The sequence below is a fragment of the Acinetobacter sp. CIP 102637 genome (assembly GCF_000368425.1).
GTDB classification, from domain to species: Bacteria; Pseudomonadota; Gammaproteobacteria; order Pseudomonadales; family Moraxellaceae; genus Acinetobacter; species Acinetobacter parvus.
In genome coordinates this window covers 621,948-677,916 of sequence record NZ_KB849435.1, presented here as the reverse complement: position 1 = coordinate 677,916, position 55,969 = coordinate 621,948, and the positions used below count along the sequence as shown (strand labels likewise).

General features: G+C 39.9%; 62 protein-coding genes, 1 other RNA gene and 9 pseudogenes (2 of these 72 only partly in view). 48 read left to right on the top strand and 24 right to left on the bottom strand.

What is annotated here, in order from left to right:
* The 5 genes from F967_RS06265 to F967_RS06245 all read left to right on the top strand — a co-directional run.
* Positions 1-289, top strand: the 3' end of a protein-coding gene (locus F967_RS06265; protein ID WP_004798891.1) for a Maf family protein. It extends 305 nt beyond the left edge of the window; only the last 289 of its 594 coding nucleotides appear in the window; its start codon lies off the left edge, out of view; the stop codon is at positions 287-289.
* Between the two features lie 232 nt (positions 290-521).
* On the top strand, positions 522-1,316 hold the full coding sequence (locus tag F967_RS06260; RefSeq protein WP_004798888.1) for a PP2C family protein-serine/threonine phosphatase: 795 nt from the start codon (positions 522-524) through the stop codon (positions 1,314-1,316).
* Complete coding sequence (locus tag F967_RS06255) at positions 1,306-1,527, top strand: DNA translocase FtsK (RefSeq protein WP_004798885.1); 222 nt, start codon at positions 1,306-1,308, stop codon at positions 1,525-1,527. Before F967_RS06260 ends, F967_RS06255 begins: the two co-directional genes overlap by 11 nt.
* Entirely contained in the window at positions 1,511-1,924 is a 414-nt protein-coding gene (locus F967_RS06250; protein WP_004759927.1) for a formyl transferase, read from the top strand. Before F967_RS06255 ends, F967_RS06250 begins: the two co-directional genes overlap by 17 nt.
* Before the next feature lie 17 nt (positions 1,925-1,941).
* Positions 1,942-3,168 carry a PDDEXK-like family protein gene (locus tag F967_RS06245; RefSeq protein WP_004798883.1) on the top strand — a complete coding sequence of 409 codons (1,227 nt, stop codon included), beginning with the start codon at positions 1,942-1,944 and terminating at the stop codon, positions 3,166-3,168.
* Positions 3,169-3,211: 43 nt separating this feature from the next.
* On the opposite strand, the gene F967_RS06240 is transcribed toward F967_RS06245, so the two are convergent.
* From F967_RS06240 to F967_RS06230, 3 genes are all read right to left on the bottom strand, one after another.
* On the bottom strand, positions 3,212-4,465 hold the full coding sequence (locus tag F967_RS06240; protein ID WP_004798881.1) for a serine hydrolase domain-containing protein: 1,254 nt from the start codon (positions 4,463-4,465) through the stop codon (positions 3,212-3,214).
* Positions 4,466-4,547: 82 nt separating this feature from the next.
* Positions 4,548-5,402, bottom strand: coding sequence for a MaoC family dehydratase (locus tag F967_RS06235; protein ID WP_004798880.1), 855 nt, complete (start codon positions 5,400-5,402; stop codon positions 4,548-4,550).
* Positions 5,403-5,468: 66 nt separating this feature from the next.
* On the bottom strand, positions 5,469-6,860 hold the full coding sequence (locus tag F967_RS06230) for a 3-oxoacyl-ACP reductase (protein ID WP_004680907.1): 1,392 nt from the start codon (positions 6,858-6,860) through the stop codon (positions 5,469-5,471).
* A gap of 224 nt (positions 6,861-7,084) precedes the next feature.
* On the opposite strand from F967_RS06230, the gene F967_RS06225 reads away from it, so the two are divergent.
* The 7 genes and pseudogenes from F967_RS06225 to F967_RS13670 all read left to right on the top strand — a co-directional run.
* Entirely contained in the window at positions 7,085-8,611 is a 1,527-nt protein-coding gene (locus tag F967_RS06225) for an acetyl-CoA C-acetyltransferase (RefSeq protein ID WP_004680908.1), read from the top strand.
* A gap of 122 nt (positions 8,612-8,733) precedes the next feature.
* Positions 8,734-8,973: pseudogene (locus F967_RS06220) on the top strand (IS4 family transposase); the annotation flags it as partial.
* Between the two features lies 1 nt (position 8,974).
* Positions 8,975-9,276, top strand: a pseudogene (locus F967_RS14150) (IS30 family transposase); the annotation flags it as partial.
* Between the two features lie 100 nt (positions 9,277-9,376).
* Complete coding sequence (gene ruvC, locus F967_RS06210) at positions 9,377-9,922, top strand: crossover junction endodeoxyribonuclease RuvC (protein ID WP_004677756.1); 546 nt, start codon at positions 9,377-9,379, stop codon at positions 9,920-9,922.
* A 183-nt stretch (positions 9,923-10,105) separates the two neighbouring features.
* Positions 10,106-10,562, top strand: a pseudogene (locus F967_RS13680) (helix-turn-helix domain-containing protein).
* Positions 10,552-10,962: pseudogene (locus F967_RS13675) on the top strand (transposase); the annotation flags it as partial. The pseudogenes F967_RS13680 and F967_RS13675, both read left to right, overlap by 11 nt.
* A pseudogene (locus F967_RS13670) lies at positions 10,961-11,853 on the top strand (IS4 family transposase); the annotation flags it as partial. The pseudogenes F967_RS13675 and F967_RS13670, both read left to right, overlap by 2 nt.
* Before the next feature lie 137 nt (positions 11,854-11,990).
* Here F967_RS13670 and F967_RS06195 read toward each other — a convergent pair.
* Positions 11,991-12,116: pseudogene (locus F967_RS06195) on the bottom strand (transposase); the annotation flags it as partial.
* Between the two features lie 35 nt (positions 12,117-12,151).
* Positions 12,152-12,277, bottom strand: a pseudogene (locus F967_RS06190) (transposase); the annotation flags it as partial.
* A gap of 93 nt (positions 12,278-12,370) precedes the next feature.
* On the opposite strand from F967_RS06190, the gene F967_RS06185 reads away from it, so the two are divergent.
* Positions 12,371-12,958, top strand: coding sequence for a hypothetical protein (locus tag F967_RS06185; protein WP_004759915.1), 588 nt, complete (start codon positions 12,371-12,373; stop codon positions 12,956-12,958).
* Positions 12,959-13,029: 71 nt separating this feature from the next.
* On the opposite strand, the gene ftsY is transcribed toward F967_RS06185, so the two are convergent.
* From ftsY to F967_RS06170, 3 genes are all read right to left on the bottom strand, one after another.
* A complete protein-coding gene (gene ftsY, locus F967_RS06180) occupies positions 13,030-14,151 on the bottom strand; it encodes a signal recognition particle-docking protein FtsY (protein ID WP_004680916.1) in 1,122 nt (373 codons plus the stop codon).
* 119 nt (positions 14,152-14,270) lie between these two features.
* Positions 14,271-14,600, bottom strand: a complete 330-nt coding sequence (locus F967_RS06175; RefSeq protein WP_004798872.1) for a hypothetical protein — start codon at positions 14,598-14,600, stop codon at positions 14,271-14,273.
* A gap of 107 nt (positions 14,601-14,707) precedes the next feature.
* A complete protein-coding gene (locus F967_RS06170; protein WP_004758213.1) occupies positions 14,708-15,070 on the bottom strand; it encodes a hypothetical protein in 363 nt (120 codons plus the stop codon).
* Between the two features lie 227 nt (positions 15,071-15,297).
* Here F967_RS06170 and F967_RS06165 point away from each other — a divergent pair, with 227 nt between their 5' ends.
* From F967_RS06165 to F967_RS06155, 3 genes are all read left to right on the top strand, one after another.
* Positions 15,298-15,531, top strand: coding sequence for an SEL1-like repeat protein (locus F967_RS06165; protein WP_004677767.1), 234 nt, complete (start codon positions 15,298-15,300; stop codon positions 15,529-15,531).
* A 298-nt stretch (positions 15,532-15,829) separates the two neighbouring features.
* Positions 15,830-16,207 carry a DUF2750 domain-containing protein gene (locus F967_RS06160; RefSeq protein WP_004677770.1) on the top strand — a complete coding sequence of 126 codons (378 nt, stop codon included), beginning with the start codon at positions 15,830-15,832 and terminating at the stop codon, positions 16,205-16,207.
* 137 nt (positions 16,208-16,344) lie between these two features.
* Positions 16,345-16,776, top strand: coding sequence for a CBS domain-containing protein (locus tag F967_RS06155; protein ID WP_004758215.1), 432 nt, complete (start codon positions 16,345-16,347; stop codon positions 16,774-16,776).
* A 63-nt stretch (positions 16,777-16,839) separates the two neighbouring features.
* On the opposite strand, the gene F967_RS06150 is transcribed toward F967_RS06155, so the two are convergent.
* Entirely contained in the window at positions 16,840-18,054 is a 1,215-nt protein-coding gene (locus F967_RS06150; protein ID WP_004798870.1) for an aspartate aminotransferase family protein, read from the bottom strand.
* Between the two features lie 163 nt (positions 18,055-18,217).
* Here F967_RS06150 and grxD point away from each other — a divergent pair, with 163 nt between their 5' ends.
* The gene (gene grxD / locus F967_RS06145; RefSeq protein ID WP_004639270.1) at positions 18,218-18,559 is read left to right on the top strand and encodes a Grx4 family monothiol glutaredoxin; all 342 of its coding nucleotides are present in this window, start codon (positions 18,218-18,220) and stop codon (positions 18,557-18,559) included.
* Between the two features lie 52 nt (positions 18,560-18,611).
* Here grxD and F967_RS06140 read toward each other — a convergent pair whose 3' ends face one another.
* Entirely contained in the window at positions 18,612-18,935 is a 324-nt protein-coding gene (locus F967_RS06140; RefSeq protein ID WP_004798867.1) for a hypothetical protein, read from the bottom strand.
* A gap of 79 nt (positions 18,936-19,014) precedes the next feature.
* On the opposite strand from F967_RS06140, the gene F967_RS06135 reads away from it, so the two are divergent.
* The gene (locus F967_RS06135) at positions 19,015-19,440 is read left to right on the top strand and encodes an HD domain-containing protein (RefSeq protein WP_004798865.1); all 426 of its coding nucleotides are present in this window, start codon (positions 19,015-19,017) and stop codon (positions 19,438-19,440) included.
* A 55-nt stretch (positions 19,441-19,495) separates the two neighbouring features.
* Positions 19,496-20,419 (top strand): LysR family transcriptional regulator, encoded by a 924-nt coding sequence (locus F967_RS06130; protein WP_004798864.1) that lies wholly within the window; start codon positions 19,496-19,498, stop codon positions 20,417-20,419.
* A gap of 19 nt (positions 20,420-20,438) precedes the next feature.
* Here F967_RS06130 and map read toward each other — a convergent pair whose 3' ends face one another.
* The gene (map, locus tag F967_RS06125; protein ID WP_004798862.1) at positions 20,439-21,236 is read right to left on the bottom strand and encodes a type I methionyl aminopeptidase; all 798 of its coding nucleotides are present in this window, start codon (positions 21,234-21,236) and stop codon (positions 20,439-20,441) included.
* A gap of 352 nt (positions 21,237-21,588) precedes the next feature.
* Between map and brnQ the strand changes: the two genes are divergently transcribed.
* Together brnQ and F967_RS06115 are read left to right on the top strand one after the other, a co-directional pair.
* Positions 21,589-22,890 carry a branched-chain amino acid transport system II carrier protein gene (brnQ, locus tag F967_RS06120; RefSeq protein ID WP_004798860.1) on the top strand — a complete coding sequence of 434 codons (1,302 nt, stop codon included), beginning with the start codon at positions 21,589-21,591 and terminating at the stop codon, positions 22,888-22,890.
* A 383-nt stretch (positions 22,891-23,273) separates the two neighbouring features.
* Entirely contained in the window at positions 23,274-23,534 is a 261-nt protein-coding gene (locus F967_RS06115) for a hypothetical protein (RefSeq protein WP_004680924.1), read from the top strand.
* A 16-nt stretch (positions 23,535-23,550) separates the two neighbouring features.
* Here the strand turns inward: F967_RS06115 and F967_RS06110 are convergent, their stop codons facing one another.
* Positions 23,551-24,006 (bottom strand): hypothetical protein, encoded by a 456-nt coding sequence (locus tag F967_RS06110; protein WP_004798857.1) that lies wholly within the window; start codon positions 24,004-24,006, stop codon positions 23,551-23,553.
* Between the two features lie 134 nt (positions 24,007-24,140).
* Between F967_RS06110 and F967_RS06105 the strand changes: the two genes are divergently transcribed.
* The 7 genes from F967_RS06105 to F967_RS06075 all read left to right on the top strand — a co-directional run bounded on the left by F967_RS06105 (position 24,141) and on the right by F967_RS06075 (position 31,416).
* On the top strand, positions 24,141-25,004 hold the full coding sequence (locus tag F967_RS06105) for an alpha/beta hydrolase family protein (protein ID WP_004798855.1): 864 nt from the start codon (positions 24,141-24,143) through the stop codon (positions 25,002-25,004).
* A 285-nt stretch (positions 25,005-25,289) separates the two neighbouring features.
* Positions 25,290-25,601, top strand: coding sequence for an ArsR/SmtB family transcription factor (locus F967_RS06100; protein WP_004680927.1), 312 nt, complete (start codon positions 25,290-25,292; stop codon positions 25,599-25,601).
* Between the two features lie 111 nt (positions 25,602-25,712).
* Positions 25,713-27,389 (top strand): SulP family inorganic anion transporter, encoded by a 1,677-nt coding sequence (locus tag F967_RS06095; RefSeq protein ID WP_004798854.1) that lies wholly within the window; start codon positions 25,713-25,715, stop codon positions 27,387-27,389.
* Between the two features lie 197 nt (positions 27,390-27,586).
* Positions 27,587-28,780 (top strand): serine/threonine transporter SstT, encoded by a 1,194-nt coding sequence (gene sstT, locus F967_RS06090; protein ID WP_004798852.1) that lies wholly within the window; start codon positions 27,587-27,589, stop codon positions 28,778-28,780.
* A gap of 21 nt (positions 28,781-28,801) precedes the next feature.
* Positions 28,802-29,482, top strand: coding sequence for a YoaK family protein (locus F967_RS06085; protein WP_004680936.1), 681 nt, complete (start codon positions 28,802-28,804; stop codon positions 29,480-29,482).
* 3 nt (positions 29,483-29,485) lie between these two features.
* Entirely contained in the window at positions 29,486-30,025 is a 540-nt protein-coding gene (locus tag F967_RS06080) for a DUF2058 domain-containing protein (RefSeq protein ID WP_004680937.1), read from the top strand.
* Between the two features lie 116 nt (positions 30,026-30,141).
* A complete protein-coding gene (locus tag F967_RS06075) occupies positions 30,142-31,416 on the top strand; it encodes a mechanosensitive ion channel family protein (RefSeq protein ID WP_004680938.1) in 1,275 nt (424 codons plus the stop codon).
* Between the two features lie 139 nt (positions 31,417-31,555).
* Here the strand turns inward: F967_RS06075 and F967_RS06070 are convergent, their stop codons facing one another.
* Entirely contained in the window at positions 31,556-31,750 is a 195-nt protein-coding gene (locus tag F967_RS06070; RefSeq protein WP_004680939.1) for a hypothetical protein, read from the bottom strand.
* 338 nt (positions 31,751-32,088) lie between these two features.
* On the opposite strand from F967_RS06070, the gene F967_RS06065 reads away from it, so the two are divergent.
* The 7 genes and pseudogenes from F967_RS06065 (at position 32,089) to F967_RS06035 (ending at position 38,350) form a co-directional block, all read left to right on the top strand.
* Positions 32,089-33,936: an ABC transporter ATP-binding protein gene (locus F967_RS06065; protein WP_004798849.1), complete on the top strand. Its 1,848-nt coding sequence runs from the start codon at positions 32,089-32,091 to the stop codon at positions 33,934-33,936.
* Positions 33,936-34,376, top strand: a complete 441-nt coding sequence (locus tag F967_RS06060; RefSeq protein WP_004680941.1) for a MaoC family dehydratase — start codon at positions 33,936-33,938, stop codon at positions 34,374-34,376. The genes F967_RS06065 and F967_RS06060 overlap by 1 nt, the downstream gene beginning before the upstream one ends.
* A 129-nt stretch (positions 34,377-34,505) precedes the next feature.
* Positions 34,506-35,531 carry an AraC family transcriptional regulator gene (locus F967_RS06055; protein WP_004680942.1) on the top strand — a complete coding sequence of 342 codons (1,026 nt, stop codon included), beginning with the start codon at positions 34,506-34,508 and terminating at the stop codon, positions 35,529-35,531.
* Positions 35,532-35,627: 96 nt separating this feature from the next.
* The gene (gene gcvH / locus F967_RS06050; protein WP_004680943.1) at positions 35,628-36,002 is read left to right on the top strand and encodes a glycine cleavage system protein GcvH; all 375 of its coding nucleotides are present in this window, start codon (positions 35,628-35,630) and stop codon (positions 36,000-36,002) included.
* A 51-nt stretch (positions 36,003-36,053) separates the two neighbouring features.
* Positions 36,054-36,654, top strand: a pseudogene (locus F967_RS06045) (zinc-binding dehydrogenase); the annotation flags it as partial.
* Between the two features lie 133 nt (positions 36,655-36,787).
* The gene (gene trmA, locus F967_RS06040) at positions 36,788-37,873 is read left to right on the top strand and encodes a tRNA (uridine(54)-C5)-methyltransferase TrmA (RefSeq protein WP_004680945.1); all 1,086 of its coding nucleotides are present in this window, start codon (positions 36,788-36,790) and stop codon (positions 37,871-37,873) included.
* Positions 37,874-38,122: 249 nt separating this feature from the next.
* Positions 38,123-38,350, top strand: coding sequence for a hypothetical protein (locus F967_RS06035; protein WP_004680946.1), 228 nt, complete (start codon positions 38,123-38,125; stop codon positions 38,348-38,350).
* A 32-nt stretch (positions 38,351-38,382) separates the two neighbouring features.
* Here F967_RS06035 and F967_RS06030 read toward each other — a convergent pair whose 3' ends face one another.
* From F967_RS06030 to F967_RS06010, 5 genes and pseudogenes are all read right to left on the bottom strand, one after another.
* Positions 38,383-39,117 (bottom strand): phosphodiester glycosidase family protein, encoded by a 735-nt coding sequence (locus tag F967_RS06030; protein WP_004680947.1) that lies wholly within the window; start codon positions 39,115-39,117, stop codon positions 38,383-38,385.
* Between the two features lie 103 nt (positions 39,118-39,220).
* Positions 39,221-39,436 (bottom strand): annotated as a pseudogene (locus F967_RS06025) (IS701 family transposase); the annotation flags it as partial.
* Positions 39,437-39,543: 107 nt separating this feature from the next.
* Positions 39,544-40,332 (bottom strand): glutathione S-transferase N-terminal domain-containing protein, encoded by a 789-nt coding sequence (locus F967_RS06020; protein ID WP_004680948.1) that lies wholly within the window; start codon positions 40,330-40,332, stop codon positions 39,544-39,546.
* A 12-nt stretch (positions 40,333-40,344) separates the two neighbouring features.
* A complete protein-coding gene (gene rraA / locus F967_RS06015; RefSeq protein WP_004680949.1) occupies positions 40,345-40,857 on the bottom strand; it encodes a ribonuclease E activity regulator RraA in 513 nt (170 codons plus the stop codon).
* Between the two features lie 12 nt (positions 40,858-40,869).
* Positions 40,870-41,535 (bottom strand): NAD(P)H-binding protein, encoded by a 666-nt coding sequence (locus tag F967_RS06010; protein ID WP_004680950.1) that lies wholly within the window; start codon positions 41,533-41,535, stop codon positions 40,870-40,872.
* A 211-nt stretch (positions 41,536-41,746) separates the two neighbouring features.
* Between F967_RS06010 and rpsT the strand changes: the two genes are divergently transcribed.
* Positions 41,747-42,013, top strand: a complete 267-nt coding sequence (gene rpsT, locus F967_RS06005) for a 30S ribosomal protein S20 (protein ID WP_004677838.1) — start codon at positions 41,747-41,749, stop codon at positions 42,011-42,013.
* Positions 42,014-42,131: 118 nt separating this feature from the next.
* On the opposite strand, the gene F967_RS06000 is transcribed toward rpsT, so the two are convergent.
* On the bottom strand, positions 42,132-42,863 hold the full coding sequence (locus F967_RS06000) for a histidine phosphatase family protein (protein WP_004680951.1): 732 nt from the start codon (positions 42,861-42,863) through the stop codon (positions 42,132-42,134).
* A 55-nt stretch (positions 42,864-42,918) separates the two neighbouring features.
* Positions 42,919-43,776 carry a 3'(2'),5'-bisphosphate nucleotidase CysQ family protein gene (locus tag F967_RS05995; RefSeq protein WP_004798846.1) on the bottom strand — a complete coding sequence of 286 codons (858 nt, stop codon included), beginning with the start codon at positions 43,774-43,776 and terminating at the stop codon, positions 42,919-42,921.
* Between the two features lie 11 nt (positions 43,777-43,787).
* Here F967_RS05995 and F967_RS05990 point away from each other — a divergent pair, with 11 nt between their 5' ends.
* The 4 genes from F967_RS05990 (at position 43,788) to F967_RS05975 (ending at position 46,635) form a co-directional block, all read left to right on the top strand.
* The gene (locus tag F967_RS05990) at positions 43,788-44,492 is read left to right on the top strand and encodes an HAD-IA family hydrolase (RefSeq protein ID WP_004798844.1); all 705 of its coding nucleotides are present in this window, start codon (positions 43,788-43,790) and stop codon (positions 44,490-44,492) included.
* The gene (locus F967_RS05985; protein WP_004798842.1) at positions 44,476-44,904 is read left to right on the top strand and encodes an RNA-binding S4 domain-containing protein; all 429 of its coding nucleotides are present in this window, start codon (positions 44,476-44,478) and stop codon (positions 44,902-44,904) included. The genes F967_RS05990 and F967_RS05985 overlap by 17 nt, the downstream gene beginning before the upstream one ends.
* 159 nt (positions 44,905-45,063) lie before the next feature.
* A complete protein-coding gene (recA, locus tag F967_RS05980; protein ID WP_004680956.1) occupies positions 45,064-46,110 on the top strand; it encodes a recombinase RecA in 1,047 nt (348 codons plus the stop codon).
* Between the two features lie 42 nt (positions 46,111-46,152).
* Entirely contained in the window at positions 46,153-46,635 is a 483-nt protein-coding gene (locus F967_RS05975; RefSeq protein WP_004680957.1) for a regulatory protein RecX, read from the top strand.
* A gap of 10 nt (positions 46,636-46,645) precedes the next feature.
* On the opposite strand, the gene ffs is transcribed toward F967_RS05975, so the two are convergent.
* An RNA gene (gene ffs / locus F967_RS13665) (signal recognition particle sRNA small type) lies at positions 46,646-46,742 on the bottom strand.
* 326 nt (positions 46,743-47,068) lie between these two features.
* Here ffs and F967_RS05970 point away from each other — a divergent pair.
* Entirely contained in the window at positions 47,069-47,932 is an 864-nt protein-coding gene (locus tag F967_RS05970) for a YbgF trimerization domain-containing protein (RefSeq protein ID WP_004680958.1), read from the top strand.
* A 61-nt stretch (positions 47,933-47,993) separates the two neighbouring features.
* Here the strand turns inward: F967_RS05970 and F967_RS05965 are convergent, their stop codons facing one another.
* From F967_RS05965 to F967_RS05955, 3 genes are all read right to left on the bottom strand, one after another.
* The gene (locus F967_RS05965; protein WP_004798839.1) at positions 47,994-49,865 is read right to left on the bottom strand and encodes a SurA N-terminal domain-containing protein; all 1,872 of its coding nucleotides are present in this window, start codon (positions 49,863-49,865) and stop codon (positions 47,994-47,996) included.
* Between the two features lie 139 nt (positions 49,866-50,004).
* A complete protein-coding gene (locus F967_RS05960) occupies positions 50,005-50,277 on the bottom strand; it encodes an HU family DNA-binding protein (protein WP_004759870.1) in 273 nt (90 codons plus the stop codon).
* Positions 50,278-50,442: 165 nt separating this feature from the next.
* A complete protein-coding gene (locus tag F967_RS05955) occupies positions 50,443-50,898 on the bottom strand; it encodes a phasin family protein (RefSeq protein ID WP_004677856.1) in 456 nt (151 codons plus the stop codon).
* 209 nt (positions 50,899-51,107) lie between these two features.
* Between F967_RS05955 and F967_RS05950 the strand changes: the two genes are divergently transcribed.
* The 7 genes from F967_RS05950 to hscA form a co-directional block, all read left to right on the top strand.
* Positions 51,108-51,746, top strand: a complete 639-nt coding sequence (locus tag F967_RS05950; protein ID WP_004798837.1) for a hypothetical protein — start codon at positions 51,108-51,110, stop codon at positions 51,744-51,746.
* Between the two features lie 107 nt (positions 51,747-51,853).
* Positions 51,854-52,327, top strand: a complete 474-nt coding sequence (locus F967_RS05945; protein WP_004677860.1) for an Rrf2 family transcriptional regulator — start codon at positions 51,854-51,856, stop codon at positions 52,325-52,327.
* Between the two features lies 1 nt (position 52,328).
* Positions 52,329-53,549 carry an IscS subfamily cysteine desulfurase gene (locus F967_RS05940; protein WP_004680961.1) on the top strand — a complete coding sequence of 407 codons (1,221 nt, stop codon included), beginning with the start codon at positions 52,329-52,331 and terminating at the stop codon, positions 53,547-53,549.
* A gap of 91 nt (positions 53,550-53,640) precedes the next feature.
* A complete protein-coding gene (gene iscU, locus F967_RS05935) occupies positions 53,641-54,030 on the top strand; it encodes a Fe-S cluster assembly scaffold IscU (RefSeq protein ID WP_004677862.1) in 390 nt (129 codons plus the stop codon).
* A 25-nt stretch (positions 54,031-54,055) separates the two neighbouring features.
* Entirely contained in the window at positions 54,056-54,376 is a 321-nt protein-coding gene (gene iscA, locus F967_RS05930; RefSeq protein WP_004661460.1) for an iron-sulfur cluster assembly protein IscA, read from the top strand.
* 83 nt (positions 54,377-54,459) lie between these two features.
* A complete protein-coding gene (gene hscB, locus F967_RS05925; protein ID WP_004680963.1) occupies positions 54,460-54,978 on the top strand; it encodes a Fe-S protein assembly co-chaperone HscB in 519 nt (172 codons plus the stop codon).
* 38 nt (positions 54,979-55,016) lie between these two features.
* On the top strand, positions 55,017-55,969 hold the 5' portion of the coding sequence (hscA, locus tag F967_RS05920) for a Fe-S protein assembly chaperone HscA (RefSeq protein ID WP_004777004.1). The gene runs 907 nt beyond the window's last position; 953 of the gene's 1,860 nt are visible here — the first part of the coding sequence; it begins with the start codon at positions 55,017-55,019; its stop codon lies beyond the right edge, outside the window.

The window sequence follows — 55,969 nt, the reverse complement described above, 5'->3', positions numbered from 1 at the left end:
GAAAATCGTGTTTTTTAGCACCGCTCTCAGTGTTCAGCATTTACGATCAGGGTTTGAAAGAACTCTGGTTGAGCATTATCAAGTGAAATTCCGCCAACTGACGCTCGCTGAAATTGAGCGTTATATCGAGATTGATCAACCTTTACATTGCGCAGGTAGTTTTAAGTGTGAAAGCTTAGGGATTAGCTTATTTGAGAAAATGGTGGGTAATGATCAAACTACGTTGATGGGCTTACCGATGATTCAATTGTGTAAAATTTTACGGCAGTTTGGGGTAAATGTGCCTTGATCTCTACTATTAGCTCTATGGTTGTCAAATTTAATATTTTTATACTTCTAAAGAAAAAAACCAACTTTACGCTTTTAAGAGTCCGTTCACGGTGCAATTTTCTCTTATTTGATTATACTATCGTAACAAAATATTTATTTTATAAATTAACCACTTAAAACTAAAAATATGATTGACCACTTCATATTTCGATTGCTATAACTTACTCACTTTCTCCTCATCAGGACTCACCGTGACTGATCTCTATTATGAAATGCAGGCTTTAACATGGCGAGCAAAACCACCCATTCAACAAGATGCAATCTTGATTGGAAATAAAGTAATTCAGCATGATGGCTTGATCAGCAAATGCTATCTTTATCAAAAAGATGATGATTGGTGTGCTGCTGTTTCAGATGGTGTCAGCAGTAGTCCAAAAGCGGAACAGGCATCAAAATGCGTTTTAAACAGTGTTTTACAACAAACCCAAACTCAGCAACGGATTCATTTAAAACAAGTTCAAGATGATTTAAGCCAGTATTTAGCAGGCAACTCAAAGACTTATGCTTCTAGTGCCACTTTGGCAGTCGTTACACCCTCTAGCCCATTTGGATTTGTCAATATTCAGCATTTAGGTGATAGTCGAGTCTACTTATTTAGCAGCCATAATCAATACTGGTATGCCCTGACCCAAGACCATAATTTCATTACAGAAATGCAGCAAAATGGTGAAGCAGAAATTAAAGCAAATGAACAATATGCCAGTTTCTATTACATGCTGAATCATTGTTTTTGTGCAGATTCTTTACATGAAGTTCCCGAATTTTCTCCCAAAGAAGAATATTTGGTTGTAGGAGATGCTCTCTTGATTTGTAGCGATGGTGTGCATGATGTGTTGGAATGCAATCACTGGAAGCCTTTAATGCCTGAAACTCCATTAAAAACATGGTTATTAAATATGAAAACTGCCCTCCATCAAAATCATTCTTTTGATAATGTTAGTATGATTTTGATTCGTCTCACACAGGAAAACCAACATGCAAAATAATGAGGATTTATTACAACAGGCAATTTTATTTGTTCAAGAAGTCGAACACATTTCTGTTTCAAGCTTACAAAGAAAATTTTTAATCGGTTATCAACAGGCGAATAAGTTACTCGAGTGTTTGATTGAAAATAAAATTTGTGCAGTAGATTTTACACCTCATTATGGTCATTTAGTTTACAAGCAAGGAGTTTCTGATGCCAAGAATACTTAAAAATATAGATCAAATTGCGCTTGAGAAACAACGTGATGTTTTATATTTGCTTTTTCATAAGAACTATAACGACATTTTCCACAATGAAGATCTTTCAGTTAAATTTCACTATGAAACCTGTATTGCTCGTCAACAATTGATTGAATGGTTAGAAAAACATGAAATTGATTTTTCCGAATGTTTTGGCTGGTCATCTCGAAGTGGAATTATGTCAATGCCTTATCTGGGTGAGATTTACCTTGATGTACCCTTTGATGAAGCTAACCCAAAATATCAACTGTTATATAACCACCTAGAAAATTCTGATGGCAGTATGAAAATAGAAGGCGTTACTTGGTATTACTGCCCATTGAGTGAGGCTTTAGAAAATCATGCCCAGAACTTAAATGATGATTAATAAGTAAAGGAAATTAAATGAATCTCAATATATCTAAACTACTTAATCAAGTTTCCTATGAATTAAAAGCGCTTGAACTAGCACGACAAAAATATAAAAAACAGCTTGCCCCAAATTTTTCAATATTTAATTATATTTATACAGATGAAATGATGCTAAGTAGAATCATTGCTGATTTATTAAACCCAAGTGGTGATCATGCACAGGGGCATCTATTTCTATCCCTATTTCTTCATCAATTGGATTTACCTGATGATTGGAGAAATATTAATTTAGATCATGCAGACATCACTGTACAAACAGAGAAGACGATCAGAAATGGTCGAAGAATGGATATTTATATCCATATTAAAATCGCTCAGCAAAGCTATGGTATCTGTATTGAAAATAAACCATTTGCTGCGGATGGTGATCAACAATTACAAGATTATGCTAATGAAATGAGCTTTCTTTTTCCTCAAAATTGGCATCTTGTCTATTTATCTGGGTATGGTAATGAACCAGCAGAACATAGTGTCAAACCTGAAATCTTAAAATCATGGTTAGACCAGAAAAATTTCAGCCATATTACTTTCCCTGACTTAATTAGCTGGCTAAAACAAGCTTTAACTGAATGTCAAAATGACAAAGTGATTTATTTTATAAAAGAGTTTAAACATTATATTGAAAAGGAATTTTTATCAATGAATGATATTTCAGAACAAAATCATATTTTAAACATAATCTTGCAAGATCCTCAGCATATTCAAGCTACATTTGAGTTATTAGGAGTCAAAGATCAATTACAAGACTCTTTGATTCATAAACTTGAACAACAACTACAGAGTGCTGCCCATCAGAAAGGCTGGTATATTACTGACCGTATTTCTCGTGATCACTGGGCTGGATTAAATATTTTTTACACACAAAAACATAAGCTATGTTTTAGAATAGAATTTAATTATTATAACTATCGAGGATTTTTTATAGGAATCGCTAAACGAGAGGGAAATCTAGCTGCCCCTGAACTATTCCATCAAATTCATTCAGCCATATCAGAACTCTTCCCCCATGAAAAAGTTAAACAAAGTGAATGGTGGGCGGCATATATTGATCAAAAAGATATATGGGATTGGCAGACACATACCCATGTTTGGTCAATGATTGAATCAGGCGAATTATGTCAACGTATCACGCAATATGCAGAACTTATTTACCAAGCACTGAATCAGAAAAATTTATTAGATGAATTCAATCTTAGTTAAAAAATCTCCCCCATTCACCCTTTTATTGAATGGGGGAATTTTGTTAAAACCATCCTTTCCATCCCTTTAAAATTGAATCTGTACAGCGCAAGGCTTCCTGACTCAGTCCCCACAGACGATAATCCCCTGTTGCGGAGGTCACGTTAAAATTATGGATATAAGCAAAACTCAATTCACGGTCAGGATCACACCACGCACCTGAACCATTAAAGCCCATATGTCCAAAGCCATGTGGTGAACGCTTACCCATCGTTAAAATACGGTGATAACCCAAACGCCAATGCATTGGAATTGGCATCACCCGATCACGTGCTTTGCTTTGTACTGTACTCAGTTGCTTAAATACTTCTGGACGAATCAATTGTTGACCATTCCACTGCCCTTGATTAGCAAGCATGGCATAAACTTTAGCCAGACTATCTGCGGTAAAGACACCATTTGCCGCTGGAATGACGGCTTGTAAACCAGCATCGCTATAAAAGCTAAAATTACGCATGCCTTTTGGAATCATGGCATCCTGAAAATCTTGAGGACTTTGCCCAGAAAGTTCTAGTAATTTTTCTGATAATGATACTTTACGTGGTTGATCAGTTTTTTTAACTTGTGGCTTTGGTGCAGATGATTTTTTAGGTTTTTCCAGCAAACGAGCAACCCGATCCAGCTCAGAAGCAGGCACGCCAAAATATGCGCCATCCAACCCAAGCGGTTGCACCAAATAACGTTGCATTAACCAACTTAAAGGCTGTTTCGCCGCTTTTTCAATGACCCCACCTATGAGCCAACCATAAGTCAGCGGTTGATAAGCAAAACTTTGTCCTGCTGCAAAACGTGGAGCAGCCGCCGCCATTAGCTCTAACATATGCGACCAATCCAACATTTCTGTTGCTGTCTCAATCGTATTGCGAATATCAAATAAACCACTTTGATGCGATAAAACATGACGTAATGTAATATTGGCTTTACCATTTTGGGAAAACTCAGGCCAATAATGTGCAATAGGCTGATCATAATCCAGTAAGCCTTCACTTACTAAAATATGTGCAAGCGTTGCTAAAATTCCTTTGCCTGTCGAATAACACATTGCCAAAGTATCAGATTGCCAATCTTGTTCTTGAGATTTTTTACCAGTAAAAATATCAACAACTTTCTGACCTTGGAAATATACCACCAATGCAGCGCCACCTTGATGGCTTCTCGCATCTTGCAAACGACTGAATTGGGTTGCTAAGTCAATAAAACGATGATCAACCTTGCCATGATAGTTATGCGTATCGGCAAATAAAATCTCTTTAATCAATGCACATATCCTTATGACATTTATATTTTTTAGAATAACCCTCTTGCGAACAAAAGGGCTGACTCAACAATACTATTCAGTATTAAAGTGCTTTCACTGTTCCCGCAACATGTGGCTTTTTAGATTTAACGTTACGAATCAAGAAGTCAGTTTGTTTTGATTCGGCAGCTGTTAAAAACTCAACAGTTGATGGTAAATACATCGGCAATTTAAACCAAACATCTGCTTCATAAGCAGCGGGTAACTCAATACTCGCCAAAGCTTTTGCCTTACTCCACATGCCATGAGCAATCGCTTGTTTAAAACCAAATGCTTTAGCTGTGACTGCATGAATATGAATCAAGTTAAAATCACCTGAAATCAATGCATAGCGGCGACCAATATTCTCAGAAATATTCCATTCAGCTTTTGGTTGATATGCAGGCTCTTTAGATTCTTTCGATTTTTCAGAAGCTTTTTTCTCAGTTTTTTGACGTGATAAATAAGTCGTTAAACTTTCCATCACCACTTCACCACCCACTTTGGCAGTTGTAATGAAATCGAATTGTAAGCCTTTATCATGTGGCTGAAGTTCGCCAAATTTACATGACAACGTAATTTGCTCATTCACACCGATTTTACAAGTTTGCTTGATTTGGTTACGAATATGCACCAATCCTAAAATCGCAAATGGAAATGCTTCACTTGTCATCATGTGCATTTGCAGACTTTGCGACAGTACTGCTAGATAAATTGCTGGTACAAAACCATCATTTTTAAAACCACAAATTTCGTTATAGCTTTCTAAATGTTTTGAATCAATGTTAAGCGTATCTACCACATATTCCACTTGTGGTAATGCTTTTTCGCCTTTTGGCTTTTTAAAAATTAAACCTTGAATAACTTTTGGATAAGCTAAGTAAGGCTTTGGCAATTGACTAAAATGGCGTGTATTCATAATGAACCTTTCTATATTTTTATAAAAAAGGGATGCACAAGCACCCCTCTTCAAAACTTTTAACGCTTAAGCGCCCAACAAGCTTTGACCGCATACGCGAACAACGTTGCCTGTCACACCTGTTGAACCGGTAGAAGCATACCAAGCAATTGCTTCAGCAACATCTACAGGTAAACCACCTTGGTTCATTGAGTTCATACGGCGACCTGCTTCACGAATCGCAAATGGAATCGCAGCAGTCATTTGAGTTTCAATGAAGCCTGGTGCAACCGCGTTGATCGTAATACCATTCTTCAATGTTGGTGCAGTAAATTTAACCAAACCAATTACGCCTGCTTTAGACACTGCATAGTTGGTTTGACCCAAGTTACCCGCGATACCGCTGATTGATGATACACAAACGATACGACCATTTGCATTTAAACCATCATTAGAAAGTAAGTAATCGTTAACACGTTCAATTGCAGACAAGTTAATGTTGATGACTAGATCCCAAAGCTCTGGCTTCATGTTTGCCAAAGTTTTGTCACGAGTAATACCTGCATTGTGAACGATGACATCCAAACCGCCTAGTTTAGCCGCAGCAGTTTTAATTTTCTCGCCAGCGTCAGCAGCAGTAATATCGATTGCCAATACTGAACCGCCAATTGAACCCGCAACACGCTCAAGATCAGCTTGTTGTTGAGGAACATCTAAGCAAATCACATGTGCGCCATCACGTGCCAATACTTGTGCAATTGCTTCACCAATACCACGGCTTGCACCCGTTACGAGTGCAGTTTTACCCGCAAGTGGCTTAGCCCAATCTAATTTCACTATTTCTGCTTTAGAAATACGGATCACTTGACCAGATACATAAGCAGAGCGTGGTGAAATTAAGAAACGTAAAGTAGATTCCAAGTTTGCTTCAGCACCTTGATCTACATAAACCACTTGAGCAGTGATACCCTTTTTGAATTCTTTACCTACTGACTTGATAAAACCTTCAAGCGCACGTTGAGCAATGGCTTGTTTTACAGTTTTCGCTGTTTCAGGCGTTGTACCAATGACGATTACACGGCCAGAAGTTGAGATTTGACGCGCGATTGGATTAAAGAAGTTGTACAACTCTTTTAATTGTTCTGAATTTTGGATACCAGAAGCGTCGAATACGACTGCTTTAAACTTAGATTCTTTATCATCTGCATTCAAAGGACGAAGGTTTAAACCTACTTTTGCAGCAGTTTGCTGTAATTCAACGTTATTGCCTACGTAGCTATCTGCATGGATATTACTAAGAACCTGTGCAATAGAAGCGGAAATAGTGCTTGAAGGTGCTGCGCCAAGCAATACGGCACCATTTACAACAGGTTGGCCACTTTCAAAACGATCTAAGCTAACTGGTGACGGTAAACCTAAATTTTTTACAACAAATTTACCCAAAGGTGATTGTGTAAATGCTTGGTATTGATCGGTCATGATTATTATCTCTCATACAAATGAATTTTTTACAAACATCTAAACCATGTCAGCAAAATAACATGAAACCAATGTTTGATTGACTCGCAATAAATCATACTTGACTTCATGTCTGGATGTCTTGACCTGAATGTGGTCTAAATCGTCATTCTAGTCAATACAGCAGTATTGGAAATATGCTATGGTTATAGCAAGAATATCGCAATTATGCTTGGAAAAGCCTTATGAGCAAAACAACTCAAGAAAATCCAGCAGTCGAGAATTCTGCTCAAGAGACTGTGTCAAATACATCAAAAGCAACTTCTGCTCCAAGTAAAAGTGCTGACGCAACTCCTAAAGCAGCAAGTACGGCAACTAAAACGACTCGTCCTCGTTCTACCAGTCGTAGTACAAAAAGCACTGCTTCTTCTACATCTACAAAAGTAGCACCAGCTAAAACAACCAAACCTTCTGTTCAACAGGATAAAAGCATGAGCCAAAACACTGTTCGCCGTGTTGCCATTATTGGCGGTAACCGTATTCCTTTCGCACGTTCAAACGGCGCATATTTCACTGCCTCAAACATGGATATGTTCACCGCGACATTAAACGGCTTAGTTGAGCGTTTTAACCTACAAGGTCAACGTTTAGGTGAAGTGGTTGCAGGTGCGGTATTAAAACACAGCCGTGACTTCAACATGACTCGTGAGTGTGTTTTAAACACTCAGCTTGCACCAGAAACTCCAGCTTATGACATTCAGCAAGCATGTGGTACTGGTTTACAGGCAGCTTTCCTTGTTGCAAACAAAATCGCTTTGGGTCAAATCGAAGTGGGTATTGCAGGTGGTGTAGATACAACTTCTGATGCACCGATCGCTTTAGGTGATGGTTTACGTAAAGCTTTGCTTGAGTTGAACATTGCTAAAACAGGTAAAGATCGTTTAAAAGCTTTATCTAAAATCAATGTTAAAGATTTGATGGACGCACCTAAAAATGGTGAACCACGCACTGGTTTATCTATGGGTGATCACCAAGCAATTACTGCCCTTGAATGGGGTATCGCTCGTGAAGATCAAGACGCTTTAGCAGCTTCTTCTCATCAAAAAATGGCAAAGGCATACGAAGAAGGTTTCTTCGATGACTTAATCACGCCATTCTTAGGTTTAAGCCGCGACAACAACTTACGTGCTGACTCAACTGCTGAGAAATTAGCAAAATTAAAACCAGTATTTGGCAAAGGCGAAGCTGCAACAATGACAGCGGGTAACTCTACTCCACTTACTGACGGTGCTTCATGCGTACTTTTAGCTTCTGAAGAGTGGGCTAAAGCAAATGGTCATGAAGTTCTTGCTTACTTGACGTTCACTGAAACTGCTGCAGTTGATTTTGTTGGCAAGAAAGAAGGCTTATTGATGGCTCCTGCTTATGCAGTTCCACGTATGCTTGAGCGTGCTGGTCTTAAACTTCAAGATTTCGACTATTACGAAATCCACGAAGCGTTTGCATCACAAGTACTTTCTACTTTGAAAGCTTGGGAAGATGAGAAATTCTGTAAAGAGCGTTTAGGCTTAGATGCACCTTTAGGTTCAATTGATCGTAGCAAATTAAACGTTAAAGGTTCTTCTTTAGCTGCGGGTCACCCATTCGCTGCAACTGGTGGTCGCATCATCGCCACTGCTGCGAAAATCTTAAACCAAAAAGGTTCAGGTCGTATCTTAGTTTCGATTTGTGCTGCTGGCGGTCAAGGTGTAACAGCAATTATTGAAAAATAATTGCCACCCTAATCAATAAGGGGCTAGGTCTTTGGATTTAGTCCCTTTTTCCTTTGTACACGACAAAAATAGATAACTCATTCAAATAATGTCATAATAATTGTCTTCTAACGACAAATACTATGACACATCTCAACGAGTTATATCTTATCTTAAATAAATCTCTAAAATGGAACAAGTCACATTTAAAGTGCTTTGCGCTCATCATGCTTGTGATCATTTTAAAGCAAACATGCAATCTTTCTTCTGCATCTAAAGCCTTCCCCATCCAGTGCTTACCACAATCATTTTATCGACGTATGCAGCGCTTCTTTGCAGGTCAGTATTTTGATTATCGTCAAATATCTCAGTTGATTTTCAATTGACCGTGGAGGTGAGATGGCAGAACATAAAATACTCGAAGAAGATTTAGGCATAGATGTATATTTCTGTGACCCACATTCACCCTGGCAAAAAGGCACATGCGAAAATATGAATGGTTTAATTAGGCAATATTTACCTAAAGGGATTGATTTAAATCAGGCAGATCAGCATTATTTAAATCAAGTTGCCATGTCACTGAATACTCGTCCTAGAAAAGCGTTAGATTGGCTCACACCATTAGGAAATTTGCTCAGCTTGTTGATTATCATAAGGCTTTTAAAACTGTCGCACCTCATGTTTGAATTCGCCATCCTATATAATTCAAAATACTACAAAAATATTATGCAGTAAAAAAACTATTATGTAACAATATTGGAAGTTTGTTAATTTCTTTAGTGCCTCATGTCGTTCATTATTGGTATTGATCCTGGTTCACGTTTAACAGGTTATGGAATTATCGAAAAAGATGGTAACAAATTGCGTTTTGTTGATGCAGGAACCATTCGTACCGAAACACAAGCAATGCCTGAGCGTTTAAAACGCATTTTTGCGGGTGTTGAGCGGATTGTTAAGTTTCACGGTCCAACTGAAGCTGCGGTCGAACAAGTATTTATGGCACAAAACCCTGACTCTGCCTTAAAACTTGGTCAAGCACGTGGCGCTGCGATTGCAGCATTGGTGAATTTGGATTTAAATGTAGCGGAATATACAGCACGTCAAATCAAGCAGTCTGTAGTGGGCTATGGGGCTGCTGAAAAAGAACAAGTGCAAATGATGGTAATGAAATTACTCAATCTTAGCATTCAACCACAAGCAGACGCCGCCGATGCGCTTGCTGCCGCCATTTGTCATGCTCATGCTTCAGGAAATATGAGCAAAATGGCAGTATTGAATGCTTTAGGTGGAATGGCGCGAGGAAGAAGTCGTTCGAGCAGTAGACGACGTTAGAATGCTAGAAAAATGCTATTAATTACCCCAATTTCAACTTTTTAAGTGATTGAAATAAAAGAGGTGGACCAGAAAATTTGAATAACACCTATAAGTGATATATTGCTCCCCAAATGATGTTATAAGTTGACAAAAACAACTAATCGTGCGAAAAGGTTTTTTTTAGTTAACAGATGTTCACACATGCCTCGAATTGTTTCTGTACCACTTAGTGTAGAACAGCGAGAACGACTCATTTTTTCTGGCCAAACATGCAAAAGATTGGCGTGAAAGACAGCGCGCCCAAACTATTCTCTGGCTTTCCGAAGGTAAAAGTGTTGCGGAAGTTGCCACTCTACAAGAACGTATCCCAGAAACCATAACGCTACAACGCCGACGTTGGGAATTTTATGAGTTTGAATCGATTAAAGAAGGTCATCGCTCAGGTCGGCCCAATACATTGATCTCAGACTATCAGGCGAAAATCCTAGATTGGGTCAATACAAGTCCACTCAATGCAGAACAAATCCGAGTCAAACTACATGAAGAATACGAAGTGTCCGTGTCTGTTGAAACCATTCGTAAGTTTTTACGTGATTCAGGTAGGGTCTTCAAGCGTACCCGTCATAGCTTGAAAAAAAAGAGATCCGATTGCATTTGAACAAGCAACACAGCAGATTAAAGAATTACGAGAGCAAGCGGCACGTGGTGAAATTATATTAGGTTATGTTGATGAAACAGGGTTTTCATCTAAACCTGATAACCGCTATGCGTGGACAAAGATAGGTGATGTTCCTGCGGTTGATGTAATAAGATTAAAACGAGTTAATGTCATGGGGTGTTTGCTTTCAACGGGGAAACTGGTGACAAGTTGTTTACAAGAGTCAGTGACAAGCACTTGGTTTTATGCCTATTTAACTGGAATAGCTCAACAAGTAAAACAGACGTATAACCTTCCATTGGTTCTTATTGTTGATAATGCCTCGATTCATAGAAGTAAAAAGATGGCTGATTACAGAGAGCTACTTAAAACTAAATTTTCGACGAATCTGTATTTTATTCGACAAAGTGCAACTGAATTTAGATAGAACCAATTGGAAATGGGGAAAACGAAATATTAATATCCTGATGCTCGCGATCGTTTATCGTGGAATAGCGATACCTATCCTTTGGACATTGCTTAATAAACGTGGAAATTCAGATACGAAAGAGCGTATTACCTTGATTCAACGCTTTATATCCATTTTTGGTAAAGACCGTATTGTGAATGTGTTCGCAGACAGAGAGTTTATCGGTGAGCAGTGGTTTATATGGTTAATTGAATAAGACATCAACTTCTGCATTCGTGTTAAAAAAACTTCATTGTCACCAATCATTTAGGAAAGAATCATAAAATTAGTGATTTATTTCGCCATCTTCAGGTTGGTCAAATTGAATGTCGTAAACGACGGATTTTGGTTGGTCGGGTGAAACTATATATAAGTGCACTACAGTTAGAAAATGGAGAGCTTTTACTCGTCGTTTCTCCTCAGTTTAATGGTAATGCTATTCAGGATTATGCATTACGCTAGGAAATTGAAACCTTATTCAATTGTTTCAAGGGACGCGGGTTTAATCTTGAAAATACGCGCTTGACAGACCCTGGACGAGTGAAAAAATTGATTGCGGTGTTAGCTATAAGCTTCTGTTGGTGTTACTTAACGGGTGAATGGCAACATGATCAAAAAAAAGCGATAAAAATAAAGAAGCATGGACGACTCTCAATGAGTTTATTTCGCTATGGTTTAGACTATGTTCAAATGGCGATTCAGCGTTTAATTGGTTTTGGGAAAAAAGAAGAGTTTAAGGAAATTTTGGCAATTTTAAGAAAGCACAAGCCTGATAGGATAAGGGTTCTGTACAATTTGTCGTGTACAGAGATCAAATTTATATTATTAAAATATTTGCACTAATTTTACTCCCCCCCAATTTCAGGGCTAGACAATTTTAGGAAATTATAGTCAAACTACTTTATTATTCATACAGGATTCGAAAAAAACTCGAAATAACTCATCGACTGAGTTGTATTGGTTTTATAATGATTTGACTATATACGTTTCTTCCATTCAACAATGGTATTTTTATTAATTTCAAATTGTGCAGCTACCGCTCGAATAGAATAACCTTCCTCAAGCTTAGCTAAAATTTTACGTCTAAAATGTTCTGAATAACTCATTGCACCATTGTATTGGTTTTATAATGATTTGACTATATACGTTTCTTCCATTCAACAATGGTATTTTTATTAATTTCAAATTGTGCAGCTACCGCTCGAATAGAATAACCTTCCTCAAGCTTAGCTAAAATTTTACGTCTAAAATGTTCTGAATAACTCATTGCACCATTGTATTGGTTTTATAATGATTTGACTATATGACTAAACTACACTCATGTATAAAAATTGTTTTAATCTGTACGGGGTAATGGAAAATGAAACGCTTATCTTTAAGCTTAGCCACAGTCGCACTTTTATCTGTATCTTTAACAACACAAGCAGGTTTTTTAGATAATGCCTTAAAAATTGCTCAAGCAGTGCAAAGTGGTGATACAGGTGCGGCATTAAATCAGGCTGCCAATATGGCAACAGCACAAAAACAACAAGCTGCACCAGCAACAGCCTACGTTGATACAACACCTTATTCAGTTGCGCAATTGGGTGCGATGGACTGCGCTGCACTTGCAGTATCTTCAGCCACAGCACAACGTGAAATCAAGAGCTTGCAAACTCAAGCTGAACAGTTTGACAATTTACAAACTCAGGCACAACAAGAAGCAGCAAGTAGAGGTAACGCAAAAGCACTCGGTGGTTTATTATCGATTGCTGGAAATATTATGGCGCAAAAAGGCAGCAGTTCTGCAAGCACATTAAGTACGCTGGGCAATAACCTTTCAACAACTCAATCAGAAGCTCAACTACAAACCATGAATTCTGATGCATTGCTCAAAGCTTACAAAAAACACGAAGCTGATTTAGAAAATATCAAAATCTATCAAAAGAGCAAAAGCTGCAAAATCTAATCAATACCCAATCAAAAAACATCCAGCTTAGAGCTGGATGTTTTTTATGCATGATAAAGACCAAACATTCTCTATTTATCCGTCTCAAACAACGCTGCAACGAAAGACTTAGCCGAGAAAGGACGTAAGTCATCAATCTTCTCACCCACACCAATATAGCGAATTGGCACATGAGTACGGCTTGCGATATTGAATAACACACCACCTTTGGCTGTACCATCCAGCTTAGTAATGGTAATACCAGTTAAACCCACTGCTTCGTCAAAGAGTTGAACCTGATTAATGGCATTTTGACCTGTACCTGCATCTACAATCAGCATGATCTCATGTGGTGCAGTTGCGTCAATCTTCTGCATAACACGTTTAACTTTTTTCAGCTCTTCCATGAGGTTGGCCTTATTTTGTAAACGCCCTGCGGTGTCGGCAATCAGTACATCAATGCCTTTGGCACGCGCACTTTCAAATGCATCAAAAATTACTGAAGCACTGTCAGCACCATGTCCTTGAGCCACTACAGGAATGTCATTACGCTCACCCCAGATCTGTAATTGCTCAGTCGCTGCTGCACGGAACGTATCACCTGCGGCGAGCATGACTTTCTTGCCCTCACCCTGCAAACGCTTGGCAAGTTTACCAATGGTCGTGGTTTTACCCACACCGTTGACACCCACCATCAAAATCACATAAGGCGATTTATTCGGGTCAATATGTAAGGGCTTTACGCGTGGCGCAAGTAAGGCAACCAGTTCTTCCTGTAGTGCTTTATACAATGCATGTGAATAAATCAGGTCACCACGTGCGGTTCTTTCAGTCAAATTGGCGATAATGGTTTTGGTCGCATCAACACCAATGTCTGCAACCAGTAACTGCTCTTCGACCTCTTCCAGCAGTTCATCATCAATTTCTTTACCGCCGATCAGGATATTGACCATACCATCAGTAAAGCTACGGCGGGTTTTGGTCAGGCCATCTTTCATACGACCAAAGAAACCAGCAGATTTTGTGTCATCCTGCTCAAAGACTGGCGTTGATGGTTGTTCTACAGGCGTGGGTGCAGATGTTGCAACTGTGGTTTTTACAACTGGTTCAATAATGGGAATATCGACAGCAGGTAAACTCGGCAATGTGACATCATCATCACCGATGTCAGCATCTATCAAGAATTTATTTTGCACATTCGATTGCTGTTGCATGTCGATTCCTTGAGAATAAAGCAGCTTTTTAAAAAGATTGATAGTCTAGCACAAATTGTTTTCTTTTTCCCGACTGAGCCAAACCATTCATTTATAAATGAAAATGAGTCGATTAAAACTTACTCATCCTCTTGTTTCATTGCTGGATATTGTTTAATACGGTTTGATTCAAATTGATAGGCATTCAAAAGCTTTAGGTAGTCTACGCGGCGAATACTGGAATGTCTTAAAACAGCTATCGCCATATGCTGTGTTCTGGGATGGCTGGCTTGTTGTGAAAAATAAATCACCTGTTGATATTGCATTATATTGACAGGGAGTTGTAAGGCATTATAGGCAACGATAAAAATTGAAAAAAGTATTATCGCGACCAGAATATTACAAAATTGATCGACTTTTGTCCCAAACCGAGACTTTAAAACCTGATGTTTAGAAAATAAAGACAACATAACTTACCTCAAAGCTATGAAGTAGTGTATGTGTCTGGTTCATTAAGGACAAGCCTAACGTTCAATAAGTCACAATGAAACAACTTATTGAACGTCCAGAAACTTTATCAATAATTAACCAAGGTACGGACAAAAGCGAAATATAAAATAAAAGCGATGATCACCAAGGTAATAAAAATTGCAAACATCCCTACACCACTCTCTGCATCGGCTGGGTGCAATTCATCATCATCGGCAATATTTTTTAGCTCGCCGTCATAAATCTTAAAAAAGCGGTCCTTTTGTTCAGGGCTTAAATGGCTGGCAAAATCGTAGACACGCTTGCGCTGGGCCAAGCAATAATCACCGAGATGAATTTCCTGATGGAAAATGGCTTCATCCAGTAATTTACGATGATGATGAGCCAAAGTAATAATCTGGCTCTCTAATGGTGGAACATCAATGCTTACACCATCAATTACATTTGACATATTGTTCTCCTTTTCTCTTATTCTCACTTTGATTTTACTTAAAATTATTTTCGACAAATGTTTAATCGTGTAAGCTTTTATTTACGAAATGACACGCAATATATTTGACAATTCAATCAATTTTGTCATAATAATTTAACAATTTAAAGTTAAAGTAGCTTAAATTCAAAGTAAAGTTTCTTTGAATAGAATTTGCGGTAATCATAATTAAAATAAGGAGTTATTATATGATTCAACACTTTACACACCATGAACTAGAGCATGTATATGCTAATGCGGTAAATACAATTCAATCACAAAAAAACTTTCTAGATGCAGTGAAAGAGCTTGAAGAAGTAGCGAAAGCAGGTCACGGCAAAGCGGCATTATTTTTGGCAGAATTGTATTATCAAGGCTTCCGAGTCGAACGTGACTCATTGAAAGCACAGTATTGGCAGAAGATGGCAACCCTACAAGCATAAAGAAACGTCCTTGCGCTACATCAAAGCTTTAATCGCTTTGATCTGCTCAGGTGGCGTTTTTTAATGCCTGCGCAAAATCCGTTCCTATCTTTTTATCCTATATCACCGTTCTTCACTGCACATTCCATTTATCTTACACAGGTCAAAGTGTTAATCGCATCAAAGTATCAATCACTTTATTTTGCATTTTCTTAATACATACAATATTTGCTTACGATTTAGATGAATTGTTTAAACATAAATGACATCTAAATTTCTTATAATAAAACATAAGTTTAAATAAGATCAGTTTAATAATATGTATCGGTTTAACCACTTTCAACCAGTATCACGTGAGTTGATGATTAAGATTTCAATTCTAAAAACAATAATGTATTGCGGTGTTCTTTGGGGTTTATATCATCAAGGCTGGGCAATCAAATCTGATCACGACGGTCATGTCTTTCCTTTCTGGCTGAACGGTGTTCAGGCACATCGTTATGCCAAGGCGCATTGGAAAAATTACACACCACGAAAAATTACACCAAAAGATTTTCATGAATCTTTATTGCCAACCCTAACCCGTCTACAAGTTGAGCCTGCTTTATTTAACTCGTCACATCGCAAATTCAAGCTTTCAACACAGCAAATGCAGCATTTCTTTTTTATGCAGCATCAATCTGTAGCGACTGCCTAAAGTTTCCATTGTTACAATGATGACTTTTTAAACATTCATGAGAAAAAGTTATCATTGTGGCTCAATTAGCACTTTGCAATTAAAACAAATACCGTTAAGTTAAATGAAAATGACAATACAACACAGGTGGATAAACAATGACAATCGTTGCTCAAGTCATCAAGAATAAAGCAGTACAATCAATTTTTACAATCTCACCAAATGCGACTGTACTTGAAGCAATTAAAATTATGGCAGACAAAGGTGTCGGGGCACTGGTGGTTGCAGAAGATGAAAAAGTGGTTGGAATTTTCTCTGAACGTGACTATACCCGTAAAATCGCCTTGATGGAACGTACATCAGAAAGCACTCTAGTCTCAGACATTATGACATCCAAGGTCATTTCAGTCGGCTTGAACCATACGGTAGAGGAATGTCTACAGCTCATGACTGATCGCCATTTACGTCATTTACCTGTACTGGATCAAGAAAAGCTGGTGGGTTTTATCTCAATTGGTGACTTGGTTAAAGCAGCAATGGAAGATCAACGCATTCTGATTGAACAACTTCAACAATATATCTCTGGTTAATTATTTAGCCATAAAAAACAGGGCAATTCACTGCCCTGTTTTTTTATTTTTAACAACCTAGAACTATGCTTTTAGAAAGTTCTGGATTGCAGGAACAAGACGTTGCAACAACTCATCTGCCTGAGCTTGAGTCATGTTGAGTGGCGGTAACAAACGAACCACGGAACCAGCCGTGACATTGATAATCAATTTATATTGATCACGGGCAATCGCAACCAGTTCAGCACAGTCTTTTGGTAGTTGAATACCAATCATCATACCAAAACCACGCACCTGTACATTGTAACCAGCCAATTGCGCTTTGAGTTGATCCACGATATAGGCACCGATAGTAGCAGCATTTGCAACCGCATTTTCTTTTTCAAGTGTATCCAGTACTGTATATACCACTCGCGAGCCCAACACTGTGCCACCATAGGTTGAACCGTGGCTGCCTGCACCCAGTAAACCGACCGCTTTACCCTGGGTCATCACCGCCCCAATTGGGAAACCATTGCCCAAACCTTTGGCTGTAGTCATCACATCAGGAACAATACTAGTATGTTGATAGGCAAAGTATTTACCTGTACGCCCATTTCCAGTCTGGATTTCATCCAGCATCATCAACCAGTTATGCTGGTTACATAAAGCACGGACTTCTTCCAGATAGCTAAAGCCTTGTGGTGCAGTATTGACTCCACCCTCACCCTGAATGGGTTCAATCAGGATTGCAACAATATCAGGATGATGGATTGCCGCTTCCTGAATCGCTTCCACATCCCCAAATGGCACACGGATAAAGCCCTGAACTAACGGCGCAAAGCCCTCCTGAACCTTTTTATTGCCTGTCGCAGACAAGGTTGCCAAGGTACGACCATGGAAAGACTGTTCAGCAACCAAAATTTTTGGATTGACAATCCCTTGTTGCGCACCAAATTTACGGGCAATTTTAATTGCGCCTTCATTTGACTCAGCACCGCTATTGGAGAAAAAGATCTCTTCCATTCCAGAAACTTCAGCCAATTTCTGGGCAGCGGCGGTTTGCCAAGGAATTTCAAATAAGTTACTGGTATGAATCAAGGTTGCGGCCTGTTCAGCAATCGCTTCCGCTATCACAGGATGAGCATGACCCAATCCACATACGGCAATCCCAGTCAAGGCATCTAAATATTCTGTCCCATCCGCCGTATATAGATACGCCCCTCGTCCTCGTACAAAGCTGATCGCCTGGCGACCATAAGTTGCCATAAGGTGTGTTGGTTGATCAGGCTGTACAGGAGCAAGAGTGATATTAGTCATAACAAACTCAATCTATCATTAATTGTAATGGAAAAAGTTATATAAGCAAAAACTTGCGTAGATTGAAAGCATAAACTCACATTTATATAAGAAAAATCTTTAACAATAGCTCGTAAACTGTTTTTCAGTATATAATTTGACAAGATTAGTTGAGGATCTATCTATGACGGAACAAGCGCGTGATACAGTAGCGTTAATTCGTGATCAAATTGCGAAACACCCTGTTTTACTTTACATGAAAGGCACTCCCCAATTCCCGCAATGTGGTTTTTCTGCGCGTGCAGTAGAAGCACTTAGCCAAATTGGTCGTCCATTTGCCTATGTAAATATCTTGGAAAATCAAGATATTCGTGCAACTTTACCTCAAATTGCCAACTGGCCTACTTTTCCACAATTATGGATCAATGGCGAACTTATTGGTGGCAGCGATATCATGCTTGAAATGTTCCAGAATGGTGAGTTAAAGCCATTAGTTGAGCAGTACAGTCCAGCGCCTGAAGCCTAAGCTGTAAAAGCAGAAAGCCAATCAAATGATTGGCTTTTTTATTTGCCTAAACTTACTGTTCACTAAAACCAACATAGCGGAACATTCCCTCCACGCCCAAATCTGCCTTATAGATTTTCATTTCAGGATAGTTTGCCTGCGTCACAGTCATAAAAACATTCATGTTTGGATCTTCATGAATTTCTTCAATGGACTGTGTTAAAACATCCTCAAAACGGTCTGCAATAAATTCAAAACCCAAATCCATCGCCATAAACAAAGTATGTTCACAAGGCTGAATATATTGTTCCTGCTCCCAGTCCAAAACAGCATGCTGGCAATATGGACATAAAATATTCTGGGTAGCATCGACAATATTGATGAGTTGATATGACATAATAATAAAGCATAAAGAATTTCAGTCAGTTTAAAAGAATATGACACGCTAATCTATCTTGAATAGGAGGATTAAGCTGATGGCAACCCTTGAACAAGCGATTGCATTCGCAGCAAAACAACACGCAGGCCAAGTTGATAAAGCCAATGCACCCTATATTTTACATCCATTGAGAGTCATGCTAAATGTACCCAATATTGAACATAAGATTATTGCTGTGCTACATGATGTCTTAGAAGATACTGAGACAAGCATCGAAGATTTACAGGCGTTGGGATTCCAACCACACATTATCGAGGCAATCGTTGCACTGACCAAACAAAAAGGTGAGTCACGAATACAAGCCGCTCAACGGACCGTACAAAACCCTTTGGCGCGTGTTGTGAAATTGGCAGATATCAATGACAATATGGACTTGTCTCGGATTTCATCGCCAACAAGCAAAGACTTTGAGCGACTAAACGAATATAAACAGGTTCGGGATATTTTGACCCAAAATGTTTAATCATCACGTTTATACTGATTTAACTTGATGACAAGAAATTGGAGCTTATAGCGTAATGCTGACGGATTTAGATGATTTTTATTGCTTTGCGCTTGTGGTTGAATATGGTGGTTTTAGTGCTGCTGAACGTGCAACCGATATTCCCAAATCAAAACTTAGCCGTCGGGTTTATAACCTTGAAGAGCAACTGGGTGTCCGTCTTATCCAGCGCAGTTCACGCCATTTTGCTGTGACAGACATTGGCATGGATGTCTATCGCCATGCACAGGTAATGATGAATGCAGCGCAAGCTGCCCATGATGTGGTGAATCATTTAAGCAGTCAGCCACGTGGTGTTATCAAGGTCAGTGTACCTGTGGATATTGCCCAGAATCAAATGGCAAAAATATTGCCCGCTTTTCTAAAAACATATCCAGAAGTTCGTGTGCAGATGATGGTGAGTAACCGCCGTGTGGATGTCATTAATGAGGGCATTGATTTGGCGTTGCGTGTGCGTTCCAAACTGGACGATGACCCGAATCTGGTTTTAAGACAATTTGCAGCCATTGAACAACGTCTTTTTGCCAGCCAGGCCTATTTAAATGAATTCGGGCATTTAACCACACCTGAACAACTGTCTGAACATCGTATTATCAGCATGGCTGAAGAGCATCTTGACCAGCATTTTCTACTGTCAGGTCCAGATCATCAGCAACAGAAGAAAATCAAGGTCAATCCTGTGATTATGGGTTCGAACTTGTTGATGCTGGCAGAATTAGCCAGTCAGAATTGTGGAATTGCCCTATTGCCTGATAGCATCGCTCAGGATTTCATTAAATCTGGTCAATTGGTGAAAGTATTACCAGAATGGACTGCGCCACATGGAATCTTCCATGCAGTTTATCCATCACGTCGGGGCTTGCTGCCAGCGGTTCGTGTATTCATCGACTATCTGGTTGAACAACTTACCCTATGTTCCACGATAAAAAGACCCGATTAAGATCAGGCCTTTGCTGCATTTATGAAATAGCAGGATAATGCCCTGTTCCCTCTGGCCAAGGGGTGAGCAGTTCAAAACCATCCTCTGTCACGGCAACCATATGTTCCCATTGTGCTGAAAGAGATTTGTCCTGTGTCACCACTGTCCAGCCATCACTCAACTCTTTCACCTGCGCCTTACCTGCATTTACCATCGGCTCAATGGTAAAGACCATGCCTTTTTTCAATACCATGCCCTGACCTTTCTGGCCATAATGCAGGATATTGGGTTGTTCGTGGTAAACACGTCCAATACCATGCCCACAATATTCACGGACAATACTATAACCATGAGCTTGAGCAACAGATTGAATTGCATAGCCAATATCGCCTAATGTTGCTCCAGGTCTGACCGTACGAATACCTGCCAACATTGCATCATAAGTCGTTTCAACTAATTTCTTAGCTTCAGGGCTTGGTTCACCTACAAAGTACATCCGACTGGTATCGCCAAAATAACCATCTTTAATCACAGCCACATCAATGTTGAGAATGTCACCCTCCTGCAAAATCTTTTTGGCAGAGGGGATGGCATGGCATACTTCTTCATTGACAGAAATACAGGTTGTTTTGGTAAAACCGTGATAACCCACATTGGCAGGAATAACCTGCAAAGTGTTTACGATGTAATCATTACATATATCATCTAAATATTCAGTTGAAACACCTGGCTTTATATAGGCACCAATCATTTCTAGAACTTGTGCTGCCAAACGCCCTGAGATACGCAATTTTTCAATATCCTGTTCCGTTTTAATGGTCACAGTAGAAGCTCTCATTCGAGATATTCCTTATGTAAAAATCAAATTAATTTCGTAATGCAGAGCCATTTTTATACTGCATTCAATATTTCAGTAGTTTTACGCCTTAGCTCTCAAATCTTCAATCTTTTTACGACTGAAAGACACTTTTTATTTTACATTTAATTTCGATCAACATCATAGGAAAAAAGTATAACAAACGATATTTTTTACTTTTAAAATCTTTTCAAACAATTAAGTTTACCAAAGCTAATCCTATGATTTTAATCATTTCTTTTTAGACAAAAATAAACCGTTTTTCACATAAAATTGGTTTCAAATGACAGCATTTTTATTCTAAAATCCGCACTTTTATTTTATACCTCCCTTTATGAACCAACTTCGTACAGGAGATATTATTGCCTTGGGGTTTATGACCTTTGCACTGTTTATTGGTGCAGGCAATATTATTTTCCCCCCTATTGTTGCCCAGCAGGCTGGTGAACACGTATGGCTCGCTGCATTTGGTTTCTTAATCACCGCAGTTGGTCTACCTGTAATGACCATCATGGCCTTGTCACGTATGCAGGGCTCAATTGAGTTCATCAGTTCCCCTCTTGGTCGTTTTGCCAGCTTATTACTGACCATAGTCTGTTACCTATCGGTAGGCCCGTTATTTGCGACACCACGTACTGCCACCGTTTCTTATGAAATTGGTTTTGCACCATATTTTGGTACATCCAGCAGTAGCCTACTGATCTACAGTGTAATTTATTTTGCTTTTGCCGCAGCAGTTTCTCTTTATCCAAATAAACTGCTTGATACAGTCGGACACGTACTGGCACCATTAAAAATTGTTGCACTTGCAATACTGGGCATCGCAGCTTTTGCCATTCCGACAGGTTATATTTCTCCACCGATTAACCATTATGTCAACAGTCCAGTTTCCGAAGGCTTTGTCAGTGGTTACTTGACCATGGACACCTTAGGGGCGCTGGTATTTGGTATTGTGATTATTCAGGCCATTCAATCCCGTGGAGTAACTGATTCCAAGCTGATAACCAAATATGCAATTATCGCAAGCCTAATTGCAGGTGTAGGCTTAACCCTTGTTTATATCAGTCTGTTTAAACTTGGTTTAGGCAGCCATGAAGTCGCGGCAAATGCAGATAATGGTGCAGTCATTCTGCATGCCTATGTGCAGCATGCCTTTGGTGACCTAGGTTCATTGTTCCTGGCTGGCTTGATTTTTCTGGCATGTATGGTCACTGCGATTGGCTTAACCTGCGCATGTGCTGAATATTTTAATGAATTAACTGGTTTACCCTATAAATTACTGGTTTTTATCCTGATTGGGTTTTCACTGTTAATTTCCAACTTGGGTTTAACCAAACTAATTGCGTTTTCCGTTCCTTTATTAAGTGCAATTTATCCGCCAGCAATCGTGGTGATCATGCTCAGCTTTTTCTGGAAACACTGGAACAAGCCATCGCTGATTGTAGGTTCAGTGACCGCCATCGCTTTCCTTTTCGGTATTGTAGAGGCAATTAAAGCGGCTGGTTTTACAGAACAGTTACCACAATTTATTGATCACTTGCCATTAAGTGAACAAAACCTTGCCTGGTTACTTCCATCATGTGCCGTTCTTATGATTGCAATTGCAATTGACCGATTATCAGGTGGCAAGAATTAAAATGATTTGTCGTTAAAACGATGTTTTACCCAAACATAATTTTAGCTATACAAAGAATGCTCCTTTACCCAATGTGCATTCTCTGTTTACGACAAATCTTTATTTTTTAAAATGGATTAATTCTACAGAAAAATAGCAATATCATTCATTATGTTAGAACCCTAAATATTTCAAAATGTAAAAAACAATCTATCATTTTACTGAAAAATACTATAGATTCACATTTAAAATACTTAAAAGTTATAAAAATCAATGTATTTAATGAATTAATCTAAAAAATATTGCAGTTACCTATTGAAATACTCAAAAATTAGCAGTACAACTGAAAGAATAATTCTGACCAAAACACTTAAGTTTTGTCATCGCCACAAGGAGGGATGGAGATGTTATCATTACATTTCAACAAGCAAGTCTTCATTAACACTCTGAAGACCACTGATTCGAGCATCTATGCAATCACAACGCTGGCCTTAATGGCAACGTTGTTATTCCAAGGCACTATTATGGGTAACTTAAAACCTGAATATTTCGCCTATGCAATGGTCGTCTCTATGGCTTTCTGTACGTGGGGGATTATTGATCGAAAGTGTCGACAGGTAAATATTGATCGACAAAAGAATTCTTTAGAGAAAATGGATGATTAATCATCCATTTTTTATATCAGCTTAAAAATTTTGCAATTGTTCCACATAATAAAATAGCTGTAGCACCCAGTTCAACAATAATTAAACTTAACATCATTAACGTCATGCACCAGGCTGGAATGGCCCGCTGGCCTAATTGATGAGGCTGCTTAAACTGATTGGTGGTATCTTTCAACAATCCATGAATGATATAGGTCAGAATGGACATCGCAAAGAAGAATAGGTTTGCAATCACACAAGCTAAAGTCCACATATCAGACAAAACTGTAAAATAACTCAATACAGCCAGAATTAAACTGGCGGCGGCATAAAGCAGACTGCTTCGATGAGCAATATCTACATAGTAATGTGCCCGTGCAAGCTCCGTTTTTCTAATTTGATAATATTTCCATACTCCTGTTAGCATCCCCACCCAAAGAAAAATTCCACTAAATATAATCGACAGTTCAGTCGCTTGAGTTAAAACAAACATCCGCTATCCTGTAAATCAGCTTCCTATTAGGGTTTTATATCACATAATAATTGACTTTTAAGTCATTTTTCACACGAGTTTCTTTTTAGAACTTGTGTAAAGTAGAAATATGCAAATACAAGAGTAGCTCGCTCATGAATAGCCCTGAATCATTTTGGATCAGTTGTAAAGATGGTTATCAACTTGCAGCTCAATTTTATCCTGCACAAAATGATAAACAGCAATATCCCATTCTCATTTGTCCTGCGACAGGGATTACTAAAACCTTTTACCACCCTTTTGCAGAGTGGTTGAGTCAGCAAGGCTATGATGTTCTAAGTTTTGATTTTCGTGGTATTGGTCAATCTCTACATGGAGCACTTAAAGATTCAACAGCCAGTATCAATGATTGGGGACTACTTGATGTTCCAGCGGCAGTTGATGCTTTGCTGAATCGAACCCAGGCAGAAAAAGTCATTATTATTGGGCATAGTGCTGGGGGTCAGCTTCTTGGGGTGAATCCCAACTATAATAAAGTTGCCAAAGTTCTGGCAATTGCGGGTTCAACAGGCCACGTAAAAGGCTTAAAAGGCAAAACCAAGCTGCTTGCCCCTATCATGTTTAATGTTATTTTCCCTATTTCCAGCTTTTTCAAAGGCTATGGCGCAACCCAGTTTATCGGTATGGGGGAAAACTTGCCAAAAAATGTCGCAAGACAATGGGCAGAATTCTGTAGCAAACCTGGCTATGTGATGAATGCGATTGGGAAAAGCATTTTTGATGACTATCATCAGGAAATTCAATGCCCTATTACTTCTTTTTGGGCCTCAGATGATGAAATTGCAACACAGGCAAATGTTGAGGATTTACTGCGTCTTTACCCCAATGCAAAAACTAGGCTCATCGAACTTAACCCTAGAAAATATGGCTATAAACAGATTGGACACATGCTGATGTTTAAAAAATCCCATCAGAAACTATGGCCAGTTTTGGAAAATGAGTTAAAAAACTTGAATTAACAACACTCCTTACCTCAACAATATATACACTTTTACGCATCTAAACTTGTAATCCTGTTTAGATGCGTCTTTTTCTCTTTCATCTCTGTACACGACAAATTTCACAGAACTCTTATCCTATACCTATTTTCTTAATAAAAAATAATGCAATCTGCAAAACAAGACAATATATCACTTTTACTTATATATATTTTCATTAAAAACCATTGCAATTATTCAGTTTTACTTCAATTTTTTGATTTACTCAACTTATACTAAGTTCGGTTGTAATGTCGTGAGAGTAATATGCAAAAGGATCTTGAGATCGAGGCAATGAGAGAGTCTGCCGACTCAATTGTAAATGTGCTGAAGTCTCTGGCAAATACGGATCGTTTAATCATCTTGTGCCACTTGGCCAAGCAGGAACTGAATGTTTCCCAGATTGAAGTGCTTACTCACATTTTCCAACCAACACTTTCCCAACAGTTAATGATGCTCAGAAAAAGTAAGGTTGTTACGACACGTCGTGAAGGCAAACAAATTTTTTACTCAATTAGTGACCCTAAACTCCAGGTCGTTTTAAAGACCCTATACGAAAACTACTGTCCAAATATATAAACCTTTTGCTTAAATAAGCAATTGCTACTGAATCGCTTTAGCTTTTTTTATTAATAATATATATTTATATATAATATAAATTATTTATGCATAAACCGGTTCAACCTGAATATGTCCATATTTCCTGCACTGAAATGGCTAAAGACTTATCATCCTACACACTTTAAGGCTGATGTAGTTGCTGCATTAATTGTACTTGCAATGTTGGTTCCCCAAGGAATGGCCTATGCCATGCTTGCAGGGCTTCCACCAGTGATGGGTATCTATGCCAGTATTCTACCCATGATCATCTATGCCTTTACAGGCAGTAGCACCACACTGTCGATTGGTCCTGTTGCCATCATCTCAATGATGGTTTTTTCAGCGCTTCAACCTCTTTTTGCCGTTGGCTCTACCGCCTATATTGAAGCTGCCTGTCTCCTGGCGATTATGGTCGGAATTATTTCACTGATTTTAGGCCTGTTCCGTTTTGGCTTCCTGATCCAGCTCATTAGCCATCCCGTTATCAAAAGCTTTATTATTGCATCTGCATTATTAATCGCTTTGGGACAATTTAAGTTTCTGCTCGACATTCCATTACAGACCAACAATATTCCAGAGTTTATTGGAAGTTTGGTCAATAACTTCCATCACATCAGTTTTCTAAGTGTAGGCGTGAGTTTAGCGGCAATCACCATACTGGTTTTTCTGCCTAAATGGGTGCGATCAGATTTTTTAAATAAGACCATTCCCCTGTTATTGGTTTTAAGTTCAATTATTGTTGTGTATGCATTCAATCTGGATCAACATGGGCTGAAAACTGTTGGGATCATTCCGACAGGTCTGCCAAGCTTTCATTTTCCAACATGGAATCTTGATCTGGTTCAGAAACTACTTCCCAGCGCATTTATGATTGCCATGATTAGTTTTGTTGAGTCACTGGCGATTGCGCAGGCCACCGCATTGCAAAAGCGTGATGACCTCAATAGCAATCAGGAGCTGATCGCTCTAGGCTTGGCCAATATTGCGGCAGGGATAAATATGGGATTTGCAGTTTCAGGAAGTTTGTCCCGTACGGTTGTCAATAGTGATGCAGGTGCAAAAACGCCTATGTCTGGGGTCATGTCCTCATTATTGATGATTGCGGTCAGCCTTTATTTCACCAGTTTTTTTCAAAATCTGCCGCTAACAATTCTGGCTGCCACGATTTTTGTCTCCATCTGGAAACTGGTCTCATTCCTACCCTTTTTTGAAACCTGGAAATATTCCAAGGCCGATGGGCTGGCCATGTGGGCCACATTCCTTGGTGTCACCTGTATTGATATTTCGACAGGACTTGTGATTGGAATCATCCTTACATTTATTCTTTTATTATGGCGGATTAGCCGTCCACATATTGCTGTGATTGGTCTGGTTGAGGGTACACAGCATTTTAGGAATGTATCCCGCTATGATGTGCTTACCACAGAAACAATCGCATCTTTCCGTATTGATGAGAACCTTAACTTTCTCAATGCGCATGTGCTAAAGGGCTATATCATCACGGAACTCAGCCATAATCCACAGATACAGCATGTGGTGATTAACTGTTCCAGCATCAGCAATATTGACCTGAGTGCGGTGGAAATGCTGGAAGAGCTTAATGGGGAATTATTGCAATTGGGAATTCAGCTGCATTTATCTGAAGTAAAGAGCCCAGTCATGGATCAGCTCAATTCATCTAGGTTAATCAATATGTTAAGTGGAAAAATCTTTTTATCCCACTATCAGGCCATACAAACACTTTCACCTGAAATCCTGCACCCATAAACCCATCTTTTTAGCTCTTTTTTCATACAAAAAGATGTGCCAGGTTTCTATAAAAGACTTTTAAAAACATTGTGTTAATTTTTACAATATTTTTAGAGTAAATAGGTTGCAAAAAAAATTTATTATTCACGGTTCTTGGGTATAGAATACCGCGCTTGTTTAACCTTAAACCGCGCACTGGTTTATAAGGCTTTTATATGTTGAATGTATTGTCTCGCTTAAGTTTAGTCAGCAAAATTATTATCGCTATTTTTCTAGGGGTTGGCGTGGCATTGCTGTTCCCTGGCTTTACACCCTACCTAAGTTTATTGGGTGAATTGTTTATTAAAGCATTAAAGTCAGTTGCACCGATTTTAGTGTTTGTTTTGGTTCTTGCCTCAATCGCAAATTTCCAAGTGGGACAAAACTCAAATTTGAAACCTGTATTGGTGTTATATGTGGTTGGAATGTTGCTTGCCGCATTCAGCGCCGTAATTGCCAGTATCGTGTTTCCAAGCCAGCTATTCCTGCATCTGGCAACCGAGACCACCCTACAGGCACCTGGAAGCCTTACCGATATTCTAAAAAATCTGCTGTTAAGCTTTATTGCCAATCCCGTTCAGGCGATTAGTGAAGCGAACTTTATTGGTATTCTGGCGTGGGCAATTGGTCTGGGACTGGCCCTGCGACATGGTTCAGATTCAACCAAGCAAGTGTTGACAGATGTTGCTGATGCGGTCAATAAGATTATCCATACCGTGATTGGTTTTGCTCCTGTGGGTATTTTTGGTTTAGTGGCAGTGACCTTTGCCGATGCAGGCTTGGCAACGCTGTCCAGTTATGCACACTTGTTGATGGTTTTAATTGGAACAATGATTTTCGTGGCATTGGTCATCAATCCAGTTCTGGTTGGTATTACAATGCGTGCAAATCCCTATCCACTGGTGTTTAGATGCCTCAAAGAAAGTGGGATTACCGCTTTCTTTACCCGCAGTTCAGCCGCCAACATTCCTGTAAACCTCGATCTGGCGCATCGTTTAGGTGTGAATGAAGCGATGGCGAGTGTTTCAATTCCATTGGGTGCCACCATCAATATGGCGGGTGCAGCCGTCACCATTACCGTACTCACACTCGCCGCCGTAAATACACTGGGTATCCATGTTGATTTAAGCGTGATGCTGATTTTATCTATTGTTGCAGCAGTCTCTGCATGTGGCGCCTCAGGTGTTGCGGGTGGTTCTCTTTTACTTATCCCTGTTGCATGTAGCTTATTTGGTATATCATCAGAGATTGCAATGCAGGTCGTTGCAATTGGTATGATTATTAGTGTATTGCAGGATTCAACCGAAACCGCGTTAAATTCATCAACCGATGTTCTGTTTACTGCTGCTGTAGATTTCCGAAACCGCTAGAATTAGTAGTTTGAGCTTGCTATGCCTTTACAACGTTTACCCAACTGGATTCAATTTGGTGCTTTCCTATTGGCATTAAATGCAGGCATGGTAAACGTTCTGGGTTTATTCACGGTTCTACACCAATCCGTTTCACATATGACAGGCAATGTCAGCATGCTCGCAATGAGTCTGCTTGACTGGCGGCCTGAGCATTTTATCTATCTAAGCCTTGTCATCCTTTGTTTTGTCATTGGGTCTTTTTACAGCGGCCTGATTCTTGGCAATGGTCACGTGACCTTTGGTAGACATTATGGCGTGCCGCTTAGTCTGGTTGCCATTTTCCTGCTTCTTACCTGGTTACTGTTGCCATTTTTCCCCCGTTATGGACTGCTGTGGGCATGTGTGGCAATGGGTATGCAGAATGCGATGGTCAGCCATTATAAAGGCGCAATTATCCGTACCACGCATTTATCTGGTGTCTTAACCGATATTGGTCTGACACTCGGATATAAGGCCCGTGGCTTAAAAGTTGAAAATCGCCGTATTTCCTTACATGTATTGATCTTTATTGGTTTTTTAATGGGTGGACTGATTGCCAGTTTGCTTTATCCTTATTTAAAATTACAAACCTTTCTCATACCCACAGGTTTAAGCCTTGCCATGAGTATGACATATTGGATCGTTTATTTTCGTTCTTCTTCTCACCCAAATCTGGATTGAATTATGGTTAAAAATGCACTGCAAGCGCAATTATTAAAAGCAGGTTTAGTTGACAATAAAAAAGCAAAGAAACTGACCAAGCAAGCCCAGCATGAACAGCGCACTGGACAGAATGATGATGCGACATTAAAAGCGGAAATTGACCGTGTCAATCAGGAGAAACTGGCAAAAGACCAGGCACTCAATCTGGAAAAACAGCGTGTATTGGAAGAAAAAGCCCTTAAGGCATCTATTATCCAGATGATTAAACAACATAAGATTAATCAAACTGACGGTGATGCAGTCTACCAGTTTATTGATGACAGCAAGATCAAGAAAGTCTATATCTCACAACAGGTTTATAATGCGCTGGTTTCAGGCTCGCTTGTGATTGCAAAGGATCAAGAGAGTTATGCCTACCTCCCTAAGGCATTGGCGGAGAAAATTGAGCAGAAAATGCAGGGCTTTATCATTGTGAATAATAATGCACAGACCAATGATCAAACAACGGACGAGGAAGACCCATACGCAGCCTATGTGATTCCAGATGACCTGATGTGGTAATCTACTTTTAACAAATGTTAAAATTTCTTAAGAATCGTATATAAAATGTGACCAAATTATCATAGCAGCGTTTAACACCTTAAAATTCCACTTCAAGAATTTTAAGGTGTTTAGGTTTGGATTATTTAAATTTTATAGCTGATATTCGAAGTGAACTAAGCCACTTTCCGTGGCTAGAAACCTTGCTTGCCTTGATTGTTCTCGTCCTCTTTGCCGCATTAGCGAACTTTATTGCCAAGAGAGTGATTGTTCGGGGTATCGGCTATTTAGTCACCAAACTAAAAACATCGAACCAATCCATTTTTGCCGAGCACAGCATTATTCGCAGACTTGCCAATCTTGTTCCTGCCCTTGTAGTTATGAATGGGGTTACCACCATTCCTCATCTTTCACCCAAATTGATCATGTTTATTCAGATGGGTGCACAGGCATTCATTTTCCTCACCATTGCACTGACCATCAGTGAAGCACTGAATATCTTTAACCTGATTTATCAACGCAATCCAAAATCACGGAACAAGCCGATCAAGGGTTATCTACAGTTGATCAAGCTTATTTTGTTCGTTGTGTGTGGTCTGATGATTCTGGGTACTTTCCTTAAAAAGGATGTATTCACCTTGCTGGCTGGCTTTGGGGCCATGACAGCAGTCCTGATGCTGGTGTTCCAGAACACCATTTTATCCTTGGTGGCGAGTGTACAGATCGCCTCTTATGACATGGTGCGGATTGGTGACTGGATTGAAATGCCTTCTTTAAATGCGGATGGTGATGTCATTGATATGTCATTACATACCGTGACCGTACAGAACTTTGATAAGACATTTACCACCATTCCAACCAATAAACTGGTGACAGATACCTTTAGAAACTGGCGTGGTATGAGTAATGCAGGTTGCCGTCGCATCAAGCGGTCACTTTTTGTTGATCAAAGTAGCGTACATTTTATGAGTGACGAAGAGCAGCAAAAGCTAAAAGAGTTCTTGCTATTAGATCAGTATCTGGATGCCAAACAATCTGAAATTGAAGATTTCAACAAACAACTGAGCAATCAGTCGCGCTACAACCAAAGACGTTTAACCAATCTTGGCACATTCAGGGCATATGTTGAGTTTTATCTGAAACAGCATCAAGGCATTGCCCAAAACCAGACATTATTGGTCCGTCAGTTGCAGCCGACCAGTGAGGGCTTACCTTTGGAAATCTATGCATTTACAAATACAACGGCATGGGCATCTTATGAAGCAATTCAATCTGATATTTTTGATCACTTGATTGCGATTATTCCTGAGTTTGGATTGAGAATTTATCAGGCACCATCAGGTCATGACTTTCAAAACCTAAATACTGGGGCTGCAAATCCAACCTCTCTTACAGGTCTGAATGAGGGCTGAGATAACTTTTACACCATTTCCAAATGAATAAGCCTCCCATATGGGAGGCTTAATTTAAAGCTCAAAATATTAAATCTGCTTTCAATGATGAGATTACAGAACTAAGTATGAAAACGGAAAATTAAGATTTATTCTCAATTCAATGAATACTAAGTTCCTCATCTTTTGCAACGACCACCGCGGTCAGAATCGGGATACCAAGAATAACAGGAACAACAATAATCCATAAGTCAGTCGTTAAGGCACTCGAAAAGAAAAAGTGAATAACAATTGCGGCTAAAGCCAATACTGAAAACAAAATAGCCATGAATCGAATTGCAAATTTAACAAGCATCTTTTAATCCTGTTTGGTTCTGGTGTTGTCTTTCAGTATACGCCTGTTTTAACCGATGTATTCAGTTTTTAATATCTATCATTAAAATATTTAGGCGGCCATTTTTCGACATTCAATTGCACATTGACGACACAACGCATTAATGCCCATTTTCTTCATTAAAGTACGTGTATGACGCCGTCCTATATGATGTCCTTGACGGTTCAATAAATCACCTAAGCTTTAGGCTGGACAAATGTCTCATTTTTAGAGATACGCTTTTCTCATCTATCAAAGTCAATTTTCTGCTATCCTATCCAGAAGCTGAATCAGTACTTTAGAATTAGAGGAAAAGTGTAATGCTGCAATGGTTTGAAAAATTAGTTGATCCATATCCAACGAAAGACTTAAACAAACCATTACCTACCACGTTTTTCGCTTTCGTCTGGCAAGCCACCAAAGGCGTTCGTCCTTTCCTGTTTTTACTGATTGCCTGTACTGCAGCCGCAGCCTGTTTCGAGGCATTGTTCTTTTCTTATATTGGAAAACTGGTTGACTGGCTCACTAAAAGCCAACCCAATACCTTTTTAGAGACCAACCAACAAAATCTCACCATTCTGATTAGCATTCTGTTTGCCAATATTTTCTTTGTCAGCCTACAGTCTGTTATCAAGCATCAGGTTTTGTTCAGTAATTTTCCAATGCGTATGCGTTGGCTTTTTCACAACCTGCTGTTGCAACAAACTCTGGATTTCTTCCATACCGATTTCGCAGGTCGGCTTTCAGCCAAAGTGATGCAAACCGCATTGGCCGTTCGTGAATTCTGGATAATTCTAGGCGATATGCTGGTTTATGTGCTGATCTACTTTATTACAATCAGTTTGGTGCTTGGTTCAATCTCCCCTGTACTGATTGTTCCCTTGATTTTATGGCTGGTCTTATTTATTGCGATTGCCAGTTATTTCATTCCTCGTCTGGGCAAAGTCTCACAGGAACAGGCTGATGCACGCGCAGTGATGACGGGTCGTGTCACTGATGCCTATACCAATATTCAAACGGTGAAACTGTTTGCCCACGCAGGCCGTGAAAGCCAGTATGCCAAAGAATCCATGCAGGAATTTATGGTCACGGTGTATAAGCAAATGCGTCTGGGGGTGAAATACCAGATCAGTATTCGCCTATTGAGTGCTTTTCTGTTTATTGGCGTAATTGGCACATCGGTCTGGCTGTGGACGCAGGGTCAGGCTGCCATTGGGGTCATTGCGGCGACCACAGCAATGGTATTAAAACTGGATAGTCTTGCAGAATTTATTATGTGGCATGTCACCATGCTGTTTGAAAATGTCGGCACCATTCAGGATGGCATGAAAACCTTAGGTAAACCAATCCAGATTCAGGATAAACCAGATGCAAAAGAGTTAACCGTTCAACATGGTGAAATTCGTTTTGAAGATGTCAGTTTTGCCTATAACCAAAAGAATGTCATTGATCATTTCAACCTGACCATCAAACCAGGTGAGAAAATTGGAATTGTTGGGCGCTCTGGCGCAGGAAAATCCACCCTGATTCAACTGCTTCTGCATTTTTATACGATCAAGCAAGGCCGTATCCTGATTGACGGTCAGGATATTCAGGAAGTTACACAGGATAGTTTACGTGCCAACATCGCTCTAGTGACTCAGGACACCTCTCTACTGCATCGTACGGTTGCTGAAAACATTAAGTATGGCCGCCCCAATGCGACTGAAGCTGAAATTCAACAGGCTGTCAGAAAAGCCAAAGCGGAAGAATTTATTTCACAGCTAACCGATATGAAAGGTCGTGTTGGCTTTGATGCCTATGTGGGTGAGCGTGGGGTCAAACTGTCTGGTGGGCAACGTCAACGTATTGCAATTTCAAGGGTTTTTCTGAAAGATGCACCAATTTTAATCTTGGATGAAGCCACCAGTGCACTTGACTCCGAAGTCGAGGCAGCCATTCAAAGCAGTTTAAATGACTTAATGGTTGGCAAAACGGTTATTGCAATTGCACACCGTTTATCTACTATTGCCCAGATGGATCGACTCATTGTGCTTGATCAGGGCAGAATTGCCGAACAAGGTACACATGAGCAGCTTATTGCAAATGATGGTTTGTATGCTCAGCTATGGAAACGTCAGACAGGTGGTTTTCTGGTTGAACAGCGAGTGACTCAGGACCCAGAATAATGTTGTATTTAGAAGACTTAAAGGTTGGAGATCATTTCATCAGCCGTGAATATGAAATGACACTTGATGAGGTGAAACAGTTTGCTGGTCAATATGACCCACAACCCTTTCATCTGGATGAGGAAGCTGCCACAGAACATCCTGTTTTTCAGGGTTTGGCAGCAAGTGGATGGCACACCTCGGCAGTCACCATGCGTTTATGGACTGAATGTTTTCCTGTCGCAGGTGGTCTCGTGGGAACAGAATCCAGTTTACGCTGGCCCCGCCCAACACGTGTTAGCGATAAAATTCATGTTGAAATTGAAATTACGGCAATTGTGCCATCTAAAACCAAAATTGATCGTGGTATCGTCAGCTATGTCACGCAGGCTTTGAACCAGCATGGCGATGTGCTATTAATATCAACAACCAAAATTATGGTTTTCAGAAAACCAGCCTGATTTTTGAATGATTAGGTGAATTTTTTGTCCAACAATTTTTATAATTGATAATTTTATTTCATGTAAAGATATTTAAGACTTATATGTTTAAAAGACATTGGCAAAATTGATGAGCGCCACGGAAAGCACATGAAAACAACCTCAACTCGTCAAGATCAGGGCATACCAGGTGTCTATGGCTTATTGCTATTGGATGTTGTTTCTCGTTGGGGATATAACGATGAAACCTTATTTGCCCCATTTCGTTTAACCAGTGAGCAACTGGCCGATCCGAATTATCGAATTCCAACACCGATTGCAAATGAACTGGTGAAACACGCTTTGCGCCTAACGGGTGAAAGCACGCTTGGCTTTCATTTGGGCACGCAAATGCGAATTTCGATTCATGGTTTCATTGGCTACGCCATTATGACCGCGCATGATATTACCGATGCAATTGCGCTCGCCAGCCGTTTTATCCAATTACGCTTGCCTTTTTTACAACTCTATTTTTCCACGTTTGGACCTAAAGCCACCTTGCAGTTGCAGTGTGACATCGAAGTTGAACCTTTACGCACTGAGATTATCCTGGGCCTCAGCATCGGCATTATGACCATGGCCAAAGCCTTAACAGGAATTGAAGATTTAAAAAGTGAAGTTGATTTAGATTTCCCTGAGCCTGTGGGATTTGATAAATATCGTGATAAATTAACCAGTACAGTAAATTTTAATCAGCCACATTTAATTTCCAGCTTTGATAAAAAATATCTTGGCTTGAAAATGGTCAATGCTGACCCAATTGCCAGCCAGATTGCCATTAACCAATGTGAAACTGAATTATCCGCTTTAGGTGAGCGCCGCCGTCTGGCCATGCGTGTCCGTGATATTTTGACCAATTCTGAACAGCATTATTTAAGCATTGAAAATGTTGCTGAACGTCTGCATATGTCTGACCGTACTTTAAAACGCCAGCTTGCGGCAGAGGGTACCTCTTTTTCTACTCTGGTAGATGAGGTGCGTTACCGTCATGCCACTTCCCTGTTGTCACGTACAGATTACAGTCTGGAACAAATTGCGGACGAATTGGGTTATTCTGATGTGGCAAACTTTAGCCGTGCCTTTAAGCGCTGGAGTGGCCGTAGCCCAAGCAACTGGCGTAAAGACCCTTATTTGTAATATTGCAAAGTGCTTCATTTTAAATACTTTTGTTTTGACCAAAAAACCTGTATAAAGCCAGACAAAAATGATGAGACAGATTGTTAAGGAGTTGTCATGAACCATCCAGCAGATTTGAAATATGCGCGTACGCATGAATGGGTAAGAATTGAGGGTGACCTGGTTGTTACGGGGATTAGTGACCATGCACAGGATGAGTTGGGCGATTTAGTCTATGTGGAAACACCAGAAGTAGGCAGCCATGTGATTGCAACTGAACAGGCAGGTATTGTTGAATCAGTCAAAACTGCTTCTGACATTCATGCTCCTGTTTCAGGTATAGTGGTTGAAGTAAACACTGCGCTTGAAGATGATCCTGATTTCGTCAATGAAGAGCCGTATGGTAAAGGCTGGATTTACAAGATCAAGCCAGACAATATCGCTGATGTTGAAAAACTGCTTTCCAATGAAGAATACGAATCAGGTTTATAATTCTTTATAAACTTGAAGATAAAAAGCCCAGTCATATTGAACTGGGCTTTTTTTATCCTAGGACATGATTTGGCAGGAGTCGTTGTTGGGATTGGCAATCAAGTCAATAACTTTAAAGTCGGTGATGAAGTTTACGCCAAAACTGATCAGGTCGGTGCTTTTGCAGAATTTACCACGGAGAAACAAACTTCACTGGGTCAAGGCCTTAGGTGCAGATATTATTATTGATTACACCACGACTGATTTTGAACAAGTACTTCATGATTATGATGTGGTTTTTGATACTCAAGGCGATAAGATTTTAACAAAATCCCTGAATGTACTAAAACGTGGTGGGCAAATCATCCGTATTTCTGGACCTCCTGATCTAAATTTTGCGGAAGCTATCCATGCAAATTGGTTACTCAAAAAAGTGATTCCGCTACTCAGTTGGTCAATCCGTTGCAAAGCCAAACAGCGTGGTATTGATTATTCATTTTTATTTATGCAGCCCAATGGAGCGCAATTAACCCAAATCACACAATTGGACGAAGCCGAAAAGCTTAAACCCATCATTGATCAAATCCATGATTTTGATCAAGCCCAAGAAGCACTGCAATATGTCAATACTGGACGATCAAAAGGAAAAGTTATTTTAAAGATCAAGTCATAAAAACACCACTTTTCAATCATATTTAAATTGTTCATGTACTGTATGAACAATTTGAATATTAAGTTTAACCACACGCTCACCCTATTTTTTGCTACCATCCTCACCTAAATTTAATTTGTAATTTTTCACGCTTATGACCCTATCTTATCAACAGCAACTTCAAGAGAAAGTTGAACGCATTACCACACAATTTGCGCCGTTCACCCCTCCAACTTTAGAAGTGTTTCAATCACCTGAACAACATTTCCGTATGCGTGCCGAATTCCGTCTCTGGCATACCGAAAATGATTTGTTCTATGCCATGTTTGAACGTGCTGAAGATGGTAAACAAAAAGAAGTTATTCGTGTGGATGAGTTCCCAATTGCGGATCAAAGCATCAATGATTTGATGCCACGTTTATTAGAAGAATTAAAAGCAATTCCTATTTTATCAGAACGTATTTTTGAAGCTGATTTCCTTGCCACATTGAGCGGAGAAATGTTGGTGACTTTAATTTATCATCGCCGTTTAGATGAAGATTGGGAAATCGCTGCGAACGCTTTAGCAGAAAAGCTGAATATTAAAATTATGGGACGTAGCCGTGGCCAAAAAGTGATTATTGGTGACGACTACGTGGTTGAACAACTCAATGTTCATGGTCGTATTTTTAAATACAAACAAATTGAAAGTAGCTTTACACAACCCAATGCACAAGTGTGCCAACATATGTTGGAGTGGGCTTGTGATGCTGCTGAAAGCTCTGAGAAAGACCTATTAGAATTGTACTGTGGTAATGGTAACTTTACCCTGCCACTCTCTTTGAAATTTAAACGTGTCCTTGCAACTGAACTTGCTAAATCTTCAGTCTACGCAGCGCAATGGAATATTGAGCAGAATCAAATTGATAATATTCAAGTAGCACGTTTATCAGCTGAAGAGTTTACTCAGGCGTATCAAGGTGAAAGAGCGTTTAGACGCCTCCAAGAAGCCGAAATTGATATTCAAAGCTATGACTTTGATACGGTATTTGTCGATCCCCCGCGCGCAGGAATTGATGACGAAACGTTGAAACTATTACAAGGCTTTAAGCGTATTCTTTATATTTCATGCAATCCAGATACCTTGCATGATAATTTAAAAATACTCAGTCAAACACATCGTATTATAAAATTTGCGATGTTCGATCAATTCCCTTTTACTCATCATGTGGAATCTGGTGTATTGCTCGAAAAAATTTAAACAAATTATTGCAAAGTAACCATTTAAAATAGAGAGTTTCCATAACTCTCTATTTTTATTCAAAGTTTTTACTAAAAAAAATGATGTTTTTCAAAGATCAAGTCATTCTACTGTCATAATTTCGTTAGAAACAAAAAGAATCATCGAAAAAACTGAAGTTCAACTGCTGCTTTTATCACTTAAGCTGACTTGTATTTTATTTTAAAGTGACTATATTTCGATCTATGTTAGGTTGTATATGAAGGCTCTATGAGTTTTTGGCAAAAATTGTTTAATGCAGATCAGCAATATAATGAACACAAGAACCAAACCTCTTGCGTTGAAAATGATTATTCTTGCAAATCAAATGAACAACTACTGGATGCTTTAGTCAAAGCAACAGATGAAGATGTGATTAAAGGCATCAAAAAAGTATTGATTTCCCGAGGCTACAGTCGCAAGGAATTACTTGCACTCACTAAGCCACCAATCCAATAAAAATAAAATTCTCCCTAATTTCTTAAATGGGATTAGGGACAATCTTTCCGACTCACTTCCCCAACAATTGGCCCTAAATTAAAAGTCTTGTCATGACGTTTAGTTTGGGACGAATATAAACTTGAAATTGAACCATCCAGATACAGCGCATTATCCACTTTTAGTTGTTGCTTAAAAAATTGTGCAAACTGATAGAAACTGACCCGTTGTTTCGAAATGACAAAATACAATTGATTATCCTTGATCCCCACACCATTCCTGATTTTTAAGGAATTTGAGTCAGGCAAGAACTGGCGATTCATTTTGCCATTATTTACCAGCATAGGTCCTGACTGAGTGGCAAACTGAGGCTTAAACCCATCATGCTTATATTCCGTGGTTGTTTTAATCACCGCTTGTTGATCATTCCAGGCAACCACCCCATTCGGTTGCATAAAGAAGTTACCAAAACCTGTTTCTTCATTTAACTGATTTATTTGCTTTCCATTTTCGACATATAACCCAACAGGTTGAAAGTCAGCATGATACATCCCTGCATTCATGGCAAAATTTAACTGTGCACATTTTGGCAACTCCCGTTTAATATTAGAAAACTTCTGGTAATAACGATCTGTCTTAGGACTTTTTAGGAACAATTTAAGCTGTCTCAGATCCTCTATTTTGATGACCTCATATTGAACATGTTGTACGTTAAATGTTTGTTGCCGCATTGCGTAAGTTGCTGGAACAATTGCCAATCCCAATACAATTAAAAGATATTTTTTCATTAGGCTATCAAACTTTCTTTTTCATATGGATTATTTTCACACAATCAGGAAAAAAACAAGGCTCTAGTCTAGACCCTTATAAATATATAGGACTTACGCACTGTTATTTATAGACTTTCTGTGGTAGCAGATGATTTTTATCGAGAATAAAGTCATCAATGAAGTTTTTGATCATTGGTCTAAATAATTTCTTCTGCCAACGATATACATTTTCAAAGATCTGCTCAAACTGGTTTTTTTGTATCTCCACGTAGGCCATCAAGGCTGAAAAAATATGATTCAAAATCAGTTTAGATCGTCTTACCTGAAACTTCTCAAATGGGTAATGTACAAGTTGCTGTAGAAACATGTTTAGTTCGTCTGATCACAGATACTTTATAAACTAGTTGAATACTTTTTTGAATCCGTCAATGCGTAAGTCCTAATTTATTTTCCGTACTGCTTTTTCAGGTACTCAACAATCTTGGCTGACTCAAACATCTTCACGCCTGTGTTTGGATCAACCAGATATGGCACCTGAATATCACGCCCCATGACTTCAACCACTTTTTCACGCTTGCCATTAGGCAGTGGAATATAGTGGCCTGGTTTCAAACGTAAAACCGCAGGTCCCATATCTTGCCAGCGTTCTTTTGGTACATTATGTAGTACATAAGGGAGTTCTAATTCGGTTAAAACTTCACGCACTAAACGTGTATAAGGACTTGCCTCAAAGCTCCACAACTCTAATAACTTTTCTGGAGCGGGACGATCTATAATCTGCTGGTCAATCCAGATACCACGACCCACATTGGCAACTGAAGCCAAAGCCGAAATATACGGAAGCTTTGGATAGTGGCTGAATTTCCTAGGAGTTTGCCCTGTTTTACCATAATGCTTGAATAGATAATGAATAATCTCTTGTGACTCATAAAGTTGAGCCCCTGTATTTTCATCAATTAAAAATGGAAACTGTTTTTTTCCACCTTTATCTTTTACAATTTGGCGATACTTCTTCCCACCTTTAGGACATGGATAAATTTCCACATCCAGATTCAGCAAGGTAATGACCTCTCGAACACGGCGGCAAAAGGGTGAACCTTCAAACTCATAAAGTTTTAACGGTTTCGAAGGCTGATTCGGTTGGGGTGTTCCCATCACACCTCTTCCACCTTCAATTAAAGTTGCAACAACAGATTGTAAAACCTTAATTTGATGATTCACCATTTTCAGCATATCGTGTTCCTTTTAGCAGTCGACCAACTTTTCTTTAACAATCACAATTCCGTTATTATCAGCATAGATATAATCACCAGAACTGATTGTTACGCCACCAAAATACAAGGTAATATCAACTTCACCTATGCCTTTACGGTTACTTTTTTGTGGAATTGCAGCCAATGCATGAACCCCTAAATCCAGTTCAGCAATCGCGTCAACATCACGCACACAGCCATAAATCACCACACCATTCCAATGATTCTTCACAGCTGATTCAGCAATCAAATCGCCCATTAGCGCGCAACGCATGGAAGCCCCACCATCCACAACCAGCACCTTGCCTGTACCGTCAGTTGCCAATAGCTCTTTTACACGTGAGTTATCTTCAAAACACTTGACTGTTACAACCTGCCCACCAAAAGTTTTACGCGCACCATAACTTTTAAAGAATTTTCCATCCAGGCTTGGTGTGACGACTTGTAGGTCTTTCTCAGGATTATCATCTAACAGGTCACAGGTTACAAAAGGGATTGTTGCCACTGAAGTTCTCCATTATTGGGTTTGTTGTATACTCAAATTATCATACAGCTTAAATGCAGCTGATTGGGTCTGGGCTGCGACCAGCATAGTATGCGCCAATTGTTCAGCTGATACAGGCTTAACTTTAAACGGCTTGGTCCAAGCTTTTTCGACCAGTTTATATACGGTCTGAGCCATATCTTCCAACACCCTTACTTCACTGCGCTTACCAATCAACAATGAAGGCTGGAAAATTGAAAGTTTATAAATTGAGAGGCTTTTGAGATATTGTTCCAGTTCACCCTTTACCTTATTGTAGAAAATTGGCGATTTAGCATTCGCTCCCAAGGCACTGACAACCAATAAATGAATATTTTTATCCTGAACCAGATCAGCAAAGTGTGCATTGATTTCATAATCAATTGCATAAAATTTTTCTTTTGAACCCGCCTGTTTAATGGTGCTTCCCAAGCAGCTAAACGCATGGGTATGTGAACTGACGTCCTCATCATTCAACAAAAGAAAATCTTCCAGAATAAGCTGTGTTACTTTACTATAAGATTTTAATATATCTGAATTTTTTCTCACCACAACCGTGATTAAACTAAAATCATCTGATTGTTGCAACCGTTCCACCAAGGCCTGGCCAACCAGACCCGTTGCACCAATCACAATTGCTTTTTTATCACCTCTTTTCATTTTTATATCACTCAAGTTATAACTAGGGTTAATGTAACGTTTTCTTGCAAGATTATCACCTGTTAAATGTAGTTAAACACATTACAAGGCTTGACTTCGCGACGTAGTTTCCTCAAAATATGGCACTTGTTTACGGGCTGGTGAATGTTTCCAATTTTGTTGGTTTAAACTTCAGCCCGCCCAGACCAACTTATTTTCAAGGAGTGCACGAGTGGCAAACTCTGCTCAAGCTAAAAAACGTGCTCGTCAAAACGTTAAAGCACGCAAACACAACGCAAGCTTGCGTTCTATGGTTCGTACTTACATCAAACGTACAGTAAATGCAATCGCTGCTGGTGATTATGGTGTTGCTACAGAAGCTTACAAAAAAGCTGTTCCTGTAATCGACCGTATGGCTGATAAAGGCATCATCCACAAAAATAAAGCTGCTCGTCACAAGAGCCGCTTAAACGCTCAAATTAAAGCTTTAGCTAACTAATTTGATGCATGTAAAAAAGCCCGATTTTCGGGCTTTTTTATTATCTTCAATTTACTAATGCAACGTTAGTAGTTTGTTAATTTTAAATTGCACAATTAAATCATACTTTTCAAAAGTCTTATTTATTCTGAAAATCTTTAATGACCAGTTCATGCTTTTGACCACGCCAAATCCATTTTAGCTTACTATTGCTAAAATCCTCTCCCTCAAACCAGACAAACAGCCCCTCCATCATGTCAGGCCAATCGGACTGTTCAATTTGTTTGTTACCTGAAATAACAGCAACAATCGCAGCAAGAATGGTGTCGTGGCTAACAGCCAAGCTTAAACCCTGATGTTGCGTCGGATGGGTATGATATAACAGCTCCAGAACATCAAAAACGCCTGTAATTGGATGTTTCATACCAGGCAAAGCATTGTTCACAAAACTATTAATAAACCCTAATGCACCTTGTTTACGGAAATAGGGCGCAGCCTGCTGAATATCCAGTACAAAGCTGCCTGGTTCAACCAGCAAACGCTGTTCAACAATTTCAATGGTATGGGTATTAACCACTTTATGGGTGCGATCCGCACCCTCTATCATCAATGCGGCGGTATCCACGCAACGCTGGATTGGGCTTGAAATACAGTGCTGAATGGCCCGATCTGTATTCTGAATTAAATACTGCCCCCATGCATAGGCAAGCTCCCGCCCCTGTTCAGTCAACTGTAGATCATAGCTTGCCAAGCCCTGACCATTTACCAGCTCACGCAGCGAGTGGCGGGTAAATAAAGTCACTGGGGTTGAAGCATTGGGAAGTAAATCAATTGCTTCAAACATACTTTTTGGCAATAAATGCAGGGCCATATTACAATTATAAAAGATAAGAATTTAGCCCACTATACCATGAGCTGCTCAACTCTCAATCTAAAATGCCTGAATGACTCAAGGCATCATAAGCAATTTTTTTGCAATCCTGATCTCTAAAGGCGATAAAACCCTTGTTCAGCACAGTCTCACGCTGGTTGTACTGAAATGGCTTGCCATCCAGCGTCATCAAACCACCACCAATACTTTCCAGAAAAGCCTGTCCTGAACTGGTGTCCCATTCAGAGGTTGGATGAAAGCGCGGATAAATATCAATTTCCCCCTCCAGCATCATACAGAATTTATAGGCGCTGCCCGCCTCACGACGAATAACCTCACGATACCGCAAAATCTGTTCAATAAAGTTTTTGTATTTTGGATTCTTACTATGATGACTCAGGCCAATTTGAATTGCTGCTTCAGCCACATGTTCTTCAATCTGGTACTGCGACCATTGCTGGCGGCTAAAACTGTATTTATAAGGCTGCTGTGAGGTATAACCGATATACATCACCTGTTCACACGGCACCGCAATAATCGCGAAAGTAGTTTGACTGTTTTCAATCAGGCTCAGGTTGATGGTAAATTCATCACGTTCATGAATAAACTCCTTGGTTCCATCAAGAGGATCAAGCATCCAGCAACGTTGCCATGCAGCTCGGGCGGAATAATCACTTTCTTCTGACAACACAGGCAAATCTGGGGTTATTTCCGCCAAGTGCTTCAATAGAAAACGGTTTATCTTGAGGTCAGCCTGTGTCACAGGTGAATCATCACTTTTTTCCTGAATATTAAACTCGCAACCTGCACAATAACTTTGGTATTCTTCCAGCAATATTTGACTTGCCTGCGCCATGATTGGCACAAGTTGCGAAATCAACTGGTCCTGTGGGGCAAGCGTTTTAATAAACATAGATCAACCTTATGTCATATTCAGATTTACAGCAGCAACCCATCATATTCTTTGATATGGATGGCACTTTACTTGATTTAGCCTTTGACGATTTCATCTGGAATCATTGTTTGCCAGAGCGACATGCCCAGGTCCATCAATGCAGTCTGCAACAGAGCCAACAAACCCTGTTTCAGTTCTACCAACAGCATAAGCATACACTATCTTGGTATTCTTCGGCGTACTGGACGGCGAAAGTTGGTGTTGATGTATTACAACTCCAATACGAACATCGGGAAAAAATTCGTGCCCGTATAGGCTGTCATCAACTTTTACAACAACTCAAAAATCGGGGCTATCGCTGCTGGTTACTGACCAATGCTGACCGCGCGGGGCTACAGCTTAAACTTGAAAATATCGAGTTAAGCCCCTATTTTGAAGTAATGGTCAGCAGTGAGGAACTGGGACATGCCAAGGAGCAAGTTGCATTTTGGCAAGAGCTGCAACAACTGCATCCCTTTAATCCAGCCCAAGCTGTTTTTGTGGATGACACCGTTGCGGTACTCGAAAGCGCAGAAGACTTTGGCATCGCTCAACTATTCAGTATTCTACAGCCCTCAAGTGCAAAGCCTGCAAGAGCGGCAACAGAACTTCCTTACCCTGCACTCGACCATCTCACTGAACTTGTCGATTATCTTGACATTAAACTACAGGATACAGATGCAAAAACAGCATGAACAAGCAAGCATGGATGCCATGCGCATTGATAAATGGCTTTGGGCAGCACGTTTTTTTAAGACACGCTCCCTTGCCAAGGCTGCCATAGAGGGCGGTAAAGTCCATCACCAGAATGAACGCGTCAAGGTATCCAAAGACGTGCGCATTGGTATGGAACTCACCATCCAGCAGGGTTTTGAGAAAAAAACCGTAATCATCAAGGCTCTTTCTGCGGTTCGTGGTGGTGCACCAATTGCCCAGCAGCTTTATGAAGAAACAGCAGAAAGTATTGAACGTCGGGAGTTGCATGCCTCACAGCGAAAAATGCATAATCTAGCCCGACCAGATCACCGACCAAGTAAAAAAGACCGTCGTGATATCAATCGTTTTAAACATGAAAATGCTCAATCTTGGTCTTACCATGACGAATAATTTTTACGATAATGGACGCGTCATCTTGTGTCGTACAGACACGGGTCAGATGTAGAATAAACAATGAGAATCTGCCACTATACCCAAGTCCCAACAAGTTGAGATTCAATACATCCACTTGGGTTAGTCGTTAAGAAGATAAAGTTTTGAGGTTTTGAGATGGATGATAATAAAAACAAGGCGTTACAAGCTGCATTAAGCCAGATTGAGAAACAGTTTGGTAAAAATACGGTGATGCGCCTCGGTGACAATACAGTACAGGCAGTTGAAGCTGTCTCTACAGGTTCCTTAACACTGGATATCGCACTCGGCATTGGCGGATTACCAAAAGGCCGTATCATTGAGATTTATGGTCCTGAATCTTCAGGTAAAACCACCATGACATTACAGGCGATTGCACAGTGTCAAAAAAATGGTGGCACCTGTGCCTTTATTGATGCGGAACATGCCCTTGACCCGCAGTATGCGCGTAAATTAGGCGTGGATATTGACAACCTGCTGGTATCACAACCAGACCATGGTGAACAGGCGTTGGAAATTGCCGACATGCTGGTTCGTTCAGGTGCAATTGACTTAATCGTTGTCGACTCTGTTGCGGCGTTAACCCCTAAAGCTGAAATTGAAGGCGAAATGGGTGACTCACATATGGGGTTGCAGGCACGCTTGATGAGTCAGGCATTACGTAAAATCACGGGTAATGCAAAACGCTCCAACTGTATGGTGATCTTCATTAACCAGATTCGTATGAAGATTGGTGTAATGTTCGGTAGCCCTGAAACCACAACAGGTGGTAACGCACTTAAGTTCTATGCTTCTGTACGTCTGGACATTCGCCGTATTGGACAGGTTAAGGAGGGCGATGAAATTGTGGGTTCTGAAACCAGGGTTAAGGTTGTGAAGAACAAAATGGCGCCTCCTTTCCGTGAAGCAGTGTTCCAGATTATGTATGGCAAAGGCACCAACCAACTCGGTGAACTTGTAGACCTTGCGGTACAGCAGGAAATCGTACAAAAGGCGGGTGCATGGTACTCTTATCAAGGCAACAAAATTGGGCAGGGTAAAAATAACGTGATTCGTCATTTTGAAGAAAACCCACAAATGGCTCAGGAAATTGAAAAGCTTATTCGTGAGCAACTTCTCACCAAAAACAATAATGAAGCCGCACAAACTGAAGATGCAGAAGAACCAGACTTGTTAGAAAACTAAGCTAGAACGCCCTACGGGGCGTTTTTGTTTCATGAGGAAAATATGTTGAATTCAGAAAAAGCTGAAAAGCCCAAAACCCTGACAGGTCAGAGACTACGCTCTTATGCCTTTGCCCTACTGACCCGCCGTGACTACTCACAAGCGGAGTTAATCACAAAACTCAATCAATATGCAGTTCATCCTGATGAGGTGGCAAATCTGGTGGAGGAATTAGCTGGGCAAAACTATCAGAGTGACCAACGCGTTGCCGAACAGACTTTGGCCAGCCAAATTCGCAAGGGAAAAGGCTTACAACGCATCAAACAGACATTAAAGGCCAAGCAGCTCGATACTGAATTGATTACCGAAGAACTTCAAGATATTGACTGGTATGAACAGGCGTATCAGCTCAAGGTTAAAAAATTTGGAGAGGCTGTAACCAAGGATCCAAAAACAAAGGCAAAACAAATTCGGTTTTTACAATACCGTGGCTTTGATATGGATGTAATTATGAAAGCGGTTGCCCGAACGAGCGAAGAAGAGTGATTGGTGGCAACCCTACCAGCATGACTTCGGCACATCATAGTTCTACTACCGTTGCTACCTTCCGGTCCTGGCGGGGTTCGTAGAGTACAATTGCGAAGCTACCAGTAGGGCTACCATTGCCTGACAAAGTATAGAGATTTTTACCTGAGTTGCAAGACTTGTCTCTGTTTTTCAGTAAGTTTTTAATTCAACTGCCTAATTCCTCATCAATACTGCCACTATATCTTTATAACCGACTTAAAAGCTGTATAAACATTAAACAACAGCTCTCTAATTCTCTTCAAAAGTGCTTGAAGATTGTAAATGCTTATTGCATTTACACGAGTTGCTGTTTTAATGGCTAAATCAAAAACGTGTATTCGGTGTGTTGCAAGTAAAAAATGAAGACTTGTTCGCCCACAGCTTTGTTTTTCAACTTTATGGATGAATTTTCATGCTAAAAAAGCATTCTATACTTTTTATTGCGCTACTCAGCAGTACGCATTTATATGCCAATGTCCCGATTGAATCTCGTGCCCTAAGCCAACAGCAAGCCAATAACGTCGTTGCAGGTTCTCCAAGTTTAAACTGGGAAATCATGCAAAAGAATCAAAAACTTGAAGAAGAAATTCGTAAATTACGCGGCCAGTTAGAAGAACATGACAATGCGATTGAACAACTCAAGAAAGAGCTTGCAAACCGCTATACAGATTTAGACCAGCGTCTGGAGCTACTTTCACAGAAAATTGATCCACCAGAAGAAAATACCGAAGAAAATGGTGCTACAGATACCGCTCAGGCTGGAACAGAGCGGACAGCAACCCCAATAACACCCACCCCGCCTCCAGTAGCGGATGTGACACCTAAACCTCCAGCCCAGACACAGGCCCGTGCTGCTGTGCAGCCACAGACAAATACGGCAACAACAAACACCACCAATAACCAGATTGAACTCGAAAAAGCAGCTTATACGGTTGCATTAGATGCATATAAACAAGGTGGCGCTAAAAAGGCAATTGAGCCAATGCAAAACTTTATTAAAAACCACCCGAATGGTATTTATGTGGGCAATGCCTATTTTTGGCTGGCTGAGTTCTATTTAGCTGTTGAGCCTGTGGACTATAAGGCAGCCAAGCAGAATTACAATATTGTTGCCACACGCTATCCTAACTCTGCAAAAGCTTCACGTGCAGTTTATCAGCTGTATAGCATTGCAAAAGATGTAGATAAAAATACAGCCTTGGCAAACCAGTATAAGGCCAAGTTGCTTAACAAGTATCCTCAATCTGAGGAAGCGAAATTTATTCAAAAAAAATAACCAACCTCTTCCAATAAAAAAGCCAGTTGATGAAAACTGGCTTTTTATGCTTAGAACAAACTCATTTGATCTTCGCCTTGGATTTTAAATATTCAGTATAGTCTTCCAAAATCTGTTGACCACGGAACTGTTGATAGAGTTTGCTCAACTCATGCATTTGTTCTGGTGGCAACTCACTCGCAATACTGGTGTTCACATTGGAAACAGCAACAATCACCAGTTCATTTGGCAGTTTAGCTGTTGTAGCAGACCACATACCCTCTTTGCTCGGTGCTGGGATACTAAATGCTGCACGCTCAATCGCACGCTTTAAGCCCTGAGAACGTGCATATGTACCTGCATCTTCAAAAGTTACCTGTGATTTTGCAACCACCTGCGCCGCAGGTTGGGTTTTAAAATCAGCAAGGATGCTGGCAATTTTTGCCTGAGCAGCCTTATAGGCTTTCTCTTCAACCACTTTCGCCTTTACTTCTGCTGTGGCCTGTGCCAATGGCTTGATCCCTGCTGGATGATAGTCACGAACCTTAATCCAGATGGTATCGCCATTTGCCAACTGAATATTTGAAGATGCGTTACGATCACCATTCTTCACATCATCATTAAACAATTTGGCCTTAACATTCAAATCGCTCAAATATGGGTTATCAGTGGTTAAGGTTACACCCTTAACAGATTCAACACGAGCACCTTTTACTTCCTGTGCAACCGCATCCAGAGAATCACTACCAACTACCATTTCATTCAGGCTATTGACCGTATCACTGAATAGATTCGCCAGTTTGGTTTTCTCAACTTCAGCAGTTAAACGTACCTTTTCTGATTCAAACGACGGCAATTTCACCATTGGAGAATTTGCTTCAATAATGTGATAACCATATTGGGTTTTAACAGGTTTTGAAATTTCACCATTCTTTAATGCATTGACTGCATTGTCAAAATCAGTTGAGAAAACACCTGGTGCATAGGTCGCCACCAAACCGCCCTGAGTTTTAGAGCCTGGATCATCAGAAAACTGAGCAGCGGCATCAGCAAATGTCATGCCTGCCTGAATTTTTGCATAGACCTCATTGGCAAGCTTTTGAGCCGCAGCATCATCACGGGCATCCGTGGTGATCAAAATATGTTTAACTTGACGTTTTACATCTTTTTGCTGTTTTTCAACAAATGCTTTATAAGCTTGCTGTAAATCGGCATCTGTTACTGCAAGATTGGTCGCAGGAAGTAATGCTGGGCTTAAAACCACATAATCTACATCAACACTTGCAAGCTGCTTGAATTCATTTTTATGCTTGTTGTAGTAATCTGCGATTTCCTGACTGGAAGCAGTTACACCCTTTTTATAATCATCCAGCTTGATGCTTGCCAAATGCAGGGTACGCTGTTCTGTCTGCAAGTTAGCCAATTGCTGTAGGTCTGACTGACTCACCAATGCATAATCCATCAAGGTGGTTGAAATCATTTTCAAGGCATGGTCCTGACGTAGGCTGGCAATCAACCCCTGATTGGTCATGCCCACTGAACGCAGGTAATTTTCATAGAGCTGCTGGGAAAACTTGCCATTTTCCTGAAAACTCGGCTGTTGAGCCAACATTTGCTCAAGCTGTACATCGCTTAAAGAAATACCGAGTTTTTCGGCCTGCTGCAAAAGCAAGCTACGCGCAACCAGCGCATCCAGTGCCTTTTGCTGAATCACAGGCAGGTTGAGCAGTGATTCATCACCCTTAACCAATGATAAATATTGATCTTTATAATTTTTGGTTGCACTTTCTAATTCTTTATTAGAAATATCCTGACCGTTAACCGATTTCGCAACGTCTGCCTTATTGCTACCACTAAAATATCCTTCAATACCTACAAGTGCCAAAGGGGTCAAAAACAAAACTAACAGGACTTTGCCAAGCCAACCCTTAATGACTGTACGAAACGATTCCATAAGAATTCCAATATTTTATTTCGGGGCAATTTTAACTGAAAAAACAAAGCGAATGAATGCAGAATACGGCTCAAAGCGAATTTTTCATTCAATAAATAAAAAACGCACCCGAAACGGTGCGTTTATTGATTTAAAAAGATTACGCAACTGAATCTTTCAAACCCTTACCTGGTTTAAAGCTAGGCACTTTGCTTGCTTTAATTTGAAGCTCTTCACCCGTTTTAGGATTGCGACCAGTACGTGCAGCACGTTCTTTAACGCTAAAAGTACCAAAACCAACTAAAGTAACAGTGTCACCGTTTTTAAGCGCTTCAGTGATTGATGCAATTGTTGCATCGAGTGCCTTACCAGCATCCGACTTAGATACTCCCCCTTTTTCAGCAATCGCATCAATTAATTCTGATTTATTCATGATAAAAAACATCCTCTTAATATCGTTTGTTAAGATCCAAGGCTATAGTTTAAAAGGCCATGCCGCCTTTATAGCAATGCTTTAGGGGAGAACGCAATACCAGAAAGACCTTTTAGCAAAAATAAATACTCAAAAACCACATAAACAGACGAGTGCCTATATTTTTTACTTTTTATTCAATTTACTCTTTAATTGATTATTTTCTTCAATCAATGCATCTACTTTAATATGTAGCTGAACTAAAAGTTGCTCGATATGCTGGAGATCTTTTGGAGTGACTAGACCAATACGATTCAACGAATGATTCACACCTGTATCCAGAATTTTTTCCACCTTGTCTTTGGTGTCAGTCACCGACTCTTTGGCTTTCTCAGTCACTTTTCCAACGGTGTTATCAGCAAAATCTACAGTCTTGGATTCTAGCTCTTCACCCACCTTGACCAGAGAGTCAAATAATTTATTTCCCTCTTCTTCGGCGCGTGAAAAAGCTCCCAAACCTGCCAGCCAGATTTGTTGTGTATACTTTTTGAAATCGAGTGCAGATTTCTTCGAACTCTTTGATTTTGGCTTAGTTTTTACCTCAGCTTCTTCATTCGGATTTTCTATGTTCGAGTTATCCATTGACCATTGCTCCCAAGCACTTTACAAACAGTATGTGGTATTTAACCATAAAAATGATTTTATAATATCAAAATTAAGACTTGATCGTTTTATAAAACTGTTCTACAAAGCAACAAAGACCTGTAAATTATTTTTAATAATTGAGTAAGGATGATCAGGCTTACAAGTCTTGTTGTTTTATAGCGATATTGGTAAGGAAAAATCAATCAATGAACGAAAGCTCAAAATCCAAACATTTATGGCTAAATGTGACATTGATTGCTTTAGAGACTTTTTTTTCCTTTATTTTAACCCACGATGCCACCCTGCGCTTACAGGCACAGAAACTGATCCAGAAAAAAACCACGATCAGGATAAACAGCTACATCCCTTTCTTTGATTTTTACATTCAGTTCACTGAAAAAGGCATTTTATTCGACCTTGCCGCCAATGATCGTACAATTGATGTCGAGATCAACACCACACTGATTGACCTAATTAAAATTTTCATCTTTAGCAATCAGCAAAGTCTATACAATATGCGGATTATGGGTAAGCCCGAACTTACCACAGACCTGACCGATGTATTACAGCACCTCACCCTGTCCAGAATTTTGGTCAACTGGCGTGAATGGTTCAACCACTTTGAGAATGATGCGGAAGCCGTTGCTTCCCAACAGCGCATTACCCCACTGCTTGATAAAATTGACCAGCAACGTTCTGAAATCAACACTTTGCTGGTTGAAGCAAAACAATACCAGAACTGTATTCACCGCATGCAAAAACGCCAGCGCCTGATCAATATTGGCTTTGCTGTATTGAGCTTTATTTTTATTGCCTTTTTTGTTTATAATATGTGGATACAATAATTTCATAATATTTTACTTTTCACACGCATAATGACGATTTAAAACTTGACTATTTTAGTCGGAATTCATAAAATTTAGTCATCTAGTCTAATCATGTGTATCGAATTATGCGTCTTACAACTCGTGGTCGTTACGCAGTGACTGCTCTACTTGATTTAGCTTTGCAGCCAACTGAACAAACAATCACGCTTGCGGAAATAGCAGCTCGCCAATCCATTTCAGTCGCTTATTTGGAACAGTTATTTGCAAAACTTAAGCGTCACGGGTTAGTTTCAAGTGTTCGTGGTGCAAATGGTGGTTATCACCTTGCACGACATGCCAGTGAAATCACCGTACTAGAAATTATTGAAGCTGTAAATGAAACGGTCGATGCGACTCGTTGTGACCACAAAGGCAACTGCCAAAATGGTGCAATGTGCTTAACGCATGACTTATGGCAAGAACTCTCCCACCATATTGCCGATTATCTTGCAAAAATCAATCTTGCTGACCTGATTTCCCGTGACAACGTTCAAACTGTTGCCATTCGCCAGAATTCAGTAAGTCTCGATTCAGCCTTTCTATCGGTTACAGGTATTTGACATGAAACGCCCAATTTATCTTGATTATGCAGCAACAACACCATTACTTCCTGAAGTTGCAGAACGTATGATGGAATGCTTAACTTTCGAAGGGACTTTTGGTAACCCTGCCTCACGTTCACATGCTTATGGCTGGCAGGCTGAAGAAAAAGTTGAATATGCCCGTGAGCAAGTGGCCAATCTGATCAAGGCTGATCCTCGTGAAATCGTCTGGACTTCAGGTGCAACTGAATCTGACAACCTGGCACTTAAAGGAATTGCCCAATTCTACGGTTCAAAAGGCAAACACATCATTACCAGTAAAATCGAACACAAAGCTGTGTTAGATACTTGCCGCGAGCTAGAAGAACAAGGTTTTGAAATTACTTATTTAGAACCCGAACCACGTACAGGTTTAATTACGCCTGAAATGGTGAAAGCAGCTTTACGTCCAGATACCATTCTTGTATCGCTCATGATGGTGAACAATGAAATCGGTACGATTACTGACGTAGCAGCTATTGGCGAGCTAACACGTGCGAATAAAACATTCTTACACGTTGATGCGGCACAGGCAGCTGGTAAAGTTGAAATCGATCTTTCAACCATGAAAATTGATTTAATGAGCTTCTCTGGTCATAAAATTTATGGCCCTAAAGGAATTGGTGCTCTATTTGTCCGCCGTAGCCCACGTGTTCGCTTAAAAGCACAAATGCATGGTGGTGGTCATGAGCGCGGTATGCGTTCTGGTACTTTAGCAACTCATCAAATTGTAGGTATGGGTGAAGCTTTCGAAATTGCTGGAAAAACCATGCAAGCAGAACAAGAGCGTCTTCGCCACCTACGTGACAAACTTTGGAATGGCTTCCAACAAGACCTTGAGCAAGTGTTCTTGAATGGTCATCCGACTGAGAACGTTGCAAACTATCTTAATGTCAGCTTTAACTTCGTTGAAGGTGAATCATTAATGATGGCGTTAAAAGATCTTGCAGTATCAAGTGGCTCAGCATGTACATCTGCAACATTAGAGCCTTCATATGTATTACGTGCTTTAGGTTTATCCGATGAATTAGCACATAGTTCAATTCGTTTTAGTTTTGGTAAATATACAACTGAAGCAGATATTGATCATGTGTTAACAATTACCAAAGCTGCTGTTGAGAAATTACGTGAACTTTCTCCGCTTTGGGATATGTATAAAGAAGGTATCGACCTTTCAACAGTTGAATGGGCTGAACACTAATTCATTGGATTTTGAATTGAACTCTTCATTGAAAACAGTGTTTTAACCCTCATATTAATATTAGGCTGACCCCGAGGTTTGGAGAAGCGACATGGCTTATAGTGAAAAGGTAATTGATCATTACGAAAACCCTCGTAATGTTGGTGTATTAGACAAAAATGCAGAAAACGTAGGTACAGGTATGGTCGGCGCACCTGCATGTGGCGACGTGATGCGTTTACAAATTCAAGTCGATGACAATGGCGTAATTGAAGAAGCTCGCTTCAAAACTTACGGCTGTGGTTCTGCAATCGCATCAAGTTCACTGGTAACCGAATGGTTAAAAGGTAAAACGCTTGATGAAGCTCAAGCGATCAAAAACATTGATATCGCGACTGAACTTGCACTTCCACCAGTAAAAGTACACTGCTCTGTCTTGGCTGAAGATGCAATTAAAGCTGCGATTGAAGACTATCGTGGTAAGAAAGCGAAAGCTGTGTGATGACCGAAATAATATTGGAGTTTTCATGATCCATTTAACTGAAAATGCTGCGACTCACATCAGCAATTACCTGCAAAACCGCGGTAAGGGTGAAGGCATTCGTATTGGTGTGAAAACTTCGGGTTGTTCTGGGTTGGCCTATGTACTTGAGTTTGTCGATGATATCGATACACATGATCAAGTGTTTGAGCAACTCGGTGTTAAAGTTTTTGTTGACCCTAAAAGCCTTGTTTATCTCAATGGTTTAGAGATGGATTATGTGAAAAATGGTTTGAATGAAGGCTTTGAATTTAACAACCCTAACCAAAAAGGTGAATGTGGTTGCGGTGAATCATTTACCGTCTAACTAGCAACACCCTCTTTCTTTTCGTCAAAACAGTGTGTTCCGCACTGTTTTAACGTATTTATTAATAGCGGAATTCATCTCCCATGAATCATTTTGAGTTGTTCCAATTACCAGAAGCACTCGATATAGATTTAGCAGCTTTAAAAAAACAATTTTTAAGTTTGCAACAGCAATATCATCCCGATAAAGCCACTGACAAAGATCAAGCATTGATCAAGTCGAGTGAAATCAATCAAGCGTATAAAGTACTCTCACAAGTTGATAGTCGTGCGGCGTATTTACTTGGCTTAAAAAAACAAGATCATCACTTGGATCAGTCCATTAGCGATTTTGAATTTTTACAATCTGCACTCGAAATGCGTGAACAGCTTGACGAAGCCACCTCCACCGAGCAACTTAGTACTTTAAAAGTTGAAGTTCAGCAATGGATTGACGGTTTAGTTCGTGAATTTAAAATCGATTTTGCTGAAGAAGATTGGGCTGAGGCTCGTGATACCGTTCGTAAACTACGTTTTTTTCAACGTGTCATGAATGATATTGATAAAGCCGAAGATCGTATGTTGGACGAAGAAGATGGCTTCGATCTCGATGATGATTTTTAATCCGCTGTTACCAAATATTTTCAAGGGATACCGCACGCATGGCACTTTTGCAAATTGCTGAACCAGGTCAATCTACTGCTCCGCATCAACATCGTATTGCGATCGGCATTGACTTAGGGACAACCCACTCTTTAGTGGCGACAGTGCTATCGGGAAAACCGAAAGTTCTGCAAGATGACAAAGATCGTGTATTACTACCGTCGATTGTTCATTACGCAAAAGATTCAACGACGTTTGGTTATGAAGCCAAGCCGTTTATGATGACTGACCCCAAAAATACTGTTGTTTCAGTAAAACGTTTTATGGGTCGCTCGCAAGCAGATATCAAATTTCAGCATCCGTATACACTTGTTGGTGCAGAAAATGAGATGCCAGCATTTCAAACTGCTGCTGGTCGTAAAACGCCTGTCGAAATTTCTGCAGACATTTTAAAGCAGTTAAAAGATCGTGCCGAAGCAAGCCTCAACAACCCTATCAACGGTGCAGTGATCACTGTTCCAGCATATTTTGATGAAGCACAACGCCAAGCGACACGTGATGCTGCTCAACTTGCAGGTTTGAATGTTTTACGTTTGTTGAATGAACCTACTGCGGCAGCTGTTGCCTATGGATTAGACCAAGATACCAATCTCAGTACAGACCGTAATTATGTGATTTACGACCTTGGTGGCGGTACTTTTGACGTCTCCATCCTACGTTTCTCACAAGGTGTTTTTGAAGTTCTTGCGACTGGTGGACATACCGCGCTTGGAGGTGATGACCTTGACCGCTTAATCGTAAAATGGGCAAAAAAACAGCTTAATATCGAAACTTTAAGCGATGAAGAATATGCTGTTTTTGTTGTTGCAGCGCGTCAAGCCAAAGAATACTTAACAGATCATGAATCTGCTGAATTAAAATTACTGGATGATCGTCTCATTTTAGATCGCCCAACTTTTGAATCGATTATTCAAGTTGCACTCGATAAAACCATGAGTGTATGTAAACGTGT

Bases quoted from the DNA above. Each gene is read 5' to 3' on its own strand.
- F967_RS06255 (WP_004798885.1), top strand. From the start codon at position 1,306: ATGCAAAATAATGAGGATTTATTACAACAGGCAATTTTATTTGTTCAA.
- F967_RS06250 (WP_004759927.1), top strand. From the start codon at position 1,511: ATGCCAAGAATACTTAAAAATATAGATCAAATTGCGCTTGAGAAACAA.
- F967_RS06245 (WP_004798883.1), top strand. From the start codon at position 1,942: ATGAATCTCAATATATCTAAACTACTTAATCAAGTTTCCTATGAATTA.
- F967_RS06235 (WP_004798880.1), bottom strand. From the start codon at position 5,402: ATGAATACACGCCATTTTAGTCAATTGCCAAAGCCTTACTTAGCTTAT.
- F967_RS06230 (WP_004680907.1), bottom strand. From the start codon at position 6,860: ATGACCGATCAATACCAAGCATTTACACAATCACCTTTGGGTAAATTT.
- F967_RS06225 (WP_004680908.1), top strand. From the start codon at position 7,085: ATGAGCAAAACAACTCAAGAAAATCCAGCAGTCGAGAATTCTGCTCAA.
- ruvC (WP_004677756.1), top strand. From the start codon at position 9,377: ATGTCGTTCATTATTGGTATTGATCCTGGTTCACGTTTAACAGGTTAT.
- F967_RS06185 (WP_004759915.1), top strand. From the start codon at position 12,371: ATGAAACGCTTATCTTTAAGCTTAGCCACAGTCGCACTTTTATCTGTA.
- ftsY (WP_004680916.1), bottom strand. From the start codon at position 14,151: ATGCAACAGCAATCGAATGTGCAAAATAAATTCTTGATAGATGCTGAC.
- F967_RS06175 (WP_004798872.1), bottom strand. From the start codon at position 14,600: ATGTTGTCTTTATTTTCTAAACATCAGGTTTTAAAGTCTCGGTTTGGG.
- F967_RS06170 (WP_004758213.1), bottom strand. From the start codon at position 15,070: ATGTCAAATGTAATTGATGGTGTAAGCATTGATGTTCCACCATTAGAG.
- F967_RS06165 (WP_004677767.1), top strand. From the start codon at position 15,298: ATGATTCAACACTTTACACACCATGAACTAGAGCATGTATATGCTAAT.
- F967_RS06160 (WP_004677770.1), top strand. From the start codon at position 15,830: ATGTATCGGTTTAACCACTTTCAACCAGTATCACGTGAGTTGATGATT.
- F967_RS06155 (WP_004758215.1), top strand. From the start codon at position 16,345: ATGACAATCGTTGCTCAAGTCATCAAGAATAAAGCAGTACAATCAATT.
- F967_RS06150 (WP_004798870.1), bottom strand. From the start codon at position 18,054: ATGACTAATATCACTCTTGCTCCTGTACAGCCTGATCAACCAACACAC.
- grxD (WP_004639270.1), top strand. From the start codon at position 18,218: ATGACGGAACAAGCGCGTGATACAGTAGCGTTAATTCGTGATCAAATT.
- F967_RS06140 (WP_004798867.1), bottom strand. From the start codon at position 18,935: ATGTCATATCAACTCATCAATATTGTCGATGCTACCCAGAATATTTTA.
- F967_RS06135 (WP_004798865.1), top strand. From the start codon at position 19,015: ATGGCAACCCTTGAACAAGCGATTGCATTCGCAGCAAAACAACACGCA.
- F967_RS06130 (WP_004798864.1), top strand. From the start codon at position 19,496: ATGCTGACGGATTTAGATGATTTTTATTGCTTTGCGCTTGTGGTTGAA.
- map (WP_004798862.1), bottom strand. From the start codon at position 21,236: ATGAGAGCTTCTACTGTGACCATTAAAACGGAACAGGATATTGAAAAA.
- brnQ (WP_004798860.1), top strand. From the start codon at position 21,589: ATGAACCAACTTCGTACAGGAGATATTATTGCCTTGGGGTTTATGACC.
- F967_RS06115 (WP_004680924.1), top strand. From the start codon at position 23,274: ATGTTATCATTACATTTCAACAAGCAAGTCTTCATTAACACTCTGAAG.
- F967_RS06110 (WP_004798857.1), bottom strand. From the start codon at position 24,006: ATGTTTGTTTTAACTCAAGCGACTGAACTGTCGATTATATTTAGTGGA.
- F967_RS06105 (WP_004798855.1), top strand. From the start codon at position 24,141: ATGAATAGCCCTGAATCATTTTGGATCAGTTGTAAAGATGGTTATCAA.
- F967_RS06100 (WP_004680927.1), top strand. From the start codon at position 25,290: ATGCAAAAGGATCTTGAGATCGAGGCAATGAGAGAGTCTGCCGACTCA.
- F967_RS06095 (WP_004798854.1), top strand. From the start codon at position 25,713: ATGTCCATATTTCCTGCACTGAAATGGCTAAAGACTTATCATCCTACA.
- sstT (WP_004798852.1), top strand. From the start codon at position 27,587: ATGTTGAATGTATTGTCTCGCTTAAGTTTAGTCAGCAAAATTATTATC.
- F967_RS06085 (WP_004680936.1), top strand. From the start codon at position 28,802: ATGCCTTTACAACGTTTACCCAACTGGATTCAATTTGGTGCTTTCCTA.
- F967_RS06080 (WP_004680937.1), top strand. From the start codon at position 29,486: ATGGTTAAAAATGCACTGCAAGCGCAATTATTAAAAGCAGGTTTAGTT.
- F967_RS06070 (WP_004680939.1), bottom strand. From the start codon at position 31,750: ATGCTTGTTAAATTTGCAATTCGATTCATGGCTATTTTGTTTTCAGTA.
- F967_RS06065 (WP_004798849.1), top strand. From the start codon at position 32,089: ATGCTGCAATGGTTTGAAAAATTAGTTGATCCATATCCAACGAAAGAC.
- F967_RS06060 (WP_004680941.1), top strand. From the start codon at position 33,936: ATGTTGTATTTAGAAGACTTAAAGGTTGGAGATCATTTCATCAGCCGT.
- F967_RS06055 (WP_004680942.1), top strand. From the start codon at position 34,506: ATGAAAACAACCTCAACTCGTCAAGATCAGGGCATACCAGGTGTCTAT.
- gcvH (WP_004680943.1), top strand. From the start codon at position 35,628: ATGAACCATCCAGCAGATTTGAAATATGCGCGTACGCATGAATGGGTA.
- trmA (WP_004680945.1), top strand. From the start codon at position 36,788: ATGACCCTATCTTATCAACAGCAACTTCAAGAGAAAGTTGAACGCATT.
- F967_RS06035 (WP_004680946.1), top strand. From the start codon at position 38,123: ATGAGTTTTTGGCAAAAATTGTTTAATGCAGATCAGCAATATAATGAA.
- F967_RS06030 (WP_004680947.1), bottom strand. From the start codon at position 39,117: ATGAAAAAATATCTTTTAATTGTATTGGGATTGGCAATTGTTCCAGCA.
- F967_RS06020 (WP_004680948.1), bottom strand. From the start codon at position 40,332: ATGCTGAAAATGGTGAATCATCAAATTAAGGTTTTACAATCTGTTGTT.
- F967_RS06010 (WP_004680950.1), bottom strand. From the start codon at position 41,535: ATGAAAAGAGGTGATAAAAAAGCAATTGTGATTGGTGCAACGGGTCTG.
- F967_RS06000 (WP_004680951.1), bottom strand. From the start codon at position 42,863: ATGGCCCTGCATTTATTGCCAAAAAGTATGTTTGAAGCAATTGATTTA.
- F967_RS05995 (WP_004798846.1), bottom strand. From the start codon at position 43,776: ATGTTTATTAAAACGCTTGCCCCACAGGACCAGTTGATTTCGCAACTT.
- F967_RS05990 (WP_004798844.1), top strand. From the start codon at position 43,788: ATGTCATATTCAGATTTACAGCAGCAACCCATCATATTCTTTGATATG.
- F967_RS05985 (WP_004798842.1), top strand. From the start codon at position 44,476: ATGCAAAAACAGCATGAACAAGCAAGCATGGATGCCATGCGCATTGAT.
- recA (WP_004680956.1), top strand. From the start codon at position 45,064: ATGGATGATAATAAAAACAAGGCGTTACAAGCTGCATTAAGCCAGATT.
- F967_RS05975 (WP_004680957.1), top strand. From the start codon at position 46,153: ATGTTGAATTCAGAAAAAGCTGAAAAGCCCAAAACCCTGACAGGTCAG.
- F967_RS05970 (WP_004680958.1), top strand. From the start codon at position 47,069: ATGCTAAAAAAGCATTCTATACTTTTTATTGCGCTACTCAGCAGTACG.
- F967_RS05965 (WP_004798839.1), bottom strand. From the start codon at position 49,865: ATGGAATCGTTTCGTACAGTCATTAAGGGTTGGCTTGGCAAAGTCCTG.
- F967_RS05960 (WP_004759870.1), bottom strand. From the start codon at position 50,277: ATGAATAAATCAGAATTAATTGATGCGATTGCTGAAAAAGGGGGAGTA.
- F967_RS05955 (WP_004677856.1), bottom strand. From the start codon at position 50,898: ATGGATAACTCGAACATAGAAAATCCGAATGAAGAAGCTGAGGTAAAA.
- F967_RS05950 (WP_004798837.1), top strand. From the start codon at position 51,108: ATGAACGAAAGCTCAAAATCCAAACATTTATGGCTAAATGTGACATTG.
- F967_RS05945 (WP_004677860.1), top strand. From the start codon at position 51,854: ATGCGTCTTACAACTCGTGGTCGTTACGCAGTGACTGCTCTACTTGAT.
- F967_RS05940 (WP_004680961.1), top strand. From the start codon at position 52,329: ATGAAACGCCCAATTTATCTTGATTATGCAGCAACAACACCATTACTT.
- iscU (WP_004677862.1), top strand. From the start codon at position 53,641: ATGGCTTATAGTGAAAAGGTAATTGATCATTACGAAAACCCTCGTAAT.
- iscA (WP_004661460.1), top strand. From the start codon at position 54,056: ATGATCCATTTAACTGAAAATGCTGCGACTCACATCAGCAATTACCTG.
- hscB (WP_004680963.1), top strand. From the start codon at position 54,460: ATGAATCATTTTGAGTTGTTCCAATTACCAGAAGCACTCGATATAGAT.